Raw genomic sequence first — 54390 nt, forward strand, 5'->3', positions numbered from 1 at the left:
CTGGTGATCCACCTTTTTCGGCATGGCTCGGATGGTGTCACGCGCCGAGCGTGACCGTCCCAGCCGCGCCGTCCACGGTGATCGTCTGCCCGGTGGCGATCCGCTCGGTGGCGCCGGGGACGCTGATCACGGCCGGAATGCCGTACTCGCGGGCCACCGTCGGACCGTGCGCCATGACCGCGCCGGTCTCGGTGACCAGCGCCGCGGCGGTGAGGAACAGCGGAGTCCAGCCCGGGTCGGTGGTGGCAGCGACGAGGATGTCGCCGGGCTCGATGACAGCGGTGGCCGGGTCGCGGACGACACGGGCCGGACCGGTCGCGCGGCCACCGGCCGCGCCGACCCCCAGCAGAACACCTCGAGCACCGGCGGCAGCCGGCAGGACGGCCTCGACAACCGTGCCGTCGGAGAGCAGCCCGACCGGTACGGTCCGGCGGCGCGACTCGCGGCGGTACTCCGCTCGGCGGGCGGCCACGGTGTCCCGCAGATCGGCGCCCTCGTGCACGGCGGTCGCCACCTCGTCGAGGGTGAGGTACATGATGTCACCCGGCTCGGTCAGGACCCCCGCACCGGTCAGGTCGGCGCCGAGGAGCAGCAGCTCCCGTCGTACGGCCTGCAGTCGGTAGAGGCCGGCGAACTTTCCGGCCTCCCGGAGGCCGGCCAGCGATCGGGCCCGGCGTAGCAGGAAGCCGGCGATCCGGCCGCGCACCGGCCGGCGCCGCCGGGCGCGCGCGGTGAGCTCGGCGAGGGTGGCCTCGGCCGCCGCGGCGGCACGGGCGAATCGCCGGCCGGGCTCCTGGTCGGGGTCGGTGAGGCGCAGGTAGTTGGCGATCACGGCCAGGATCGGCGTGGGGTCCTCCGACCAGCGCGGCACGCCGAGGTCGGCCTCGGCGACGCCGCGATGCCCGTACGCCTCGAGGAACGTCCGTAGCCCGATGTCGGGCAGGTCGCCTCGCAGGTACCGGGCCGCCAGTTCGGCCGGTGGCGTGCCGAGTAACAGGTCGCGGTGCTCGCCGGCTCGGGCGGCGAGCCGCCAGAGCGCCAGGTCCATCTCGATGGTGACGTTGTGCGGCATCCCGCCCAGGACGGTGTGGATCTCGCCCGGTCGGGCGACGTCCCCGAGGAGCGCGGCGGGCAACGCGGCGGCGAGCATCCCGGCGACGATCGGCCAGGTGAGATCGTCGGCGGCGCCGTCGGCGGAGCCGTCCGCCTGCACGTACCGCAGCCGGTCGGCGGCCGTGCGCAGATCCGTGCGCGGGGCCGACGCCAGCCGGAGCCGCTCCACGGCCCCGGATACCCGCTCGCGGGCGGCCTCGGGCCTCGCCAGCGCGCGGATGACCCCGGTGGCGGCCCGTACGGCGGTTCGCGCTGACGCCGGCGCCGGCGCGCGGGTCCGGCCTTTCTTGACCGGGGCGAACCGGGGATCGGCCAGTACGTGCTCCATCACCGCCTGCGCCCGCGGGCCGAAGTCCACCGCCATCAGCTTCACCAGCCGCTTGCGGGCGGTCGGATGCCGCGCCAGATCGCTCAGGTCGCCGTAGAGCCGGCCACCGATGTCCGCGATCTCCACCCGCAGGCCGAGCGAGGCCGCCATCGCCGCGACGGTCTTCTTCAAGTTCGACATCCCCATCGGCGTGACCGGCTGCAGCATGCCCTGCACGTGTCCGAACTCCAGGTAGACGCGAGGCCCAGGAGCCTCGGTCGGCGGCGGGAGCGGGAACAGCGTGGTGATCGGCCGCGACTGCAGCAGCCACAGCACACCATCCCGGTCGATCGCCCACTCGACGTCCTGCGGAACGCCGAACTGGCATTGCAGCCGCTCTCCGATGTCGCGCAGCTCGGCCAGCCGGGCGGGACTCAGGCAGCCGCGCTCCGGCGGCGCGGAGCCGTCCAACCGGTAGTGATCCACCGGCGCGGCGCCGTCGACCACGGCGGTGCCCAGGCCCGGGGCGGCATCCACGACCATCTCGGTGCGCCGGCCGGTCACCGGGTTCGCCGTGAACAACACCCCGGCCACCGCCGGATCCACCATCCGCTGTACGACGACAGCCATCCGTACGGTCGCCGGGTCGATGTCACGCGCCATGCGGTACGCGACCGCGCGCGCCGAGTGCAGCGACTCCCAGCACTTCTCGATCGCCGCGATCAGCTCCGTACCGCCGGTCACGTCCAGGACGGTGTCGTGCTGCCCGGCAAAGCTGGCATCCGGCAGATCCTCGGCGGTCGCGCTGGACCGCACCGCCACCGGGCCGCCGCTCATCTTCTCGTACGCCTCGAGGATCTCCGCCCGCGGCAGCTCACCGCGCCCGTACGCGTCGGTGGTGACACAGAAGCCCGGCGGCACCCGCTCACCCAGCCGGATCAGCTCACTGAGACCGGCCGCCTTACCACCCGCCAGGGCTACCGGCCTTGCCTCGGCCAGCGGGATCACAAACATGGGTGAGCTCCTTTGCAATGCAGTTGCATTGGAAAAGTACCGTACGCCTATCGCATTGCGACTGCAATGTCATGCGCGGGGCGACGAAGTGCGGCTCCCAGAACGATGAAGCCGACCAGGAACGGGTAGATGACGCCGCGTTCGAAGAAGCCGATGAGAACCCCGGTTCCCGTCGCGACGGTCAGGTAGACCACCAGCGAGACGAAGCCGAGAGTCCCGAGCATCAGCAGGGCCCGGCCGAGCCGGCGGGAAAGGCCGAGGAGCCGATGCGCCCGGCCGAGAAGGATCGCGAGCGCGTTGCCGCCGCCGAACGCCGCGAGAGCGCCCAGCCCGTGCAGAGCGGACGCTTCACTGGATCCCGGGAACAGCGCCACCAGTGTGCTGCCGGCTGCCAGCACTGCGGCCGTCGCGACCAGCGCCCAGCGACGCCCCGGCAGCCCTCTCAGCATGACGACGCCGGTCAGCACGGCCAGCCCGAACAGGATGAAGCCGGTGTTCATCACCCACGCGAGCGGCGAGTACATGAACTGCCCGAACGCGGTTGCGGGGCCGTGCACCCCGAGGTTGCTGACGAAGTGGTACGTGTAGCTGTAGGGCGGGTCCGTCCACGCCGCCGCGGCGATGAACTCGGCGACGAAATAGACGCCCCCGCCGGCGATGAGCGCCGCTCCCGCCGCACGGCTCTGCGGTACCGCGGAAAGGTCGGGCTTGAGGTCGTTCACGGTGTCCTCCTGGTGTTCGAGTCGTGCTGGTGTTCGAGTCGTGCGAAGACTGCGGCGGGTCGCTGACACGGCACAAACACGGGGCAAACACGGCGGTGGCGCGGCCGCCCTGGTGTGAAGTCGTGCGGGCGAGCGCGCGAGGATGGGGCGATGGACGGGGGCGCACGGCTTCGTGTGACGCTGCTCGGCGCCTTTCAGGCGTCTCGTGGCGGCGCCGTCCTGCCCGTTCCGGGCGCGCGGTTGCGAAGCCTGCTCGTGCGGCTGGCGCTCGCCGGCGGCCACGCGGTCGAGCCCGGCGTGCTGGTCGACGCGATCTGGGGCGAGCAGCCGCCGTCCGGTCCGACCCCTGCCTTGCAGAAACCCTCGTCACGCGGTTGCGTCGTGCCCTCACTCCGGCCGGTACGGACCCGGGCGTGGTCGTGCAGGTGGCGGGCGGCTACCGGCTCGCGGTGGACGCGGCCGACGTGGACGCTCTGCGTTTCGAGCAGCTCGCCGCCGCCGGCCGGGAGAGGCTGCGCGCGGGTGACCCCCATGCCGCGGGTGCTGCGCTCGCCGAGGCCGTGGCGTTGTGGGGCGCACGTCCCGGCGCCGAACCCGCAGTCATCGCCGCGGTCGCGCCCACGGTCGCGACCCGGCTGGCGCAGGTGTCGATCGAGGCGGTCGCCGACCTCGCCGACACCGAGTTGTCGCGGGGACGCGTCGAGGTCGCCGCCGCCCGGCTGACCGGGTTGCTGGCCGAGCACCCGGTCCACGAGCGGGCGGCCGCACTTCTGATGGATGCGCTCGCCGCCGCGGGACGCCAAGCCGAGGCGCTGGCCGTCTACGAGCGGGTCCGTGCGTCGCTGGCCGACGTCCTCGGCGCCGATCCGGGATCTGCCCTCCGGGAGCGCCATCTGCGCCTGCTGCGTCCCGGCCGGTCCGTCCCGGCGACCCAACCCGGACAGGTCCGGCCCGGACAGGTCCGGCCCGGACAGGTCCAGCTGGTCGGCTTGCCGGCGCCGTTGACCAGCTTCATCGGCCGCGACGACGATCTCGCCCGGATCCGGACGCTGCTCACCGCCGGACGTCTGGTCACCGTCCTCGGCCCCGGCGGCGCCGGGAAGACCAGGCTCGCCCTGGAGGCCGCTCGCCACCACCGCGACGAGTACCGCGACGGCGCGTGGCTCGTCGACCTCGCGTCGGTCACCGAACCGGCGAAGGTCGCCGCGGCGGTGCTCGCCGGGATCGGCCTGCGCGGCGGCGCGATGCTCGACGCCCGCAAGCGAGTCGAGGGCGACGAGCTGGACGTCGTCGCCGGCGAGCTCGGCGGCCGGGAGAGCCTGCTGCTGGTCGACAACTGCGAGCACCTGATCGACGCCGTGGCTCAGCTGGTCGCCGTCCTGCTGTCCCGCTGCCCCGGTCTGCGTGTGCTCGCCACCAGCCGCGAACCCCTCGCGGTCGACGGTGAGGCCCTCGTGCCACTCGGACCGCTGACGCTGCCCGAGCCGGGCGACGGCGTCGACGAAGCCCGGCGCACGGCCGCGGTGCGCCTGTTCATCGAGCGGGCTGCGGCCGTACGCCCCGATTTCGATGTTGATCTTTCGACGTTGCCGCAGATCATCTACGTCGTCCGCAGCCTGGACGGCATGCCGTTGGCCCTGGAACTGGCCGCCGCCCGGTTGCGGACGCTGTCGCTGCCCGACCTGGCCGGCGGGCTCTCCGACCGCTTCCGGCTGCTCACCACCGGCAGCCGCACCGCACCGCCGCGGCACCGCACCCTGCGCGCGGTCATCGCCTGGAGCTGGGAGCCGCTCGACGAGCGGGAACGCACCGTCGCGGAACGGATCTCGATCCTGCCCGGCGGTGTCACCCCCGCCGCGGCCGCCGCCGTCTGCGCCGGCACCACCGTGCCCGCCGCCGAGATTCCCGAACTGCTCGCCACTCTCGTCGACCGGTCACTGCTGCAGCTCGCGCCCGGCGCCGGCCGCTACCGCATGCTCGAGACCATCCGCGAGTACGGCGCCGGCCGCCTGACCGACACCGGCGAACTCGGCACGGCCCGCGACCTGGCCGCCGCCCACTTCACCGAGCTGATGGCCCGCCAGGACCCCCGGCTGCGCGGGCCCGGCCAGGTGGAAGCCATGAAAGTCATCGGCGCCGAGTACGACAACATGCTCGCCGCCCTGCGACACCTGTGCGCCACCCACGACTCCTCCGCCGCGATCGCCCTCGCGCTGGCCCTGACCTGGTACTGGCAGATGTCCGGCCGCCAGAGCGACGGCGCCTACTGGCTGGGTGCGGCCCTGGCGGTGCCCACCTCGAATCCTGGCGGCCGGTCGCCCGAACGTGACTGCGCCCGAGCCGTCTACCTGCTCAACCGGGCGGACACCCTGTCGGGGATCACCGCCGGGCAGGCCGCCGACGACCGGGCGGAGATGCGCGAGCTGGCCGGCCGGCTGCTCGCGCAGGCGGAGCTGCCGAGCCACTACCGCGTGTTCGGACCGGTCCTGCTCTTCCTGCTCGAGCAGGAGGCGGCGCTCGAGGTCTTCCAGAGCCTGGCCGATGGCGACGACGTGTGGCTGTCCGGGCTGGCCCACATGTTCCTCGCCGAGATCGCCGAGAACGCGGGCGCACTGACGCCGATGCGTGCCCACGTGGAGGCGTCCCTGGTTCGCTTCCGTCAGGCCGGCGACCGCTGGGGCCAGGCCGCCACCCTGCCGATACGGGCCCAGCTGCGGCGGTACGACGACCTCGACGGCGCGCTGGCCGACCTGGACGAGGCCCGGACGCTGGCCGGTGAGTTCGGCGCGGTCAGCCTCGGCGACCAGCTCTACAGCGACCTGCGTTGGATCGACCTGCATCTGCGGCGTGGCGACACCGACAGGGCGATGGCGACGATCGACGCGGCCCGGGAGCGGGCGCTGCACGCGTCCTCGGCGCAGATGCTGGTCCTGATCGACACGTGGGAGGCCGGCCTGCGGGTGCGGCTCGGCGATCTGGGCCGGGCAGCCGACCTGCTCGACGACGCCGAGCGGGGCCTGCTCGCCGACACCGTGTTCCCCGCGGATCAGGCCCGTGCGATGGCCGGCAGCGCACGGGCCGCACTCTGCCTGGCGCTGGGCGACCTGCCCGGCGCGGACAAGGCGTTGCGGGAGGCGTACGCGGCCGCGCTGGCAACGCGGGAACTGCCGGTGCTGTCACCGGTGACGGTGAACGCGGCCGCGCTCGCCGCGACGCGCGGGCGGCATCACGAGTCGGCCATGCTGCTCGGCGCCGCCGCCCGGCTGCGGGGCGCGCACGACCACACCGATCCGCAGGTCCGCGAGCTCACCCGGCGGGGCCAGGCCGCGCTGGGCCCCGAGGAGTTCGCGGCGGCGTACGCGAAAGGCTGGGACCTGGACCCGGAGACGGCCGTGACCGCGGCCGACCCGGCCCGGCTGCACCGCCCCTGACGCGCGGCGCCGGATCACCGACGCGAACAAGGATCTGCGGGTCCGCCTGTCCGATGCGAGCGTGAACCTGTCCGGCTGGCGGCGGCGAGCCGGCTTACGGCCGGTGAGGATCGATCTGTGACCACGCGGCCGTCGCCGCCCGATCCGAGGAGATCTTCAATGTTCATTGCCATTCTGGACTTCAGCACCGCAGCCGCCGATCGTCCGGCGGCCCTCGCCCAGCTCGACCGCGAGCGCGGACAGGTGCAGGGCATGCCGGGCAACATCGCCTTCCGGGTCTATGCCGGCAGGGAGGACGACACCCAGATCACCGTGGTGCACGAATGGCAGGACGAGGCGTCGTTCGCCGGGTACGTGGACTCGGCATCGTTCGCCCGCTCCGGTCAGGTGCTCCGTCCGATGATGGCAGGGGCGCCGGTGAGCCGGCGTTTCCGCGCCGAACTGGTGGAGACCGTAGGCTGACACCGGCGCCGCCACGGTGCTTACGATCATTGCGTGCGAGAGCGTCGATGACCCGCCTGGCGTACAGCTTCGTGCGTACGTTCCCGGCCGAGCCCGAGCGTGAGCTGTGCGTTGACCGCCACTACCTGCTCTGCGCCTCGGCCGGCGTTCTGCGGCTGGAGGCGCACGGGCAGGCGTGGCTGTTGCCGCCGGCCCGTGCGGCCCTCATCGAGGCGGGCCGGCCCATCCGGGTGAGTATTCCGCAGCCGGTCACGACCGCGTCGGTCCTGTTCGACGTCGGGTTCGTCGCGGCGCCGCCGGCCCCGCTGGCGGTGTTCGATCTGAACCGGTTGGCCGGCGCCCTGCTCACCGAGTGCGGCGCCTGGGGTCCGAGCGAGGAGCCCCTGCCGGCGTACGCCCAGACGCTGTTCGCCGCTTTGGCCGCGGTCTGCTGGCGGCTGGCCGAACAGCCGAGCCCCGTCGTGGTGCCGGCGGGACGCTCGCCGGAGCTGCGCAAGGCGCTGCGGCTGACCGAGCAGCGGCTCGGGGACCAGGCCCGGTTCGAGGACATCGCCGAGGAAGTGGGCCTGGCGCCGCGATCGCTGGCGCGGCGGTTCGCGGACGAGACCGGCATGACCTGGCGAGCGGCGCTGCGCCGGATGCGGATAGTGGCGGCCGTCGAAAAGCTGGCCGACGACGATCTCCCGATCACCGCGATCGCGTTCAGCGTCGGCTACAACTCCCTGTCGGCGTTCAACGCCGCGTTCCGCGAGTTGACCGGGCGCACGCCCACGCAGTATCGACTCAGTTTCCGGCCCTGACCGGTCCCCCGGCCGGCCCCCCGACGCGGGAGGATGGCCGGCATGACATTGCCTGCTCTCCCCGAGGAGTCCTTTCAGCGGGTGCTCTGTGTCGTCGCGCACCCCGACGACATGGAGTACGGCACGTCCGCGGCCGTTGCTCGCTGGACCGCGCGTGGCATCGAGGTCGGCTATCTCCTACTCACCCGCGGCGAGGCCGGCATGCCGAACCCTCCGGAGGAGACGGCACGGCTGCGCGTCGCCGAGCAGCAAGCCGCCTGCGCGGTCGTCGGCGTCGAGCATCTGACGGTCCTCGAACATCCGGACGGCGTGCTCGTGTACGGCCTCGACTTGCGCCGGGACATCTGCCGGGAGATCCGCCGGTTCAAGCCCGACGTCGTACTCGGCCCCGGCTTTCAGATCGAGACGCCCTTCGGCTTCGACCAGGCCGACCACCGCGCGGCCGGGCTCGCGACGCTCGACGCGGTGCGCGACGCGGGCAACCGGTGGGTCTTCCCGGAGCAGGTCGACGACGAGGGCCTCGAACCGCACTCCGTGCGCTGGCTCATCATCCCCGGCCTCGCCGGCTCCGGCGCGACGCACGGCGTCGAGGTCACGGGGGAGCCGCTGCGCCGCGGTGTCGCCTCGCTCGAAGCGCACGCCGCATACCTCGCCGCGCTCCCGGGCCACCCGGCCCCCGCGGACTTCATCCCGATGTTCACCGCGATGAGCGGGAAGGCCATGGGCGTCGAGCACGCTGTCCTGTTCCGCGCCCACGACCTGCAGGCGCCGCCGGAGCTCTTCACCGAGGCGATGCAGGACTGACCCGGCCCTCGGTGTTTGTCACCGATGAATTCGACCGCCACGCCCGGTCGAACACAGCACAACGACCTACGGAGAAGGACAGCCCCATGACCGAGCTGAACCCGGACCGTGTCCGGCGAGCGATCGTCGAACACACCCGGCGTCTGGCGGAATCAGCCGCCGCCGCCGGACCCGGCGCCGCCGTGCCGACCGCCCCGGAGTGGACCATCACCGACCTGGTCGAGCACGTGGGCCAGACCCAGAACTGGGTCGCGGAGATCATCGAGCGACGCATCACCGACCCCGCACAGCTGCCTACCGAGGCGGCCGTGCTCCCCACCGACCCCCGCGAGTGGCAGGCGTGGCTGTCGGATTCCGCGCAGCGGGTCGCGAGCGCGTGCTCCGACGACGCGCTCGACGCGCCGGTGTTCAACCCCGCGGGCGACGGGCGGACCGGGACACGATTCTGGATGTCCAGCATGCTCAACGAGGCGGTCGTCCACGGCTTCGACGCAGCCAACGCGGCGGGCCGTCCGGCCGACATCGACGCCGACGTCGCAGCCGCGCTCATCAGCAACCACCTCGCGATGCTCACCTCCCCCACGTGGGAGATGCAACGGTCCGAGTCCGCCCACGCCATCCGGGGCACCGGGCAGACCCTGCAGTGGCTGGCCACCGACACCGCCGACGACGCGGGCGCCTGGTTCGTCGAACGACGCCCGGGCGGGGCAACCTGGCGGCCCGGAACCCGGCAGGCCGATGTGACGGTGACCGGCCCGGCACAATCGCTGCTGCTGACCATGACCCGACGACTCCCTCTCGCCGGAGTCACCGACATCAGCATCGACGGCGACACCGACGTCGTCCAGCACTGGCTCGACAACACCGCCCACGTCGCCGGCTGATTCGCGGGCCGCGTCGCGTATCTATCCGCCGGGAAGCGTCCTCCTCATGGGATGCGACGAAGGATGTGATGACCGTGACCGTGACCGCACCGGCGGAAGCCGAGAACTGCCCGTTCGAGCCGGACCCGCAATCGTCCCCGGTGGGGACCGGGCGAGGCCGGACGGCCCGCGAGTGGTTCGTCCAGAACGAGACGCCCCGGCCGATCTGGCTGAAGCACAACGGCCGCGAGCTCATCCTGACGCCGCTCGAATCGCGACTCTGGAAGGCTGAGCCGCCGGGTAGCGGACGGGCGCAGCCCGAGGACATCCACGAGGCGTTCCCGCAACTGCGCCGGCTCGTGGACCGGCGCCAGGTCGCGGTGTGCGACAAACCCCGGACCGCCGATGTCGACGCTCCGGTGGCGAGCTCGATCAGGGTGGCGGTGATCGTCGTTTTGGTGTGGCTGGTCTCCCTGTGGCCACTGCCGATGTGGTGGTGGTTGCGCATCGGCGCCGCCCTCGGGATCGCGCTGGTTCTGTGGTTCTTCGTGATGCTGAGCCGGCCGGCCCGCCGGGAGCGTAAGCGCAGCGCGTCCCAGACCGGCGGCACGGTGCGGCTGGTACGCCGCAAGGCCTGGTACAACTTCACCATGGCCATGGTGGTGGCCACCGGGATCCTCATCCCCGCCCTGACCCTCTACCTGGCCACCGACCTGCGCAACGTGGTTTCGTTCTGGCCCGACGGTTTTGCCATCGACACCTCCAAGCCGCTCGTCCTGGTCGGCCGGCTCATGCAGCTGACCTTCATCGCGGTGGTGGCGCTGATGCCGGCGCTGATGTACTTCCAGTTCGACGCGGAACGACTGAGCACCCTGCGGCAACGGTGGATCCAGAACGTGTTCCGCCTGGACCCGACCGTCTACACCCTGTCCGACGTGCGGGCGAAGTACGACCGGCAGCTCGAGGAGGCGTACGGGGTCGACAGCGGGCGAGGCCGGCTCACCCGAGGGCGCCGTTCGCCGATCATCGTCGCCACGCTGATCCTGGCCTTCGGCTGGCTGCTCATCATGCTGCGCGCGGGCGACGAGATCCAGGTCGGCCCCGGGGACAGCCTGTCGTTCCTGGTCCTGCTCAGTCCCGACCAATCGTTGGTCGCCTTCGCGTTCCTCGGTGCGTACTTCTTCTCGCTGCGCCTGGTGTGGCAGGGCTTCGTGCGATCCGATCTGCGGCCCAAGACGTACACCACGATCGCGGTCCGTGTGCTCGTGGTGGTGATACTCGCGTGGCTGATCGAGGCGGTCTCCAACGCGGCGGACAACTCCCAGCCGCTGTTCCTGATCGCGTTCACCGCGGGGTTCGTGCCGGACACCATTCTCCACCTGATCTGGGAAAAGACGCTGCGGCAGAAGGCCAGCGTCCTGAATCTGGACCAGCAGCAGCCACTGACCGAGATCGAGGGGATCGACCTCTACGAACGTACGCGGCTGTCGGAGGAGGGAATCACCAACGTGGAGGCGCTGGCCCACCACGATCTGATCGATCTGTTCTTCAAGACGCGATTCCCGGCGGCCCGGCTGGTGGACTGGGTCGATCAGGCCATCCTGGTGATGTACCTCGACGGCTCGGCCGGGGAGTCGGACTCGCCGAAGCGGTGCAACGCGGAACTACGGGTCGCCCTGCGCACGGTGGGGATCCGCACCGCCAGCGATCTGGTCGAGTTCAGCCGCCGGGGCGACGGCGAAGGCTCGGAACTGTGCATCCGCCGGGTGACCTCGCTGTCCAAGACGCTGGCACCGTTGCTGCCCGGAGCCGAGCGCCGCGGCCTGATCCAGCGGCTGCACGTGTTGAGCGAGGCGCTGGACCACAGCGAGTGGCTCGGGCGCATCGAGAACTGGCGTCGCAGCGACCTGATCGAGGCGGACCCGGCGCAGCGCCGCTGGATCGACGAGTCCGGCGATCTGCGGCGCGGTGACCCTCGCGTCACCTCCGCGCCGAGCCCGGCGGCCGGCATGAACGTCCAGCCCCGAACGGAGCGTACGGAGTTCCTCAATCGCGCCCATCCCTCCTCCCGCACCGGTCAGCCGACGCCGTAGGTTGACGGGGTCGAGGATGCTGGGTGCATGGAAAGGCGTCGAAGCCTGCCCCGGATGCTCGGCTACGCGCTGGCGGCGATGGTGCTCGCCGGCGTCGTGACTCGCCTGGTCACGCGGGACAGCGGCGCCGGCCGTTGGCTGATCGGGGTCGGTGGCAGCCTCGTTCTGCTCGTCGGTGTCGGGCAGACCGCGCAGGGCGTACTCATGATCTGGCGGTCCTGGCAGCTCAGGCTCCTCGGTGAGGACTCGTGGGCGGTGCTGGCCGACAAACAGGGCCGCGACGACGCCGATTCCAACACCTTCTGGACGGCACACGTGGAGGGCCCGGGCTTCGCCTGCGCCATCGACAACGGGGCGTGGGACCCGGGCCGGGTGGGCGAACGTGTCCTCGTTCGCCGGCACGTCGCGAGCGGCCAGGCCGAGCTGCGGCCGGCGCCGGCCCCGATGGGCAACCTGATCCGCGATATCGTCGGTCCGTTCGCCCTGGTCCTCGTGGCCGGCGCTCTCGCCGGGGTCGGTTTCGGGGTGCTGTGGGCCCTCGACCTCCTCGGGTCCCCGAGCGGTTGATCGGGACCCACAAGATGCGGACGGTCAGCGGGAGCTCATCACCGCGGCCGGGTCCATCCCGAGCGCGGTGAGTACGGCGCGCGCCGCGTTGCGACCGGGGCGCCCGCTCACGCTGCCGCCCGGATGGCTGGTCGAGCCGGTCAGGAACAGCCCGTCGATCCCGGTGGTGTAGGACGGCCAGCCGGCCAGCCACTGCCCGTCCGGCATGACGAACTCGCCGCCGTGACACGAACCGCCGAGGTTGTGGGTGTTGTGCGCGGCCACGTCCCGCGGCGACTCCGCCCGCATGGCGAGGATGTCGTCCGGCTCGAGGCCGCCGATCCGTTCGCGGACGCGGCGCACGATCTGCTCGGCGTACTCGTGCTTGGCCTGTGCCCAGTCGCGGCCGTCGGCGCGGTCCCACGGCGCGACCGTCAGGATCTTGAAGGTCCCGGCGCCGGCGGGCGCCCGGGAGGGGTCGACCACCGTCTGGTTCACGACCAGGAGCCACGGATCGGTCGCGTCGGTATCGCCTCGATAAAAGGCGTCGAGCTGGCGCGCTATCCCCTCGGTGCTACCCAGCCCGGCCGCGGCCGACTGGGTGGTCAGGTCCGCGGTCAGCGCGGCGTGCACGGCGAAGACGCTCAGCCCGGGCCGCCAGGCGGCGCGCGCGGCGGCGAGATCATCAGGCACCGCCTCTAGCATCAGGGGCAGCCGGGCCACGTTGCCGCTGCTGAGCACGGCACGCCGGGCGGCGATGCGCCGGCCGTCGGTGGTGTGCACCGCGACCGCCCGCCCGGCCCGCGTCTCGATCCGCTCGACCGCGGCATCGCACAACACCGCGCCGCCGCGTGCTTCGAGGAGACGGATCAGCGCGGCCGGCAGCGCCCCGGACCCGCCGATCGGCGTCGACCAGCCGAACCGCAGCCGGCCCGCGGTGATCGAGGACGGAAGGACGCCGGTGCCGGGCCGGCGCGGGTCCTGAATGGTCGCCAGGGACAACCACACCATCAGATCGCGTACGGCGGGATGCCCGAACCGCTCATGGATGACATCCCACGCCGAGCGCGCGCGCAATTGCTCGTACGCGTCATGGTTTGCCGGAAAGCCGGACGACCAACGGCCGTGAGCTGCCGCCAGGCCGCCGTTCCACTCACCCATCAGCTCGCGGAACGCCGAGGCGTCGGCCGCCGACCACTTGCCGATCTCGTCGGCCGTGGCGTCCAGGTCGCGGTGCACCACGATCGTCTCGCCGTCGGCGCGGGGCAGCACCACGGCCGGATCGGTGTGCACATAGCGCAGGCCCCACCGCGACAGCAGCCCGAGCTCGTCGTCGGCCAGCAGCGGGTTGGACTGGATGAGCACGTGCGCCGACGAGCACGAGTCGTGCGCGAAGCCGGGCAGCGTCAGCTCCTCGGTGATCGTGTTCCCGCCGGGCCGGTGGCCCGCCTCCAGCACCAGCACCTGCAGGCCGGCCTCGGCGAGGTAGGCGGCACTCACCAGGCCGTTGTGTCCCGCGCCGACGACGACTACATCAGCCTCGGTGGCGGTCGAAGAAGTCGACGATGACCGAAAGGGCTTCTCGCTGGACGGCATCGGGCTCACCCTCCGGATAGATGTAGCCGTGGATGTCGTGGCTCCACGAACGCCATTGCGCGTCGGCCCGCTTCTCGGCGAGCAACTCGTAGGTGAGCCGGAAGATGCCCTGCAGCTCGTCCTGCTCGCGGCCCAGCACCAGGACCGGGATGTCGACGCCGTCGAGCCGCCGGGACACCTCCTGTGGGTCGGTGATCGCGCGGCGGGCCCGTTCGACGCTGCGCATCTCGAGGGTCTCGATGTCGCGCAGGCCGTCGGCGACGGTGACCTTCTCGTCGTCGTGCAGGTTCAGGGTGAGCAGCTCGTGCGAGGCGGGCTCGGCGGCGACGCCGGCCCGGAGCAGGCCGTGGTACTGCGAGAGCAGCTTGAACAGCATCTCGCCGGCGTGGCTGACGCCGAGGTGGAACAGCCGGTCGCCGTCGACGCCGGGCAGCTTGGCCACATGCCGGAGGATGGCGACCTCGTCCTCGTACTCCAGCGGCGCCCGGCTCATCAATTCCATGCCTTGCCGTACGTCGGTGCGCAGTTTTCCGCCGGTCTGGTAGCCGAGCTCGACTTCGGTGCGGTAGCGCGCCCACGCGCACGCGTACCCGGCCTCGAGCAGCACGTCGGTGATGTAGCGGAAGCGGTGCACCCGGTCGCGCAGCCATTCCATGCCGCCACCGCCGTTGCCGTAGGCGACGAACACGAACGGGTGCGGTCCGTCGCCGGCCGGCATGCGCAGCGCGTACGGCGTGTAGAGGCCGTCGAGAGTCTCGGCCAGGAAGTAGTCGGCGAGGTCGTCGGTTTCGATCCGCATGGGCAGTCTCTCCGCAATCGATTGCGACTCGATGTCCTCGGACACTAGGCCAGCAATCTCCGCGAAATCAAGACACGGCGACAAACGATTGCGTACGGCGGATCGTGCGTTGCCGGGCGGTCGGTAACATCGTCGGCATGGCGACGCGGCTTGTTCAAATCAACATGAAGGCTCGGGACGACTCCGCGCTGGGCGGTTTCTGGGCGGAGGCGCTCGGCTGGGCAGTCTCCAGCGAAGGACCCGGCGTGACCAACCTCGAACCCGAAGGCTTCGTCTATCCCGACCCCGTCGCCGTCTGCATCGACCTCGTCGCTTCCCCGGAACCCAAGACGGTGAAGAACCGCGTGCACATCGACCTCGCCACCACCTCAGCGGCCCATCAGGCCGAGGTGGTCGAGCGCCTGGAGGGTCTCGGCGCAACGCTCGCCGACATCGGCCAGGGCGATGTCCCGTGGACGGTCATGGCCGACCCCGAGGGCAACGAGTTCTGCGTGCTCGACTCGCTCTACCAAGACACCGGCCCGATCGCCACCGTCGTGGTCGACTGCGCCGATCCGCGTGCCATGGCCCGCTTCTGGGGCGAGGCCATGGACTGGAGCCTGCACAAGGTGACCGATCACCACGCGGTCCTGCGCTCCGCCAAGGGCGTCGGCCCCTATCTGCAGTTCCTCCGCACACCCGACGTGAAGACCGTGTGGAACCGCGTCCACCTCGACATCCGCCCCTACCCCGGCGACGACCTGGAGGCCGAGGCGGCCCGACTGCAGACTCTCGGCGCCACCGCCATCGACCTGGGCCAGAGCGATATCCCGTGGAAGGTCCTCGCCGACCCGGAAGGCAACGAGTTCTGCCTCCTCGCCCCGGCCTGAGCTGAGGTCAGCCGGTCAGCCGGCGAGCTGGTCGCGGCGGCGGGTGAGGTAGGCCCGCTCGGCGGCATTGCCGGCGAGACCGATGGCCCGGTCGTACGCCGCCCGCGACTCGCCGACGCGCCCGAGTCGCCGCAGCAGGTCGGCGCGGGCGGCGTGGAAGGCGTGGTAGCCGTCGAGGGCGCCGGCGAGCCGTTCGATCTCGGCGAGCCCGGCCTCGGAGCCGACGACCTCGGCGACCGCGACCGCGCGGTTCAGCCGCACGATCGGCGAGGGGTCGATCAGCGCCAGGTGGCCGTAGAGGGCGACGATCGCGGACCAGTTGGTGTCCCGGGCGGACGGGGCCTCCGCGTGGACCGCGTTGATCGCGGCCTGCAGCTGGTAGCGCCCGGCTGGGCCACGGCCGGCCGCAACCGCCTCGATCCGCTCCCGGACCAGGGCCCTGCCCTCGGCGATCATCGTGCGGTCCCATGCGCCGCGGTCCTGGTCGAGGAGGGTCACCAGCTCCCCGGTACGGGACACGCGCGCCGGTCGCCGGGCGTCGGTGAAGAGCATCAAGGCAAGCAGTCCGGCTACCTCACCGTCGTCCGGCAGGAGAGTCCGGAGCAGGCGGCCGAGGTGGATCGCCTGGTCGGTCAGGTCGACGCGCAGGAGGTCGTCCCCTTCGCCGGCCAGATAGCCCTCGTTGAAGATGAGGTAGACGACCGCGAGCACGCCGGCGAGCCGCTCGCGGATGTCGTCGGCCGAGGGCACCCGGTAGGGAATGCGCGCCTCCTTGATCTTCACCTTGGCGCGCGTGATTCGCCGCGCCATCGTGGTCTCCTGCACCAGAAAGGCGCGGGCGATCTCGGCGACGGTGAGGCCGCCGAGCAGGCGCAGGGTGAGCGCCACCCGGGCCTCCATGGCGAGCGCGGGGTGGCAGCACGTGAAGACCAGTCTGAGCCGGTCGTCCTCGACCGGGCCGGTCGGCTCGGGAGGGGTGTCGTCGTACATCATGCGGGCCGCCTGGTACTTGGCGTCGCGCTGCGACTCGCGACGGATCCCATCGATCGCCTTGCGGGTCGCGGTGGTGGCGAGCCAACCGCCGGGATTGGGCGGTACGCCGTCGCGCGGCCACCGCTCTGCCGCCGCCACGAACGCCTCGGCCGTCGCGTCCTCGGCGACGTCGAGGTCGCCGAAACGGCGCGCGAGGTCAGCGACCAGCCGCGCCCACTCCTCATGGTGGGCATGGGTGATCGCCTGCTCGGCGGTGGAACCGGTCACTGCTCCGGCAGCAGCGGGCTCATTTCGCCCCGGCGCTGTTGCGCCGGGACTGCCCCGGACCTCGGAGCCGGTGCACCTCTTGCGGCCAGTCGAGCGTCGTTGAAGGTGATCAGATACTCGGTCATGGCCGTCTCCCTTCGCACACTAGTTCCACGAACGGCTGCGCCCCGATACGACACCATCCCGGAGATTACCGACGATCACCATTTCGTTGCCTTCGGGGTCGGCGACCCGCCAGCGATCCTGCGACTCGTCAAGGAGCCGGCCACCGGCTGCGACGGCCGTGGCGAGGCGCGTCTGCGCGAGGTCCGACGGCACAGCGACCTCGAAGTGGATGCGGTTGCGCTGCCGGCGTCGCTCCGCATCCGAAGCGTCGAGCTCCTGGAACACCAGCACCGGGTTCAGCCGCCGCGGATCGTGGATGTCGCTGACCCCGGCTCGCCGGTCATGGGTGTATCCGAGCGCGGCGACCCAGAACGCGCGGACCGCGGCGACGTCGGCGGCGTCGAGGAACAGCTGAGCGAAGCGCGGCAGCCCCGGATCCGCCGTGGCCCCGAGTTCGCGGGCAGCGGTCTGCAGGTTTCCGGCGAGGTCGGTGAAGTCGAGCTCGAGGCCGTGGGCGTCGCCCTCCCACTGGTCCTTGCCGCTGTCGATGATCACGAGCCCGGGACGCAGGTCGACCAGCAGCGGGAAGCCGGCGTCGTCGGCCAGCGCCGCCGCGGCGGTGGCCAGGTCACGCTGCTGCGCCGGCGAGGTGATGCGGTAGCACGCCATCGCGCTGAACACCGCCTGCCAGTCGGCTGTCCCGATCTTCTCGCCGAGCACCTCGCCCGGCACCAGGTCGACCTCGTTGCCGTCGGGGTCACTGTGACAGACCCCGTACGGTCCCGATGCCTCACCGAGATTCGCCTGCTCGACCGCCGCGGCCGGCCGCACCACGTCGAGGTGGATGCGGTTGCGCAACGGCCGTGGCTCGGTCGACTGCCGGATCCGGATCGCGGGGTCGCGCCGCAACGGATCCGCCAAACCGCCGTCCTCCCCGGGCGCGTAGTCGAGCACGCGCTGCCAGAACCGGCCCACCACCGACGGGTTCGCGGATTCGAACACGACGCTCAGCTGCTGCAGCACGGCAGGGTTCGCGGCCAGCCCGAGATCCCGCGCGGCCGCCGACACCGCCTCGGCGTGCTCGCCTGAGTCGAGGCGCACCCGCACGCCTGTCGAGCGCAGGTCGACCACGATCTCGGCCGACAGCTCCACGATGCGCCCGGCCAGCACAGCCCCCTCGACCAGCGAAGGCGCGTCGAACCAGGCCGTCGCAACGCCGTCGACCGCCCGCCAGTCAGTTCCGATCCCTGTCATGCCCGGCACTGTATTGCCCATTCCGGACGATCTCCTCCCGGATAGTGATCACGTCCCGGCCGGGGCACCGATGGACGCCATCGGCACTGCCCCGCGGAATGGTGGGGTTGAGGGCTGATCTTCGATGTCTACGCGCCGCTGTCGATCGCGGCGGGGTCAGTATCGCCGCTCGGGTTGAGTTGGGCCATGAAACCCACGGAGACGCAGCGGCGTTCGCCTGACTGCCACTCGCCTGACGCCGGGCTCGAGCCCAGCATGGATCCGTTCCTGGGGTTCGTCATCGGCCGTAACCCGCGTGCGGCGCTGGGAGTCCCTGTATGACTGTCATACGATAACGGCGACGTGTCGTGGGTGAGGGAGATGACATGGAACTGGTTGCGGTCGTGACAGGGGCGGCCCGGGGCATCGGCCGTGCGGTCGTGGTCCGGCTGCGGGACGCGGGCTATCGGGTCGTGGCGGCCGACGTGTCGCCCGCGGTCGGTGACCTTGCCGAGGCCGGCCGGGTGGTGCCGGTCGTCGCCGACGTCACGGCCGACGATGCGCCCGCGGCCGTGGTCGGGCGGGCCGTCGCGGAGTTCGGGCGGCTGGACCTGCTGGTCAACAACGCGGGGCGGTTTCTGCGGCGGCCGCTTCTGGACACCGGCGACGCCGACTTCGACCTGCTGTTCGGCATCAACGTGCGCTCGGTGTTCCGGTTCACCCGGGCGGCGCTCCCGCATCTGATCGCCGGCCACGGCTGCGTCGTCAACACCGCCTCTATCTCGGGGCTCGTCGGGGTGACCAACCAGAGCGTGTACGCGATGACCAAGGGCGCGATCGTCCAGCTCACCCGGCAGCTCGCGATCGAGTGCGCCCCGCTCGGCGTACGCGTCAATGCCGTTGCCCCGGGCGCGGTCGACACCGAGTTCATGGCCGAGGCCCGCGCGGCCGACCCGGATCCGGCGGCCAGCCTGGCGGTCACCTTGAGCAACCATCCGATCGGGCGGATGTCCACGCCGGACGAGGTGGCGCGGGCGATCGTCTTTCTCGCCGCGCCGGAGTCGGCCGGCATCACCGGTACGATCTTGAGCGTGGACGGTGGCTATGTCGCCCGCTGACGACGATCGGTACCAGGTGACGATCGTCAAGTACGGCGCCCGCACGACGGTGCGCAGCGACGTCTACCTCAACTACCACCTGTACGGCGAGCCGGACGGCCCGATCGGCATGGACTACTTCTTCTGGGTCGTCCGTAACGCCGCGCGCACGATCGTGGTGGACACCGGCTTCTCGGCGGCCGGCGGCGGCCGTCGGAAGCGCACCACCTTGATCGAGCCGGCCGCGGCGTTCGACGCGCTCGGAGTGGACCGGCAGGCCGGGCCGCCGGTCGTGGTCACCCACGCCCACTACGACCACATCGGCAACCTCGATCTCTTCCCGGCGTCGCCGCTGATCATCGCGGGCGCGGAGTACGACTTCTGGACCGGCCCGTACGCGAACCGCGTGCTGCTGCACCACTCGGTGGAGGACGCGGAGATCGACCACCTGCGGCAGGCCGACGGCGAGGGCCGGTTGCGCACGTTCGATGGTGACCTGGAGCTGGCGCCGGGCGTGCGGGTGATCCAGCTCGGCGGCCACACGCCGGGGCAGAGCGTGGTGCTGGTGAAGACCGCCGCCGGCCCGGTGCTGCTGGCCTCCGACGCGGTGCACTACTACGAGGAGTACGAGCGGAGCATGCCGTTCAGCCAGGTCTCCGGCCTGGTCGACATGTACGCGGGCTTCGAGCGCATCCGTGGCATGGTCGCCGTCGGCGAGATCGAGCACCTGGTGTCCGGGCACGACCCGGACACCCTCGGGCGGTTCACGCCGGTGACGGGGGAGCTAGCCGGCCTGGCCGCCACCATCGGATAGCTCCATCTCCTCGAGGAGGATGGGCGCGGCCGCGGTCACGGCGTGGATGCCGAGCACCGAGGCGATCTCCATGACCTCGAGGATTTCGCGCGCGGTCGCCCCGTGCCCGATGGCGTTCTCGATGTGCAGTTTGAGCCCTCTGACGTACAGGTGGGTGGCGGCCGTGTCGAAGGCGATGTAGACGAGCTCCTTGAGCTTCGGCTCGAGGGTTCCGGTCCGCCAGGGCACGGACGAGAATTCCGTGTACGCCGTGAACAGGTCCGGGTCGAGTTCCAGGATCTCGTCCCAGAACGGGTGCCAGTAGCCGCGCGTACGCGTGAAGTCGTCTTTGATCTTCTCCTGCGCCGGTGTGAGGGGAGCCGGACCGGTGCGCAGGCCCTTCTCCTCGAGCACCTCGACCAGGACCGGCACGCCGATGTTCATCGCGTGGATGCCCAGGGTGGCGGTGAGCTCGAGCACCTCCATGATCTCCTGCGGGGTGACGCCCAGTTTGAGGGCGGCCTGGATGTGCTGCCGAACGCCGGGCAGGTACATGTGGGTGGCGTTCGCGTCGATCGCGATGTAGATGAACTCCTTGACCTTCGGGTCCAGCACCCCGTTCCGCCACGGCACGGCCGAGAAATTCAGGTACGCCAGCAGAAAATCAGGATCGAGCCGGAGTACGCCTTCCCAGGTGTCGCTCCACGTGCCCCGTACGCGGATGAACTCGTTCTTGATCTCTTCCGGGGTCATCGGGGATCCTTCCGCAGCCAGTTGACGATCTCGGTGTGGTCGGCGCCGGCTTCGAGGGAGTCGGCCGCCCGGGCCCACAGCTCGGTCGCCGCCTGCCCCAGCGGATCCCGCGTGCCCACCTGCTCGGCGAGGCTGGTGGCGATGCGCATGTCCTTGACCATCAGTCGCAGGCCGAAGCCCGAGTCGAACGTGCCGGGCAGGATGAAGTTGGGCCACTTGTTCTCGGTGGAGCCGCTGCGGCCGCTCGAGCTGTTGAAGATCGACAGCATGAGTTCCGGGTCGAGGCCGAACCGCTCGCCGGCCAGCATCGCCTCCGACGTGACCAGCAGGTGGGTGGCGGAGAGCAGGTTGTTCAACGCTTTGACGGCATGGCCGCTGCCGACCGCGCCGGCCCGGGTCGTCGTGCCGAGGCAGGCCAGGATCGGCTCGACCCGTTCGAGGTCGGCCGGCTCGCCGCCGGTCATGATGGTCAGCTTCCCGGTGCGCGCGCGGGCGACGCCGCCGGAGACCGGGGCGTCGACCAGCGTGAGGTTCCGGGTTTTCAAGGCGGCCGCCAGTGCCCGGGTGCGCAGCGGCTCGGACGAGCTCATGTCGACGATGATCGCGCCGGGCTCGGCCGCTTCGGCTTCGGCGAGGTCGCGGACGGCCGCTTCCACGATGTCGGAGTTCGGGAGCATCAGCACGATCTCGCGGGCACCCCGGACCGCGCTTGCCAGGTCGTCGGCGGCCGTCCCGCCCGCCTCGGCCAGCGCCTGGCGGGCCGCCGGCGCGAGATCGTAGCCCTGCACGCGGTGGCCGGCCCGGACCAGCCGGGCCGACATGGGACCGCCCATGTTGCCGAGTCCGATGAAGGCGACGGTCATTCGGTGACCTCCTCGGCCCACCGCGTTGCGCCCAGCGAGATGGCCGTGTGGGTCATGAACGAGTCGGCCGCGGCGCCGTGCCAGTGCTTCTCTCCGGGCGGCACCCAGACGGTGTCCCCGGCCGTGATCTCGCGCGGCTGCTGATTCGCGGTGCAGATCAGGCCGCGCCCGGCGAGCACCTGCAGGATCTGGCCGTTCTCGTGGGTGTGCCAGAAGGTGCGCGCGCCCGGGGCGAAGAAGACCGTGGTGATGACGGTCCCGTCGGTGGCGGGCAGCACCGGGTCGAACCAGGCTTCCCCGGTGACGTTCGCAGGCCGCTGTTCGGACGGGCCCCGGCCCCGCACGATTCTCATGGTTTCTCCTGAAGGCGTACGCCGCCGGAGAGGTCCCCGATGGCGTCGACGACGGTGTTGCTGATCTCGTCGGCGTACCCGAGCGCCCGCGCCATGCCGAAGCTGGCCACCGGCCCGGCCGCGTTCAGGCTGGCCACGCCGAGCCTCGCGGCCAGCTCGACGTAGAGGTTCACGTCCTTGAGCATCAGGCTGTTGGTGAGCCCACCCTCGAGGTAGTCGCCGTGAATGATCTTCGGGAACCGGTTGAGGGTGGCGAAGTTGACGCCCGAGCTCGCGTTGAGCACGGCGAGCAGCACATCGAGGTCGAGCCCGGCCTTGCGGCCCGCGACCATCACCTCGGCCGTGGCCGACAGCGCGATCGCGTTGAGGAAGTTGTTGAGCAGCTTGACCGTGTGCCCGGCCCCGCTCGGTCCACAGTGGAACACCTGCGCGGCGAACAGGTCGAGCACCGGGCGGGCGAGGTCGAGCGTGTCCAAGTCGCCGCCGACCATCAGGGTGAGCGCGCCCCTCTCGGCTGCCGCGGCGCCCCCGGAGATCCCCGCATCGAGATACGCCGCTCCCTTTTCCGAAAGCCGCGCATGGATCCGGGTGGTCGAGTCGGGCGCGGCCGTGGACAGGTCGATCACGATGAGGCCCGGCCGCGCGTGGGCGAGCACGCCGTCGTCGCCGAGCACCACCGCCTCGACGACGTGGCTGTCCGGCAGCGACAGCAGCACGATGTCGCTGCCGTCGACCACCTCGCCCACGGACCCGGCGGTCGTCGCGCTGGCCGCGGCCACGTTCGCCGGGCGGACGTCGTAGCCGAGCACCGGCCGGCCGGCGCGCACGATGCAGGCGGACATGCGGCCGCCCATGTTGCCGAGTCCCGCGAAGCCGATCCTCATTTCAGGAGCAGCCCTTCCGCGTTCGCGCCGAACATCTGCCGGATGTCCGCCTCGGGGAGCCCGGCGTCCAGCAGCCCTCGGGCCGTGCGGCGGTACAGCGTGACCGGGAGCGGGTTCGTCTTCTGGCCGGAGTCCGACGAGATGATCGTCTGCCCGACGCCGACCTCCTTGATGAAGGTCAGCAACTCACCGAGATCGCGGCGCCGGGCCGGCTGGCCGTAGTACATGATCGCGCAGTGCTCGATGAAGACGCCCTGCTTCGCCCAGGCGACGGCCTGCTCGACCGAGGCGCCGACGACGAAGACGGGGTGGTTGACCACGATCCGGTTGACGCCGGCCTCCAGCGCGGCGTCGATCAGCGCCGACGACTCGGTGATGCCGAGGTGGCCGCAGGTCAGCACCGCGTCCTCGGCCGCGATCACCGAGAGGATGTCGCGGACCTCGGGCAGCACGGCGCCGCTCTCGTCGAGGATCGTGATGATCTCGTTGTCGCGCAGGTCGACCTCGGGCGTGGGGAAACCGGAGTCGTGGTCCTCGTGGTGCTTGACGTGCGCGGCCGAGGACAGCGTCGGGAACCAGACCATCCGGCCACCCATACGAAGAGCCAATTCGACCGCGTACGGGTTGAGGCCGCCGACCGTGCGGTTGAGCGCGATCCCGCCGTACACCTCGGTGGACAGCTCGGCCAGGCCGGTCGCGCGCAGGGCGAGGATGTCGGTGACCATGCTGTGGTGGTGGGACTTGGCCACGATCGCCCGGAAACCGAATTCGGAGGCGTCGCGGGCCGCGTCGAGGATGCTCATGCGCCGCGGGAACGGGCTCGGGCCGGGGTGCTGGTGCAGGTCCACGGCGCCGACGAGCAGCGCGTCGGCCTCGGGGTCGGGCACGAGACGGTCTTCGTCGGCCGACGGGTTGAACGGGTAGTCGACTGTGGTCACGCTGATCTCCTCAGGGGTTTACTCGGCAACCAGGACCTGGTCCTCGGGCCGCCAGTGGGCGACAACCCGGGCGCCGGGCGCGACGGTCGCCGGCGCGCCGAGCACGGCGCAGCCGGTCGCGCCGTCACCGAAAGCGAGCTCGATCCGGTGGTAGGTGCCGTAGAAGGACACATCGGTGACTTCCGCCGGGGCGGTGTTGGCGCCGGTCGGAACGGACTGTTCGTCGGGGGCGATGCCCAGGCGCTCCGGGCGTACCACCAGACGCCCGTCGCCCGCGAAATCACCCGTCCACTTGCGGTCGTGCCAGGCGTAGACGTCGGGGCCGAGGCGCTTGCCGGCGAAGACGTTCGACTCGCCGAGGAACCGCGCCACGAACTCGGTCGCCGGCCGGTGGTAGAGCGATGAAGGGGTGCCGACCGCGACGATCTTCCCGTGGTTGAAGATCGCGACCCGGTCCGAGAGCGTCATCGCCTCGTCCTGGTCGTGGGTGACGAACACGAAGGTGAGGCCCAGCTCCTGGTGCAGCCGCTTGATCTCGCGCTGCAGCGACTGCCGCAGCTTGCGGTCGAGCGCGCTGAGCGGCTCGTCGAGCAGGAGCACGGTGGGGGAGAAGACCACCGCGCGGGCCAGGGCGACCCGCTGCTGCTGCCCGCCGGAGAGCTCGTGCGGGCGGCGGTTGCCCATGCCGGCCAGGTCGACCAGGTCGAGGGCGTCGCCGACGAGCTTGGCCGACTCGGCGGCCGGCACCTTGCGCTCGCGCAGCGGGAACGCGATGTTCTGCGCGACCGTGAGATGAGGGAACAGCGCGTAGTTCTGGAACACCATGCCGAAGTTGCGCTTGTGCGGCGGCATCCGGGTGATGTCGGCGCCGTTGAGCGTGATGGTTCCGGCGGTCGGCTCGGTGAACCCGACGATCATGTTGAGCGTCGTGGTCTTGCCGGAGCCGCTCGGGCCGAGCAGCGTGATGAACTCGCCCGGCTCGATGGCGAGGTCGATGTGGTCCACCGCGGGCGGCTCCGCCGTCCCGTACCGCTTGACCAGGCCGGTCAGCTCCAGCGAACTCATCGCTTGCCTCTCCTTCCGCGGCGGGCGCCGGCGATCTGTGCGAACAGGATGGGAACGCTGACCAGGACGACCATCAGGCTCGACGCCGCCGAGATGGTCGGATCGATCTGCACGGTGACGCTGTTGAACATCTGCACCGGCAGCGTCACCGCGCCCGGCGCCTGCATGAACAGCGCGATGACGACCTCGTCCAGCGACGTCACGAACGCCAGGACGGCGCCGGCGAGGATGCCCGGCATGACCAGCGGCAGCGTCACCCGGCGGAACGCGTTGACCGGGTTCGCGCCGAGGACTCCGGCCACGCCGGGCAGGCGGCCGTCCATGCCCTGCAGTCGCGCGGTCACGGCGATCACGACGAACGGCAGCGCGAGCGCGGTGTGCGCCAGGATGATCCCGATGAGCGTGCCGTTGAGACCGAGCCGTAGCGCCACCGAGAAGATGGCCAGCGCGACCAGGATGTGCGGGACGATCATCGGGGACAGCAGGAAGCCGCTGACCGGGCCGCGCCACCGCGAGCTCAGCCGGGCCAGGCCGAACGCGGCCGCCGTGCCGAGCAGGGTGGCGAAGATGGCGGTGAAGATGCCGACCTGCAGCGAGTTGAGGATCGACGCGACCCACTCCGGCGAGGTGAACAGTTCCTGGTACCACCGCAGCGACCAGCCCTGCGGCGGGAACCGGAACGTCTGGGTCGACGAGAAGCTCATCGGGATGACCACGAGCGTCGGCACGACCAGCAGGAAGCCGACGATCGCCGTGTAGACGCGCAGCCACGGGCGTACGTCGGAAGCCTGGTGATCGCCGGAGCGGCCCGCCGCCGGGACCACCGCCGTTCCCGGCAGGCGGCGGCTCAGGCCCAGCACGACGAGCGTGACGACCAGCAGGAACATGCCCATCGCGCCGGCGCCGCCGAAGTCCAGCAGCTCCTTCGTACGCACGTTGATGACCTGGGCGATCATCGCGTTGCGGGTGGAGCCGAGCAGGGCCGGCGTGACGTAGAAGCCGAGCGCGAGCACGAACGCCAGCGACATGCCGGCCAGCACGCCCGGACGGGACAACGGAAAGTAGACCCGCCGGAACGCGCGCCACCGCGGAGCGCCGAGGCTCTGCCCGGCCGCCACGAGCCGCCCGTCGATCTGCTCCATCGCGGTGTACATCGGCAGCACCATGAACGGCAGCAGCACCTGCGTCATCGAGATGCCGACCGCGAGCGACGTGCCGAGCAGCGTGACGTTGCCGAACCCGGCGAACCGCAGGATGTCCTGCACCACGCCGCCGTCCTGCATGAGGACCAGCCAGGCGAAGTTACGGGCCAGCATGCTCGTCCAGAACGGCACGAGCACGACGGTGACCAGCACGGCGCGCATCATCGGGCCGACCAGGGTCATCGCGTACGCGTACGGGTAGGCCAGGGCCGCACCCACCACCGCGACGACCAGCGCGATGAGCAGCGTGCGGCCCAGCACCCGCAGGGTGTAGCCGTCGGTGAACAGGGAGGCGTAGTTGCCGAGCCCGGCCGACGGCTCGGTGAAGCTGTCCACGACCACGTTGATCAGCGGGACGACGAAGAGGATGACGAGCGCGACCAAGGCTGGCAGAAGGAACAGCCACCCGCCCTTCCTCAGGCGGGCCGGCGCGAGGCGCCGGGTGGGCGCCTCGCGCGTGATGGTCGGCGCGGCCATCGTCAGCCGACCTTCCAGCTCGTCCAGCGCTTGGTCAGCGCGTCGGTGTTGGCGATCCACCACTGCTTGTCCTGCTCGATCTCGGTCCCGCGGTCGGGCAGGAAGGCGTTGAACTTCTTCTGGATGTCGGTGTAGCCGACGGTGTTGAGGTCGACCTCGGGCCGGGCCGGCGCGGTGCCGGTGAGCTTGGCGTAGGCGACGGACTGAGCAGGCTCGGTGACGAACGCCAGCATCTGCTGGGCCAGGGCCTTGTGCGGTGCGCCCTTGGGGATGACCAGCACGCCGATGTCGGTGGTGTTGAAATCCCAGACCGGTACGAGGTTCGCGCCGCTCTGCGCCGACACGATCGTCCGCGCGGTGACGGTGATGACCATCGCGGCCTGCTTGTCGACGAGCATCTGCTGGATCGCGCCGTAGCTGGGCGCGAAGACGAGCGAGCTCTTGATCGTGTCGATCTTCTTGAACGCCCGGTCGAGGTCGAGCGGGTAGAGCTTGTCCGGCGCCACCCCGTCGGCGACGAGCGCGGCCTCGATCAGGCCGGCCTTCGGGTAGTCGTAGACGACCCGCTTGCCCGGGAACTTCCTGGTGTCGAAGAAGTCCTTGATCGAGGTGGGTTTCGCGCCCGGGTAGAGGTCGGCGTTGTAGCTGAAGACGTTCGCGTACCGGTAGGTCGGCACGAAGCAGTCGCCGGTCGTGCCGGGCGGGAACTTGCTGCGGTCGAGCGCCGGGTCGTCGAGTTTCTCGAACAGCTGGCCGCAGTACGCGCCGGCGTAGATCCAGCTCATGTTGGCCAGGTCCCAGACCGTCTTGCCGGCCGCCACCATCGTCTTGACCTGGGACTGCTCGGCCGGGCTGATGTTGGTGAAGGTGGTGCCGGTCTTCGCGGTGAACGGCACCTGCAGCGCGTTCTTCTCGTCCTCCTGGAACTGGCCGCCGGTGCTGGCCCAGGTCAGGTTGGTCGCCGACTTGCTGTCGCCGGAGTCGCCGCCCACGCCGCAGGCCGCGAGGAGGAGGGTGCTTGCCGTTATCAGGGTCAAGAAGCGGTGTGTCCTCATTGTCATCGCCTTTTCCGGCTCACGGTGATCCAGGGCCGGGAGCCCCCGGCCCTCTTCAGGCTTGTATGTCAGTCCGTCGGGCTGACCATGCGGCGGCTGATCCTCTCGGCGCCCTGCAACAGGGCGAGCGCCACCGGGCTGTCGATTTCCTCGGGTACGAATTGCGCGATGCCGACCACGGCCAGCGTCGCGATGAGCCGGCCGGACGGATCCAGGACCGGGGTCGCCACGGCGCTGACGCCGTTGGCGTGGCTGACCCGGACCACGATCCCGGTCTGTCGTGCCTCCTCAAGCTCCGCCTCCGTCGCGTTCACCGGCGGCGCTCCCTCGCGGAACCGGTAGTACGACTTGTTGCGGTAGGCCCAGAAGACGACGGTCTGTGCGGCGTCGGGGCCGAGGAAGCTGCCGACCTGGATGGAGACGTGCGCGGTGCGGCTGCTGTCCTCGCGGACCTGCGCCACCACCGGGCTGTGGCCGTTCCAGACGCTGAGCACGACCGTGTGGCGCATGCTCACGCTGATCTCCTCCATGACCGGACCGGCCAGGTCGATGACCCCGAGCCGGGACAGAGCCATGGTGCCGAGCTCGGCGAGCAGGACGCCAAACTCGTAGCGGTTACGGTCGCGGCGCTGCAGGAGACCGTGGTTCTCCATCGACGCCAGGTAGCGGTGGGCGGTGGACTTGCCGACGCCCAGTTCCTCGGCGGCCGACACCAGGTCGATGGTGTCGTGCGCGGCGAGCAGCCGCAGCAGCTGGACGACGCGCGCCACCACCTGGAGGTCCCCGCTGGCGATCTCCATCGGTGCCTCCCTGAGGTTTCGGGCCGTCCCGCAATGCGGGGTGGCCATCCGGCTATCCGGTACCGAGGAATGTAGGTGATCCATCCCGACGCCTGTCAAGGGGTGCGCGAGATTTCGGCAAGACTTCCCGGAAGTTAAATGTCCGGGGTGGTCAGGGCTTCCCCGATGGTGGCATGATTGTATGATTGCCCGACAATAAGTGAGGTCGGGAGGAACTGATGCGCGGACTTGCCGGGAAGGTCGCCGTGGTCACGGGCGCGGCGGGAGGGATCGGCGCGGCCACCGCGCGGCGGCTCGCCGACGAGGGCGCTCACGTCGTCGCCGTGGACCTCGACGAGGACCGGGTCGAGCAGCTGGTGAAGTCGCTGCCCACCGAGGGGGTCGCGGTCCGCGCGGACGTCTCGGCCGAGGACGGCGTTTTCTCGTACGCCGAGGCCGCCGTCGAGCGCTTCGGGCGCATCGACTGCACCACCTCAACGCCGGCATCCCCGGATCGTTCGCCACGCTGCCGTCCTTGACCGCGGCCGAGTTCGACCGGGTCATGTCCGTCAACGTCCGCGGCGTCTTCCTCGGCGTCCGGGAGGCGTTCCGGCGGTACGCGGCGCAGGGCGGCGGCGGCAACATCGTGCTCACCGGCTCGATCGGCAGCCTGCGCGGCAGCGCCGACCTGCTCGCCTACCAGACGTCCAAGCACGCCGTGCTCGGCATCCTGCGCGGCGCCGCGATGTACGGCGGGCCGATCGGCGTCCGGGTCAACGCGGTCGCGCCCGGCATCGTGCCCACCGATCTGTTCGCCGCGACCCCCGACGTGGCCGGCGGCAAGGACGACATGTCGCGCCGGGCGTCCAGCACGCCGCTGCGCCGGGCCGGCACCGGCGACGAGGTGGCCGGCGTGGTCGCGTTCCTGCTCAGCGACGACGCGTCGTACATGACCGGCGAGGTCGTCTCGGTCGACGGCGGCGCGAGCATCGTGAGCGTGGTCCGGCCGTCGGGCGGCGCCGGCGCCTGGGACTTCGCCGCCTACGACCGGACCCTCTACTGACTCACCGGCTACTGACTCACCGGCTGCGGCGCGGTCACCTCGATGTCGGTGCGCACGTCGAGCACCACCGGGCGGCCGGCGTCCAGCGCGCGGTCCAGGGCCTTGGCCAGGTCGCCGGGGCGGTCGACGCGGATGCCGAGGGCGCCCATCTCCTCGGCTGTGCGGGCGAAGTCGACGTCGAGGTAGTTCCACAGCTCGCGCGACTTGTCGGTGGGCTCGCCGCCGTACGCCCGGTCGAAGCCCCTCTTGCTCTGGTTGCCGCCGCTGTTGTTGTTCACGACGGTGATCAGGTTGATGCCACGGCGGGCGGCCGTCTCGACCTCGCCGAGGTGGTAGTAGAAACCGGCGTCGCCGGTGAACGCGACGACCGGGCGATCCGGCGCCCCGCACTTGGCGCCGATGCCGGCCGAGAAGGCCCAGCCCAGATGGCCCGCGCTGCGCAGATACCCCTGCCCCGGCGACGTGATGTCGTGGAACTGGGCCATCCACATGCCGGCGTGCCCGGTGTCGACGACGAGAACCGCGTCGGCGGGCAGCGATGCGGTCAGCTCGGCGGCGATACGCTCCGGCCGGATCGGCACGGCGTCGCTGGTCAGCACCTCGCGGTAGCGCTCCCGCCAGTTCGCCTTGAGGCGTACCACCTCGGCCCGCCACGTACCTCTGGACTGCCGGCCGGAAAGCGCCAGCATGCGGGCCAGCGCGCGGCGAGCGTCGGCGGCGACGAAGGCGCGCAGCGGATAGTTGCGGCCCAGGTGGGACGGCTCGATGTCGATCTGGATGGCCGGAGTGCCGATCGGCGGGACGGCCCAGAAATGGGTGGTCATGCCGCCGGTCCGGGTGCCGATGAAGCACACCAGGTCGGCGCGGTTGACGATCTGGTTGGCGCACTCGCGCGAGTAGGTGCCGACCACGCCGGCCGACAGCGGGTGCGTGCCGGGGAACGTGTCCTTGCCGTTCGCCGAGGTCGCCACCGGGATGTCCAGGGCCTCGGCCAGAGCGACCAGCTCGGCGCCGGCGCCCGAGGCCCGCACGCCGCCGCCGGCCACGATCACCGGCCGCTCCGCCGCGGCGAGCAGCCGCAGCACCTCGATCACGTCCTCGTCGGCGGGCTCGGGACGGATCGGCGGCACCTGGCCGAACAGCGGCTCGACGAGCGGCTCGGCGTCGGTCTCGGCCAGGTCGAGCTGACCCTCGTTGCCCTGCACCTGGAGGTGGACCGGGCCGGGCGCGCCGGTCGTCGCGACCCGGAACGCGTGCCGCAGCATGTCGGGGAACCGGTCCGCGTCGTCGATCGTGGCGTTGAGCTTCGTCACCGGATCGAACGCGGGCAGGTCGTCGATCTCCTGGTAGACGTGCCGGAACTTGGTCGCGGGGGACCGCCCGCCGGTCAGCGCGATCACCGGCGAGCCGGCCAGGAACGGCTCGCGCAGCCCGGCGGCGAGGTTGAGCGCACCGACGATCTGCGCCATCGCGACACCCGGCCGGCCGGAGACCCGCGCGTAGCCGTCGGCCATGTAGGCCGCCGACTTCTCGCCGTGGGTGACCACCCGCTCGACGTCCGGGTGGTGCCGTTCGAGCTCGGCGAGGGTGCGCCGCAGGATGGCCGGCACGCCGAAGAGGTGGGTGACGCCATAGCCGGCCAGCATGTCCGCGACGACGCGGGCTCCCGTCCGCCGGGTCATGCGGCGGGCACTTCCGCCAGGACCTCCTGGATGACCCGCTCGGCGAGCCGGAACGACTCGAGCGCGGCCGGCGCGCCGCAGTACGCCGCGGTCTGCAGCAGAGCCTCCTGGATCTCGGTGACCGTGCAGCCGTTGCGCAGCGCGCCGCGGACGTGCACCGAGAACTCGTGCGGGCGGTTCAGCGCGGTCAGCATGGCCAGGTTGATCAGGCTGCGGGTGCGCCGGTCGAGGCCGTCGCGTGACCAGATGTCGCCCCAGCAGGTCGCCGTCACGTACTCCTGCACGACACGGGTGAAGTCGGTGGCCTGGGTCATCGAGCGGTCCACGTGCGCGTCGCCGAGCACCTCGCGCCGGACCTTGTTGCCGCGCTCCCGCCGGCTCTCGTCATCACTCATGGGCCGTAGCGTACGACGGTCATACAATTTCTGGGAAGGACCGAGCTGGTCACCCGTCCTGTGCGGAGAGGGCGATCAGGCCGGCGCGGCCCGCTTCCTCGACGTGCCGGGCGCAGGCCGCGGCGGTCGCGTCGGCGTCGCCCGCCTGGACCGCGTCGACGATCGCGTGCAGCTCCTCGAGGCTGTGCGCGAGGCGCCCGTCGACCGAGAGCGAGAGCGAACGCAGCACGCTGACCCGCGCGTGCAGGCCGGCGACGACCGAGCGCAGCGCGGCGTTGCCGCCGCCGGTGAACAGCACGTCGTAGAACGCGTCCTTCGCGGCGAGGATCGGCGCGCCCTTCGCGGCGAGGCGGTCGATCTTTTCCAGCGCGCGGACCAGGGCCTTGTGCTGGGCGGGCGTCGCGTTCTCACAGAAGAGCCGGCCGGCCAGCGCCTCCAGCGCGGAACGCACCTGGTAGAGCTGGCGGGCCTCCTCGGCGCTGACCATGGTGACCACGGTGCCCTTGTTGGGGATCGCGGTGACCAGGCCCTCGGCGGCCAGCTCGCGCAGAGCCTCACGGATGCTGGTGCGGGAGACGCCGGTGAGCTCCACCAGCTCGCGCTCGATCAGGCGCTGGCCCGGTGCGAGCCGGCGGTCGATGATCGCCTGGCGGAGGTTGTCCAGAACTTGCGAGCGGATCAGGGCCGGGGCGCGTTCGACGCGCAGCGCATTGGTCTGTGTCACCGCCCGTCCCTTCTTCTGTCGTGGTGCATGACATCGTACCGTTGTCTCAGATCGTATGACGATGCTACATTCTCGAAACCCAAATCCCCTTGTGAGGAGCCATCATGGCGCGCTTGGGCTTCGCAAGTCGACTGGCCTCGGCCGACCGTTGCCTGTTCGGTACGTGGGTCAAGATCCCGGCCTTGGAGCCGGTCGAGATCCTGGCCGACGCCGGTTTCGACTACATCGTCATCGACCAGGAGCACGCGCCCCTGACGTTCGAGTTCGCCTACCAGGCGACGGTCGTCGCGCAGGGCGCCGGGATGTCGGTTCTCGTCCGGGTCCCGGATCGCAGCGGCAGCCACCTGCAGCGGCTGCTCGACGCCGGCGTCGACGGCATTCTGGTGCCGCGCGTGACGTCGGTGGACGAGGCGAGCGCCGCGGTCCGGCAGATGATGTTCTCGCCCGGCGGCGACCGCGGCATCGGCATCACTTCCCGCGCCGGGCGGTGGGGCGGCCTCGACCGTGCCGAATATCTGCGCTTCGGCGACGAGGAGGTCCTGCGGGCCGTGCAGCTGGAGGAGCGGGCCGCGATCGAGGCGGTCGACGACATCCTCGACGTGCCCGGCCTCAACGGCGTCTTCCTCGGCATGGGCGACCTGCAGCTGTCGTCCCGGCTGCCGTCCTCCGACCCCGAGCTCCAGAAGCTCGTCGACAAGCTGCTGACCGCCGCGCAGACCCGGGGGATTCCGGCCGGCACCGCGGTGCAGACCCCGGCGCAGGCGCGCGAGGCCGCCGACCGCGGCTACCGCTACGTGATGGTCAGCAACGACACCAGCCTGCTCAGGTCCGCCGCATCGGATCTCCGCTCGTCGATCTAGGAGCCCTCATGGCGTACGACCCCACCGATTTGCGCTCGACGTTGCCCGCCGCTAAGCCCGCAGTGCCTGAGACCTTCTCCGGCTCCGAACACGTCAAGTTCCGCGACCTGCCCCCGGTCGAGAAGACCGGTGAGGTCTCGACCTGGTACGCCCGCGGCCAGAACTTCGTCGTCGGCTACTCCGACCTCGACGGCACGGCGGTTTTCGCCAGAGAGAACCAGCCCGACGAGTACGTGGTGCTGCTCGCCGACGACGCTCTCTCGGCCACCGTCCGGGCGCCGGGGGAGGAGCTCACCGTCGGCGGCCGCACCATGCTCGTCGTGCCGCCCGGCGACAGCACGGTGACGGTCACCGGCCAGGGCCGCGTGCTGCGCCTGCTGACCACGAAGTCGGCGGACGTGGCCGCGCTCGCCGCCAACGCCGGCTCCTACGACGAGCCGCACGAGAACATTCCGCCGTTCCAGCCGTGGCCCGACCCGCCCGGCGGCTTCAAAATCCGCGCGTACGACCTGACCGTGCCGCCCCTGGCCAACCCGCCGTTCCGGCTCTACCGATGCACCACGTTCATGGTGAACTTCATCGACCCGAAGCAGGGACCGCGCGACCCGGCGAAGTTGTCGCCGCACACCCACGACGACTTCGAGCAGTGCTCGATCGTCCTCGCCGGCGAGTACGTGCACCACATCCGCTGGCCGTGGACGACCAACAAGGCCAACTGGCGCGCCGACGAGCACGAGCGGGTCGTGGCGCCGGCCGTCACCGTGATCCCGCCGCCGTCGCAGCACACGAGCGAGGCCGTCGCGCCGGGCACGAACCACCTCATCGACGTGTTCTCGCCGCCCCGGTTCGACTTCTCGGCGATGGACGGCTGGGTGTTCAACGCCGGCGACTACCCTTCGCCCTCGCCTGCGCCCCGATGATCAGGGTCGCGATCATCGGCGCCGGGCTGGGCGGCATCGCGGCCGCGGTGAAGCTGCGCAAGGCCGGCGCGGCCTGCACGATCTTCGAGCAGTCGTCCGGCGTCGGCGGCACCTGGTTCGACAACCGGTATCCGGGCTGCGAGGTCGACGTGCACTCGCACGCGTACTCGTTCTCGTTCCTCAAGTACGACTGGCCGCGCACCCACGCGACCCAGCCGGAGCTGCTCGCGTACGCCGAGCACGTGGTCGAGCGCTTCGGCCTGCGACCGCACCTGCGGCTGAACACACGCGTCACCGACCTGGTGTGGGAGGAGTCGACAAGCACGTACAGGCTGTCGACCGAGCACGGCGACACCGAGGAGTTCGACGTCGTCGTCTCCGCCCTCGGCCTGCTCAGCGTGCCCCGCTATCCGCAGTGGCCCGGCCTCGACACGTTCGCCGGCCCCGGCTTCCACACGTCCCGCTGGGAGGAGCACGACCTGGCCGGCAAGTCGGTCGCCGTGGTCGGCACCGGCTCGACCGCGGTGCAGATCGTCCCGGCGATCGCTCCGCAGGCCGGCCAGGTGTACGTCTACCAGCGGGAGCCCGGCTGGGTGGAGCCGAAGAACGAGCACGACTTCAGCCCGCGCCAGCGCTGGATCTTCCGCAACGTGCCGCTGGCCCAGCGCCTGAACCGCGCCCGGATCTTCCACAACGGAAACCGGCGGTTCCGTGGCTACGACACCGGTTCTCGCCGGCAGCACCGGATGCGCGCGCTCTGCGAGCGCTTCATCGCCACCACGATCAAGAGCCCACCGACGCGTACGGCGGTGACGCCCGACTATCCATGGGGCTGCAAGAGGCCGATCCTGTCGTCGACCTTCTACCCGGCGCTGAACCGCGACAACGTCGAGCTGGTGCCGCACGCGGTGCGCCGGGTGACGCCGACCGGCGTGATCGACGAGACCGGCGCCGAGCGGAAGGTCGACGTGCTCGTCCTGAGCACCGGGTTCCAGCCCACGAAGTTCCTGGCCGGCATCGACGTGAAGGGCCGCGACGGGCGCAGCATCCACGACGTGTGGCGCGAGCGGGCCAGCGCCTTCATGGGCATCACCGTGCCGGGCTTCCCCAACTTCTTCATCCTGTACGGGCCGAACACCAACGGCGGCGTCTCGGTCATCGCGCAGCTCGAACGGCAGGCCGAGGTCGTCGTGGGGGCCGTGCGGCGGCTCGCGCGAACCCGCCGCGGCAGCATCGACACGTCGCCGGACGCGGCCCGCCGCTTTGTCGAGTGGGTCGACCGCAAGCTCGCCACCAGCGCGTCCGCGATGAGCTCCGGCTGCCACAACTACTACCACGACCCGTCGGGCCACAACGTGACGCAATGGCCGGGCGGCCACCTGGCGTACGCCGTGGCCACGCGTTTCGTGGCGCGGTTCGGGCTCAGGACAACGCGGTAGGGTGCCCGCCCGCCATTGACACCTCCGCCACGTGGAGTCCGTCGCTCCACGTGGCGGAGGGAAAGATGTCCCAGACCGCCGCCTCGTGGAACGGCAGAATCCGCCGGGTCTCGCCGCCGACGCTCGCCAGCATGCCGTCGGCCAGGTCCAGCCACGCGGTGGCGCTGCCCGTCGTCATCGCGATCGGGGCCAGCACGCCGTCCCCGCGCAGGCCGTCGAGGTTCTCGTAGCTGTAGACGTTGTCGCCGGCGAACACCCACGGGCCGTCCGCGGCATTGGTGACCGCGACCAGCTGCGAGCCGGCGGTGTGGGTGTCGTACGCGGGCCGTAGCTCGACGCCCGGCGCCACCTGCGCGGCGCCGTCGGCGAGGGTGGCGCGGCGCCCGGCCAGGTGCTGCGGCAGATCGGCCTGGCACGACCGGGTCAGGAACTCGAAGCGGGGATGGCGCGCGGCCGCGGCGGCGTAGCCGTCGATCTCCCGCCGCTGGATCCAGACGTGCGCCTCCGGGAAATCGCCGACACAGCCCGCGTGATCGAAGTGGTTGTGGGTCAGCAGGACGGTGTCGACCTGGTGGGGCCGGACCCCCACCCGGGCCAGCACGTCGACCGGCGCGCACCACTGGGTGTCGCCGTACTTCGCGCTGAGCCGTTCGTACACCGCCGGGTCGGCGAACCCGGTGTCGACCAGGATGCACCGGTCGGCCGAGCGCAACAGCCCGAAGCAGTACGGCATCCGCCGGTGGCCCTCGTTGGGCTGGGCGGCGAACAGGTTGCTGGCCGGGAAGCGGTCGACGTAGCCGTACTCGAGAATCCAGATCGACCAGTTCACGACGCCGGCCGCACGTCGAAGACCGCGAGCTGCCAGGCCACCATGTTGTAGTAGCCGACGACGGTGACCAGCTCGAACAGTCCCGCCTCGCCGAGCGTGCCGGCAGCCTGCGCGTACTCGTCGTCGTCGAGTGTGCCGTGGTCGAGGATCTTCCGGGTCGTACGGAAGCAGCAGGTTTCGATGTCCGACAGGTCGCCCGGTTCCTTGCCGTCCGCGAGCGCGGCCAGGTCGTCGTCGGTCAGGCCGGCGGCCGCCCCGGCGAGTCGATGGGCGTAGAGCTCGAAGGCGCTGTCGTGATGGTGGCCGACGAGCAGGATCGCCATCTCCTGCGCCCGGGCGGGCAGGCTGGACCCGAACCGCACCGCCCCGCCGATCTTCTGCAGCGCGTGCCCGAACGCCGGGCTCAGGATCCAGACCGCCGGCGGCCCCTGGAGCCGGCCGTCCGGGGTGACGAGGATGAACGGGCTGTCCGCCGCCGCCCGCGGCCCGGTGGCGTACCAGTCGTACAGGGCCCGCTGCTCGCCGGTCATGTCCGCGGGCTCGATGTCGTCGACTCTCATGCCGGTTCTCCCAGGAACGTACGGGGGTTGGCGGCCACCATCGTGGCGAGCTGCTCGGCGGTCCAGCCGAGGTAGGCGAGCTGTTCGAGGAACATGCGCAGGCATTCGGGCTCGGGCGGCACCCAGCGCGAGAACACGTCGGTGGTGAGGACCGCCCGCTCGGGCCCGACGGCGGCGAGCGCGTCGTGCACGTCCCGGACCCGCAGGTGCCCGTCCGGGTGCACCAGCGGCGCGTTGCAGAACTCCAGGAAGGCGCCCGTGTCGGCGAGCTCGCGCAGCTCGGCCGGGTCGGTGGTGTAGTGCAGCGGATGGGTGATCAGCAGTCGCTGCCCGATGCCGGCACAGTAGGCGGCGACCGCGCGGCTCTCGGCGAGCGAGGCGTGCCCGGTGGCCAGCGACAGGCCGAGCGCCCGGCACGCGTCGACGACCGCCCGCGCCCGTCCGGACAGGCCGCCCGAGGCGTCGAGCAGGGCGATGGCCGTCCGCGCGTTGAACTCCGCGAACGACGGCGAGGTCCGCCGCAGCAACATGGCGATGTAGCCGTCGCGCTCGACGTCGGCGGCGGAGCCCCAGGTCGGCAGGAACACCACGCGCGCGCCGTGGGCCGCCGCGAGCTCGACGACGCTCGGCTCCAGCCCGCCGACCGGCGGGTTGAGCGTGATGCTGCCGTGCACCGTGAAGCCGGTCGCGTCCCGCAGCGACCGGGCCCGGTCCATGGTCGCCCACAGGTGGGACTTCAGAACCCACCCCGCCATGCCGTACGCCTGGGCCAGCCGGGCCACGCCGAGGTCGTCGCCCCGGTTGGCGAGCTGGGCCGACACGTCCGGCTGTCCGTGCACGTGGAGGTCGATCGCTCCGCGCAACAGCCGATCAAAGCCCTCCGGCAGGGCAGCTTCCATCATCGCAAGATTGTATGACGGTAATACCACAACCTCAATGATCGCCGCGACAACCCTGCTATCAGGTCTCGGTCGTGCAGGAGGCCTGGACGCTGAGCATGTCGACGAGCCGGGTGGCGGCGGGAACATGCTTCGCGTACGCCTCCGGATAGGCCGACACCTGCACGGCCTGGGCGGCCTCGGTGATCCGCATCTTCTGCCAGCCCTGGGTGCGCAGCAGCTTGTCGTAGAACTTCTGGGTCTGGTAGGCCGGGTCGGAGAGCTGCTTGGGCGTTCCCCAGCCCTGGCTCGGGCGCTGCTGGAACAGACCGATGGAGTCCCGGTCGCCGCCTCGCAGGTTGCGCAGGCGGGACTCCTGAAGGGCGGTGGCGACGGCGATCACCTGGGCATCTTTCGGCACCCGCCGCTGGTTGCCGATGGTGATGATCATGCGCGCGTTGGCGACCTGCTCGTCACTCCAGTCGTCCTGGGCCGGTGTGGAGGCGGAAGCTGCGGGGGCGGATGTGCAGGTGGCATCAGCGTGCAGCAGGGGACTGATGACAAAGCCGACCAGCACGGCGGCGACGATCACGAACAACGCGCGCACGACGAGGGATACCTTCCGAGGGTGTGGGGTCCGGCGAAGGGTACAGGTCCATACCGGCGGGTCGTGATCCCCGGGCCCGCCTCAGGCGGCTGTCGTCCTTCGAGCGGCCTTGACGTCGTACATCGAGAGGTCGGCCTCGTGCAGGAGGTGCTGGGCAGTGGCCCCGGCGACGCAGACGGCGCTGCCGATGCTCACCCCGACCCGGACCACCTGCTCGCCCAGAACGTAGGGCGCGCAGATCGTGTCGTGGATGCGGCCGACCACCTCGTCCAGCTCCGGGCCGGGCGCGATGTCGTCGAGCAGCACCAGAAACTCGTCGCCGCCGAACCGCGCGGCCAGGTCCCCGGCACGCAGGCACTGCCGCAGCCGGTCGGCGACGCCGGCCAGCAGCCGGTCGCCGGTGTGATGGCCCAGCGAGTCGTTGACGTGCTTGAACCCGTCGAGATCGAGGAAGAGCACGACGGCCGGCCGATCGTACGTGAGCTGGTCCTCGAGCGCGGCGACGAAGGACGACCGGTTGGGCAGGCCGGTGAGCCGGTCCGACTGCGCCTCGCGCAGCAGCTGCTCCTCATGGTCGCGCAGGTCGAGGGCGACGGTCAGCAGCGCGGCGCACTGGTTGACCATCTCCCGCCCGTCCTCGACCCGGTTCTCCACCACGTCGACCAGGGCGAGCCAGCCGCGGTCGCTGTCGCCGACCTTGGCGCGTACGACGAAGACCGTCTCCCCGGGCTCGGCGGCGTCGAGCAGTTCCACCGGCGGGAAGGACGCGATCGTCGTCGGGCCGGCGGGGATCGGCGTACCAGGGTACCGGCGCCAGCCCGGCGTGCGGACCAGCTCGCCGTCCGGCCCGCGCAGCGCGATCGAGCCGGCCGTCGCGGGCGTCAGACCGAGCCACGAGGGGTCCCGGGGCTCGACGTCGCGCCGGTGCAGCATGGCCATGCTGAGCGTGTAGTTGATGCTGATCAGCGAGCGCAGGTGCAGCTTGTCGGCGAGCTGGGCGCGGCTGTGCGCCCGCCCGAGGGACGACATCACGGCCTGCACGCCGTGGCCGACCCGGGTGGCGGCCGGCGCGTCGTCGATGGGCAGGCCGTCCGCGTACTCCTGAACCGCCCGCGAGATAACCCGCAACGTCTCCAGGGTCGGGCCGGTGGCCAGCAGGTCCTGCAGCTCGTTCACCGCGAGCCCGATGCGGGAGGAGTCGCCGGTGGCCGCGGCCAGCAAGGCATCGGCGGTCACCATGGCCGCGTGCTCGGCGGCCTGGACGCCCCGCGCGGCGGCATCGGCCTCGGCGGCCGGCAACACTCCCGCCAGGCGCCGGCCGAGACGCCGCCGACCGTCCTGTTCGGCCAGTTCCGGCAGCCGCTCGGCGAAACTCGTGCACCCGCAGGAGCTGCGGGCGACGAACCGGGTGGGCAGCAGGTACGGGCCCGGCGGCACGTCCTTCCCGCCGAGCTGACCGATCAGCAGGTCGACCGCGCGGTGGCTCATCGCTTCCAGCGGCTGGCGGACGGTGGCCAGCTCGGGGCGGAGCAGGCTGGCCTCGTCGAGATTGTCGAACCCGGTCAGCAGGATGTCGTCCGGGCAGCGCACACCGGCCGCCGCAAGCACCCGCAGCGCGGTGAAAGCGTTCCGGTCGGTCGCCGCGACCAGCGCGTCGGGCCGTCCATGGCGCAGTAGCTCTTCGGCATTCCACGCGATGCCGCTCTCGACGTTGTTCAGAGCCGGCAGAAAGACGCCGGGCTCCAGGCCGTACGCATCGAGCACCTCGGCGTACGCGTCGTAGCGCTCCCGGATGTCGGTGGCCGCGAGGTTCCCGGTGAAGGCGATCCGGCGGCACCCGTGATCGCGGACAAGATGGGTGACCACGGCTCGCATGCCGGCGCTGTTGTCCGGCAGCACGGCCGGCAGCCCGAGCCCGTCGACGGTGTGGCCGACCAGAACCACCGGCTTACCGGCTCGCGCCAGTCTGACCAGGTAGTCCGGGCGGACCGCGTCGGCCAGCACGACGAAGCCGCTGACGTGCTCCCACGAGACGGCGGCGTCGAAGGCCGGGTCACCGCCGTTGACGGCCAGCTCGGCCGCGGCGTCCAGCGTCTGGATCGCGATCAGCCGCCGGCCGTACGACTGGGCGGCCGCCCCGACGCCCGCCACGAGGCTTCCGTAGTAGGTGCCGCCGACGAACGGCGCCAGCACCCCGATCGCCCCGGCGTCACGCATGCCCGCTCTATCGGCCGCCGCGCGCCGCACCTGAGCCTCTTCGTTCACGTGCAATTTCAGCGCCGCATCAGCCGTCGAGCGCACCATGTGCCCGTCAACGAGGCACGGGGGAGGGAGACCCATGAACCTACGAAGATCGGCGGCGGCTCTCGCCGGGATCCTGCTGGCGGTGGCCGGGGCCGGTGCGCCGGCCGCGGACGCGGCGATCGTCAACTCCTGGCCGCAATACGGCCACGACGCCCAACATACCGGTACGAACCCGGCGGAGCACGCGTTCAACACCGGCAACATCAAGAACCTCGAGGTGACGTCCAAGGCGCATCTCGGCGACAACACCCTGGACCGGAGCGGACCGGTCGTCGCGAACGGCCGCATCTACATCGGCGGCACGGACGGCAATCTGTCGGTGTTCGCCGCCGGCGGCTGCGGCGCCGCGTCCTGTGAGCCGCTCTGGCGGGCGTCCATCGGCGATGGCACGATCAACTTCACGGTGGCGGTCGCCGACGGCCTGGTCCTGGTCGGATCGCCGAACGTCCACGCGCTGTTCGCGTTCCCGGCGGCCGGTTGCGGAGCCGCGACGTGCAAGCCGGTCTGGACCGGCACGATGCGCGACGGCGCCACCGGCGCGGTCGCCGCATCCGACGGGATCGCTTACGTCGGCGACATCAGCGGTCATCTGTACGCGTTCCGCACCACCGGCTGCGCGCGTGTCGCCTGCCCGCCGCTGTGGACCGGCGTCGGGCTGCCCAACGAGGCACTGGACACGCCGGCGGTGGGCAACGGCTTCGTCTACGTGGACACCTTCCTGTCCTCGCCGGACCTGTTCACCGGCCGGGTGCTGGCCTTCCGGGCCGCCGGATGCGGCGCCACGACCTGCAAGCCGGTCTGGACCGCCGACATCGGCGGGCCGGGATCCGGGGTGACCGTCGCCGGCAACACCCTGTTCACCAACTCCACGACGCTGTTCGGCGAGGGCACCAACACCGACTTCCATCTGATGGCCTTCGCCGCCGGCGGCTGCGGCGGCCCGGTCTGCAAGCCCTTGCGCACCTACTTCACCTACGACACCGGCGTCGACGGCTCCCCGACCATCGCCGGCGGATACGTGCTGGCCAGCGGCAACGCCGACGATCTCCGCTTCATCGGCGGAGTCTTCGCCTACCCGCTGAACGGTTGCGGCAAGCCGCAGTGCCAACCGGCGTGGATCGGGACCAGCTTCGCCTTCTCCGCGGCGTCACCGCCCGTGGTGGTCGACGACGTGATCCTGGTCGGCAAGGGACCGGCCTCCGGCTTCCCGGTCGACTCGGGATTCTTCACCTACAACCTGCGCGGCTGCGGGGCCGCGCTCTGCCCGCCGATCTCGCTCGTACAGCTGGGCGAGTCGCAGTTCTACAACGGGGGCCCGCTCGCGGTCGCGGATCACAAGATCTTCATGGCCTCGACCGACAACACGGACGGCCACAGCAACGTCTACACGGTGACCCTGCCCTGATCCAACCCGCGGCTCCCGGCCGGTACCCGGCCGGGAGCCGTCGTCCATGCGTTCCCCATCCATCGCATCGTGGGTTTCGTTTCGCACTTCCCTGCATATGTGCGCGGGCCTCGGCCGGCGGCGTTTCGTCAATGCGCTCCACGGCGGGATAGTCGCTACGACTATGGTTGACCGTGGCGTATTGGCCGCGCGGCCTTTCGCACACTTCGGGGAGTAGAGAAAACTATGGCCAAGCAAGTCATCACGGTGCTCACTGACGACCTGGACGGCGGAGACGCCGACCGCACGATCGAGTTCGGACTCGACGGCGTGAGCTACACGATCGATCTTTCTGATAAGAACGCCGGCAAGCTGCGCAAGGCATTCGACCCTTATCTATCGGTTGCCGCCAGGGTCGGCCGCACCGCGGCGAGCGGCCGCACCGACTCGCGTGCCGCGGCATCGCCGAGCAGGGCCAACCGCGACCAGAATCAGGCGATCCGGGAGTGGGCCAACAAGAACGGGTACGAGGTGTCGGAACGAGGACGCATCCCGGCTTCGATCGTCGAGGCCTTCCATACCAAGCGTTGACGAGACCAGTTTTGAGTGTGATGTCAGCGGGGATCGGTGACGACAGTTCCGCGATACGGATCGGTCAGGCGGGGGCGGGAACGCCTTCGAGGAGGATGACCGGGAATACCCGGCTGGTGTTCTGTTCGTAGGCGGAGGTGCCGTCGGAGACCCGGCGGTAGAGCCGTTCGCGTTCCTCGCCTTCCGTTACGACGGCCCGGGCCTGATAGGCGCTGTCGCCGAGCTCGACCGTCACTGCCGGGTTGGCTCGCAGGTTGTGAAACCAGGACGGATGCTTGGGGGCGCCCGCCTTGGAGCCGACGACGAACACGCGGCCCTTGTCGTCGATGCCGAAACCGAGGGGCACGGTCGTTTGCCGTCCTGTGCGCGCTCCGGTCGTGGTCAGCAGCAGGATCGGGAACGGCGGCCGGTCGACTGTGCCGTGGTTGGCGCGGAACTCGCTGATGACACCCTGGTTGTAGGTCCGGAACTCCTCGTCGGATGGCACGGTTGGCATGACAGTCCCTCCTTCGCTCTGATGAGATTCGGATGGTCAGACCGCCGACGCACGCGAAAGGAATCGCTGATGCCGACGGATCATCTTCACCATTCGTTTCACGTCGCGGCGACGGCGGAGGAGATCTACGCCCACCTGGCCGAGCCCCAGAACTATGTCGGCTTGTCGCCGCTGCTCGTGGCCGTGCGGGATGTCCGGCCGGGCCGCGACGAGCAGGGCCGGGAGGCGTTGAGCTATGTGGGCGTCGAGCGTTTCCGGTTCGGCCCGGTGAAGTGGGACAACCGGCTGCGGGTGACGCTGACGCCGGTGGCGCCGGGCCGGCAGCTCCGCAGCGCGGTGGTCAGCCCGGGCGCGGTCCGCCTCGTCGCCACCGTCGATCTGACCCCGGACGGCGACAGCACGCTGGTGACCGAGTCCGTGGAGTTGCGTACGCCAACAGTGCTGCGCCGCTTTGCCCTCGGTCAGGCAACCGCCGTCCAGCAGTCCCGGGCCGCCGAACTGACCCGCCGGATGGAACGCCGACCGCGATCAGCGTGACCAACGCGGCGTGGAGTTACCCGAAGTACGGCTGGTGCCGTTGATGCGTGCCCTCGCCTCCGAGTCTTCCGTGTGGGCGGATCACTTCACCTCCGGGGAGGTCGCCGCGGCCGGGCCGGCGAGCAGGAACAACGCCCACCGTCACGGTTTTCGCCGACGACCTCGACCGGGCGCGCGCCTGGTACGCCGAGGTGCTCGGCATCGAGCCCTACTTCGTACGCGAAGGGGCCTATCTGGAATGGCGAGTCGGTGACTACCAGCACGAGTTCGGCGTGTTGAACAGCAAGTTCGCGCCGCATCCCCGCAGCGGCGGGCCGGCCGGCGCGATCGTCTACTGGGCGGTGGACGACGTCGAAGGGGCCTACCGCCGGCTGCTCTCCCTGGGCGCGGGCCCGCACGACGAGCCGACCGAGTGTGGTTCCGGCTATGTGACCGCGTCGGTCCTCGACCCGTTCGGCAACATCCTCGGCGTCATGCTCAACCAGCACTATCGGGACGTGCTGGCTGATCACACGAACTCTAGGCCGGGCCGGTGAAGGCGTTCCAGTCCGGAGCTGGATTGGCGCCGCGCAGGAACGAGAGGATCAGCGGATTGACCAGTTCTGGACGCTCGAGCGGGAGCGTGTGCGTGCCCGGCAGCACTGCCAGGCGTGCCTCGGGCAGCGCCGCAACCACCGCCAGGGAGTGTTCGACGGTGACCTCGTCCCGGTCGCCTTGAAGCACCAGTGTGGGGGCGGTGACGCCGGCCAGGGTGTCCAGTGCGATCTCGGGCTCGGTGGCGATCATGTGCATCATCTTGGCGTGCACGACGGGGAAGTGGCCGGGGCCGTCGGGAGAAAACGGGTCGTAGGCCCGGCGCAGGAACGTGACCGCCTCCGGCGAGTTGAGGTACGCCAGCAGATCCTCTCCGGCGACCCTGCCGGAGGAGTTGTAGTACTGGCCGATCAGCACCAACCGGGCCACCAGGTCCGGGCGGTGCCGGGCCACCAGCAGCGCGACCACCGCCCCGTCGCTCCACCCGACCAGGTGAGCCGGAGCGCCGATTTCCTGCGCCAGGTAGGCGACCATGTCGTCGGCCATCACCGAGTAACTCAGCGGACCCTCGACGTCCGGGGTGTGCGCGTGCCCGCGGCGCTCGGGGACATGGACCCGATAGCCGGCCTCGACCAGCGCCGGGACTTGCGCGAAGAACGAGGACGCGCCGACAAACCCGCCGTGCAGCAGGACGAGCGGATCGCCCTCACCGGACACCTGATGCCACGTGCGCAGCCCAGCCACCTCGATGTACCCCGTCATGCCATCACCGTAGAGGCTTCGAATTCCAGTACCGAGATCGCCCGGGTCATCGCGGCCCGCGACGAAGGGAAAGCAGCAATGAAGTAGGCGCCGCAGAGCCGGCAAACGGCCCGCCTTGCCGACATCCATGGATGGGTGTCTATTGAGAGAATGACCGTCAGCAGACGAGCGTTCCTCGCCGGCGTGGCCGGCACCACCGTGCTCGGCCCGGTGATTCCCGAAGCCGCGGCCGCCGCGACCCGCCGGACCGGCGTCGATCAGGGCACCGACATGGGCGTCCGCCTCTCGCCGGACGGCCGGCGGATCGCGATGGATCTGGTCGGCGTGCTGTGGGTGCTGCCCGCCTCGGGTGGTCCCGCGCGCCGGCTGACCGGCGATCTCTTCGACATCGCGTGGCCGGCCTGGTCGCCCGACGGCGGGACGATCGCGTTCTCGTCGTACCGCACCGGCACGTTCGACCTCTGGGCGATCCGCCCGGACGGTTCGGCCCTGCGGCGTCTCACCTCCGGCCCGTACGATCACCGCGAGCCGTGCTTCGCGCCCACGGGCGACCGGCTGGCGTTCTCGTCGGACCTCTCCGGCTCGTACGGGATCCACGTGCTCGACCTGGAGTCCGGCGCGATCACCGCCGTCGCCGACAGCGCCGCCGAGGAATATGAACCGGCCTGGTCGCCGGACGGCCGGCGGATCGCGTTCGTGGTCGCCAACACCCGCATCGACGTCGTCGACGTGACCACCGGCGGCCGCAGCACCGCGGTGACCGTCCCGGCCGGCCAGGTCATCCACGGTCCGGCCTGGACGCCGGACGGGTCGGGGCTGACCTACCAGCTGACCCTCGACGGGCGCAGCGAGCTGTGGCTCTCCGGCCGGCCCGTGATCACCGGGGAAGAGGTGTTCCCGTTCCCGGTGACCTGGAGTCCGGCCGGCGAGGTCGTCTACGCGGCATCCGGCGGCATCCGGCGGCGGAAGCTCGGCTTTCCGGCCGCCAAGATCGGCTTCGTGGCCCCGCTGGCTCTCACCACGCCGCGTTATCGCAAGCGCGGCCGCGACTTCGAATCCCGTACGCCGAAGCCCGTGCTCGGCATCGGCAGCCCGGTGCTGTCCCCGGACGGCGGGTCGATCGCGTTCCGGGCGCTCAACGACATCTGGACCATGCGTATCGGCGGGTCACCGCGCCCGCTCACCCGCGACCACTGGTGGAAGTCCGACCCGGCCTGGTCGCCGGACGGCCGCTACCTGTCCTACTCCACCGACCGCGGCGGGAAGCTCGACATCTGGGTGCGCGACCTGACCACCGGCGCCGACCGGCAGCTGACCGCCGTGCCGAACGCCGCCGTCTCGGGCAGCTGGTCGCGGGACGGCTCGCACCTGGCGTTCCTCGACCAGACCGGTGCGCTCCACACGGTCGAGGTGGCCACCGGCGCGGTCCGGCAGCTGTTCACGGCCACCTTCGAGCCGGGCCGGCCGAGCTGGTCGGCGGACGGCCGGACCATCGCGCTCGCGGCCGTCGTGCCGTACTCCGCCCGTTTCCGCGAGGGGCTCAGCAAAATCCTGCTCGTCGACACGACCACCGGCGCCGGCCGGTACGTCGATCCGCTGCCGCACCGGTCGCTCCAGACCCGTGGCGACGACGGCCCGGTGTGGTCGCCGGACGGACGCAAGCTGGCCTTCGTCCTGGCCAGCACGCTCTGGGTGGTAGAGGTCCACCCCGACGGCCAGTTCGCGGGCACGCCCCGGCAGATCACCCACGAGGTGACCGACGCGCCGAGCTGGAGCGGCGACTCCCGCCGGCTGCTCTACCTGCACAACGGCCTGCTGCGGACGGTGTCCGTGGACGGTGGGCGGCCATCGGCCGTACCGATGCCATTGACCTGGGCCAACACCAGACCCCGCGGACGTACGGTGATCCATGCCGGCCGGATGTGGGACGGCGCGCGCCGCGAACTGGTCCGCGACGTCGACATCGTGGTCGAGGGCCACCGGATCACCGCGGTCGAGCCGCACCGCCCCGGACGCGACGGCCGGCCGGTGGACGCCCGGGACGCCGTGGTCGCGCCGGGCCTGATCGACATGCACCACCACCGGGAGATGCAGGGCTACTCGTACGGGGCGCGGCAGGGCCGCCTGTGGCTGTCGCTGGGCATCACCACCACGCGCTCGCCCGGCAGCCCGGCGTACCACATGGTCGAGGAGCGCGAGTCGATCCAGTCCGGCGCCCGCATCGGTCCGCGGTACTTCGCGACCGGCGAGGCGATCGACGGCTCGCGGATCTTCTACAACTTCATGCGGCCGACGTACGAGCCGGGGCAGCTCGCGCTCGAGCTGTCGCGCGCCGGGGCGCTCGACTACGACCTGATGAAGGCGTACGTCCGGTTGGCGCCGGAGAGGCAGCGGCAGGTGATCCAGTGGGCGCATCGGCACGGCATCCACGCCACCTCGCACTACCACTACCCGGCGTTCGCGTTCGGCGGCGACGGCCAGGAACACGTGGGCGCCACGAGCAGGTTCGGCTTTTCCCGTACGGTGACCGCGCTCGGCACCGTCTACGAGGACGTGACCAGGATCTTCTCCGCCACCGGCGCGTCCCGGACGCCGACCCTGTTCGGGGCGACCACGCTGCTGGCCGAGGACGACAGCCTGCTGACCGACGTACGCGTCCGCACGCTGTACCCGAGCTGGGAGTATGCGAACCTGCAGGCCATCGCCGCCACCGCGCGCACCACCGATCAGACCGTCAGCCGGCAGAACCTGGCCCGGCAGGTGGCGCACCTGATCCGCCTGATGCAGGGTGACGCCCGGGTGATCACCGGCACCGACTCGCCGATCTCGCCGAACGCGGTCAGCACCCATCTCAACCTGCGCGCGATGGTCGCGTACGGGATGACGCCTTTCGATGCTTTGAGCACGGCGACGCGGATACCCGGCGAATTTCTCGAGGAGCCGCTCGGCCGGATCGCGCCGGGTTGTTACGCCGACCTGGTGGTGCTCGGCGGCGACCCGCTGACCGACATCAAGCAGGCGGCGAACGTGCGGCAGGTGATGGCCGCCGGCGTGCTGCACACCGTCGACGGCCTGCTCGAGCCGTTCGTCACGGCGAGGCAGGTGGCCGTGGCGAGTCCGCTGCTGGCCTCACCCGAGCCGCATCCGGCGAACGCCCGCTATTGGTGGCATGACCCGCATTACGTGCAGGAGAGCCGCCACGCCTGCTGCAACGACTCATGAGGTCGCGGCGTCGAGGAGTTCCAGCAGGTGGTGGTAGGTGCGGCCGGTTGCGCGGGTGAGGCCCAGCTCGCAGGTTCGGTTGACCGAGGCGTGGGCGGCGAAATCGCCCTGGGTGACCGCGGCGGCCTCGGCGGCCGTCGCGGAGGCGGTCAGCTCGGGGTGCAGCAGGCCGCGGTCGCCGGCGAAGGCGCAGCATTGCCAGTCGTCGGGGACGACGACCCGGTCGGCGATCGCGTGGGCGACCGCTTCGATGGCGGGGGCGAGGCCCAGGCGGGTCGAGCTGCACGTGGGGTGCAGAGCCAGCGACGGCAGCTTGCGGGTGACCGTGAGGCGCGGGAGCAGGCGGTCGGCGACGAAGGTCACCGCGTCGGTCACCTCCAGGCCCATGCGGTGGAAGCCCTCGGTGCAGGACGCGGCGTCGGTGACCACCGGGACGGCCGCGCCGGCCAGGGCGTCGCGGACGCGGGACCGCATGATGCCGTAGCCATCGGGCAGGCCCTTCGACGACCACGGTGTGCCGCAGCAGAGCGAAGCGATGCCATCGGGCACGCTCAGGCGGACGCCGGCCCGCTCGGCGAGGCGCCGGACGGCGGCCATGACGCCGGGGCCGCCCTCGGCCGGACCGAACATCGTGTTCAGGCAGGACGGGAGATAGACGGCGTCGGCCGAGGCCGACGGGGAAGACCGGCGTCTGGTTCCGCCGGCCGGCAGGTCCCGCGACCACTTTGGTACGCCCGGAGCACGCGTCACCGCCTCGACGAACCCGGCCGGCGCGGCCGCGGCGGCGTCCAGCGCGCCGCCCATGGCCCGCGAGACCCCGCCCCAATGCTTGGCCGCGACCGTCCACACCCGTTGCGTGGCACGGCTGTTGGCGTCGGCGCGCAGTCGTTTGGTGAGGTCGCCGGTGTTGATGCCGACCGGGCACGCGGTGGCACACATCCCGTCGACCGCGCACGTGTCGACCGCCTCGTACCGGTATTCGCGTTCGATCTCCGCGGCGAGCGAGGGCTCGGCGGCGGCCATCTCCCGCCGCAGCACGATGCGCTGGCGCGGCGTGGTGGTCAGGTCGCGGCTCGGGCACACCGGCTCGCAGTAGCCGCACTCCACGCACCGGTCGACCTCGGCCTCGACCGTGACCACCGGCTTGAGATGCCGCAGGTGGGCCGAGGGGTCGTCGGTGAGCAGCACCCCGGGGTTGAGCAGGCCGTCCGGGTCGCAGGCACGCTTGAGCCCGGCCATCACCTCGTACAGCTCGTCGCCGTACTGCCGCCGCACGAACGGCGCCATCACCCGCCCGGTGCCGTGCTCGGCCTTGAGCGTGCCGCCGCGCCCGAGGACGGCCTCGACCATCTGTTCGGTGAAGTCGGCGTAGCGCTGCACCTGGTCGCCGGCGCCGAACCGCTCGTTGAGCATGAAGTGCAGGTTGCCGTCCTTGGCGTGGCCGAAGATGACGCTGCGCTCGTAGGAGTGGGCGTCGAACAGCTCGTACAGGTCGCCGCAGAGCGCGGCCAGCTCGGCGACCGGCACGGCCACGTCCTCGAGCAGGGCGAGCGTGCCGGACGGCCGGTTACCGGCGACGGTCGCGTAGAGGCCCTTGCGGATGTGCCACAGCGCGGCCCGGCCGGCGGCGTCGCGGCTCAGCCGGGCCGGAGCGGCCAGGTCGAGGCCGTCGAACAGCCGTAGCGCGGCCCGCTCCCGGTCGGCGAGCTCCTCGGCGTCGTCCTGCTGCCATTCGACGAGCAGCGCGGCCGGCGTGCCCGGAAGCTCGACGGCCCGCGACACCCGCAACGACTCGGCGTCCAGCAGCTCGACCGCCGCGGGCGAGGCGGCGACCAGCTCGGGCATGGCGGCCATCGCGTCGTGCAGGGACGGGAAGACGACCAGCCCGGTGCTGGCGTGCGGGTGGACCGGGACAGTGCGAAAGACGGCCGAGGCGACGAACCCCAGCGTCCCCTCGCTGCCGACCACGAGATGGGCCAGGATCTCGGCCGCCGAGTCGTGGTCGAGGAAGCTGTTCAGGCCGTACCCCATGGTGTTCTTCATCGAGAACTGCGCGCGGATCCGGCGTACGGAATCGGGATTCGACCGCACCCGGTCGCGAAGCCGCAGCAGACTCTCGGCGAGCAAGGGCTCCGCATCGCGGAGCCGGGCGTCCGCGTCGGGCCGGCCGGTGTCCACGACGGTTCCGCTGGGTAGCACCAGGGTCAGCGATTCGAGGGTCTGGTACGTGTTGGCGTGCGTGCCGCAGGTCATGCCGCTCGAGTTGTTGGCGATGACCCCGCCGATCGTGCAGGCCGACTCGCTCGCCGGATCGGGTCCCAGCTTGCGGCCGTACGGGGCGAGGCGCGCGTTCACCTGCCGCAGCACCGCGCCCGGCTGCACCCGCACGCGTGCCCCGTCGTCGAGGACCTCGATCTTGCGGAAGTGCCGCCGGGTGTCCATGAGCAGCGCGTCGGTGCCGGCCTGGCCGCTGAGGCTGGTGCCCCCGGAGCGGAAGGTGATGCTGAGCTCGAGCCCCGCGGCCGCGCGCATCAGCGCCGCCACCTGCCCGGCATCGCGCGGGACCAGCACGGCCTGCGGAGTGAGCAGATAGTGCGACGCGTCGTGGGCCATGCCGAGGCGGTCGGTCACCCGGGTGCGGACCGCTCCTGGCGCCGCCTCTTCGAGGGTCTGGAAGGGCATCGGTACCTCCTTGAGCAGTTCTCCGCCGGGGGAGAGGCGCACCACCTCGGGCGTCATTCGGGGATCGCGACCGGGAGACCGGCGAGCAGGCCGCCGTCGACGGGCAGCGCGACGCCGGTGATGAAGCTGGCCCGGTCGCCGGCGAGGAAGGCGATCGCCTCGGCGACCTCCGCCGGCCGCGCCACCCGGCCCAGGGGGTGGCTCCGGCCCCAGGTTTCGACGAGCCTCTGCGTGCCCTCGTCGGTGCCGTCGGAGAACATCCGGGCGGACGCTCGCAGCATCGGCGTGTCCACCGAGCCGGGGCAGACCGTGTTGGCCCGGATGCCGTGCTTCGCCTCGTCGACGGCGAGCGAGCGGGCGAACGCGTTGAGCGCGCCCTTGCTCGTGGTGTAGGCGGCGACGCCGGTCTGGGTGGCGAATCCCTGGACCGACGAGACGAGCACGATCGAGCCCTCGCCGCGGGCGCGCAGATGCGGCAGCGCGTGTTTGACCGCGAGGTACGCGCCGGTGACGTTGACGGCGAGCACCTCGTTCCACTCGGCGCTGGAGGTCTCGGTCGCCGTGCCGTACCGCTGGATGCCGGCCGCCGTGACCACGATGTCGATGCCGCCGTGCGTGGCGGCGACCCGGGTCATGAGCCGCTCGACGGCCGTCTCGTCGGTGACCGAGACCTCGGCCCGCTCGACTCCCGGAAGCGGCGGGTCGGATGACGGCAGACCCGCGGCCACGACCGTCGCGCCTCGTGCCGCGAGCAACCCGGCCGCCGCGCGTCCGATGCCGCTGAGCCCGCCGGTGACGACGGCGACCCTGCCCTCGAACTCTTCCATCAGCTCCCCTTGATGACTCGGACCTGACCGGCGAGTCCCAGCCCGTTCAGGACGCCCTGCAGGTAGCCGATCGCGTGCGCGCGGCCCCGGCTCACGTACGCCTCGGAGGAGATGTCGCCCCAGGTGTCGACGTCGCCGGTCATCGCCGGGACATGGTCGTCGATGAGGAACCCGTCGAACCCGGCGTCGTACAGCCGCCGGATCACCCGGCCGGGGTTGAAGTTGCCCTCGCCGAGGAAGCACTCGGTGAAGCGGGGCACGGTGCCCCGGACGTCCCGGAAATGGACGTAGAAGATCGACGGCCCCAGCAGGTCGATGACCTCGTTGATGCTCTGCTCGCCGTTCATCTCCGAGACCGTGCCGAGGCACAGGTTCAGCCCCCACGACGGGCTGCCACCGGCCTGCTCGAAGGCCCGCCCGAGCGCGGCCGGCGAGGTGAAGATCCGGGCGATACCACCAAGCGGCACGTCGACCGGCGGATCGTCGGGGTGCAGGGCCAGCCGCACGCCGGCCTCCTGCGCCACCGGCAACACCGCGTCGAGGAAGTATTGGTGGTTGGCCCACATCTGCTCGGCGGTGATCGGCTCGTCGACGGGATGGTCCGGCGTGAGCCGGTAGCCCGCGAGGGCGTTGCCGGCGCCGACGTCGGCCAGGTCGAACGTGGTGACCAGGGCGCCGCCCCGCCCCCGGGCCGCCATGTCGGTGCGCCACACGTACGTGCCGAGGAAGTTGTACCCGAGCAGGTCGATGCCGACGGCCGCGAGGTTGCGGATCGTCCGCTGATAGTTCTCGATCTGCTCGTCCCGGCCGGCGAGCCCGCGCTGGATCTTCCAGAAATGCGCGAGCGGCACGTTCTCGAGGCCGTCGATCGCCAGGCCGTCGGCGTCGCAGCGTTCCCGCAGCGCCCGCAGCTCCTCCAGACTCCAGAAGCCGCCGGCCCCGGGCAGGTGGTCGGGCGTGTGCAGCTGTACGCCGGTCAGGCCGAGCTGATGGGCGAACGTCGCGATGCGGTCGTCGTACCGGTCGACGTGGCCGAGGCTGATGCGGATGGTCATGGTCGCCCGTTCGTCGGTTTCATTCGGTGAAGTAGTCGGGGAACTTCTCGCGCAGCGAGGGCGCCAGCTCCATGGCCCGCCGGGCGTGCCGGCTGATCAGCGCGCGCCCGGACGGCACGTCGGCCCGTTCGAGCGCATCGACGATGGCGCGATGCTCGTCGATCAGCACGCGGACGCCGGTCGAGTCGGGCAGCGCGAGCCGCCGGAGCCGGTCGAGCTGGAGCTTCGAGCGCTGCACGACCTGCCACGCCCCCGGGTGGCCGCTCAGCGCGAAGATCTCGCTGTGCAGCGCCTCGTCGGCGGCGAAGAACGCGTTGAAGTTCTCGGTGCGGTACGCCCGCTCCTGCCTCTCCAGCAGCTCGCGAAGCGTGCCGACCTCGGGCGCGGTGCTTGCGCAGGTGGCCTCGAAGGCCGACACCTCGAGGCTCTCGCGGACGAACCGGGCCTCCTCCACCTCGCGCAGACTGATCAGCCCGACCCGGGTGCCGACCTGCGGCACGACACGCACGAGGCCGGCGTCGGCGAGCCGGGCGATGGCCTCGCGGATCGGCGTGCGGCTCACCTGCAGCCGCTCGGCGAGATCGGTCTCGGACAGCGAGGCGCCGGGGGTGATCCGGAGCTCGCGGATCGCGGAGACGAGCTCGTCGTGGACGCGATCCGACGTCCGCGCCGACGGGCGGTGCCGGACGACCGGTGACAGCACCGGGCCGGTCGGCAGGAGGGGTGGGCTGGGGCTCATGAATTGGTATCGTTGCATGCCTGCGTACTTGTATTCAAGTATTCCAAGCGGATCACCGCGACGGGCGCGGCACTCATCATTGTTGGCGCCCTCGATCAACTGCCGGCGCACGGACGGATCTGCCCGGCGGTGACGGGCTGCGCCCGCCGGCGCCCCGGGCCATGGCAGCCGCCCGGCTCGCCCCGGCGGGCTCCGGCGGCGCGGCGCGGCGACTGCGGCAGCGCGGTATGCGGGATGGGCGTGCGGTCTTCCGGGTGGGGCGTGCGGTGTGCCGGGCGCGAGATGCCGGACGTTGGTGCGGTGGGCTGCGCGAATCTCCGCTGTGGGTCGGCGCCGATTTCGCCCGTCCCACGCTGATGCAATCGGTATTTGCCATCGTCGGTGGAGGCTGTTGAGTGGTGTTTGCTGTTGCGGGAGAATGGCGCAGAACATTGTTGACGGAATGGTAGGCACGGCGGCCGAAATTTGGTCGGCGCCACGGGTCGGGTGGTCTGTGTGGTCTTGGTCGGCGGGCGCACGAGCCGGGCCGCGGTGACGGTTGTTCGGCGACGACCCGGTGCGGTAGACCCGTAACCCACCCCTGGGCCGAGAGATTCGGTCCTGGTCCGGCGGAGGCCAGCTGGTCGCCCGCGGCCGGGGTGGCCTGCTGGGTGGGCGCGGGCTGCGTGACCTGCCCGACCGCGGCGGGCACCGCCGGGGTGGGCTGCGCGATCGGGTTGCCCACCGGGTGCACCACCCGCCGTGCTGGTGAGCCGAGGTCCTGGCCGGTGCGGGCGGGAGAGGGCGGCCCCACCGGCGCCACGGCCGCCACGGCGTGCCCAGGTGTGCCGGCGCGGCCCGACCAGAGCCGACGCTCGGCCGCCGTCAAGGGTGAACCGTCGTCACCGCCGTGCAGGCGGCGCAGCTTACGGGCGTGCCGCTCGACAAGCCCCCAATGCCGCGTAGCTTAAGTTGATCATGGTGTTGGTGGTGGGAAGAGTTGCAGGCGGATCGTGGCTGGCGTCCGGTGGCGGATGCTGGCGGG

Annotated in this window: 51 protein-coding genes (1 of these 51 cut by a window edge); 20 read left to right on the top strand and 31 right to left on the bottom strand. The window is 71.1% G+C overall.

The annotated features are described in order from the left end of the window. The 3 genes in view from ACIA5D_RS28820 to ACIA5D_RS28830 are tightly spaced (at most 47 nt apart) and all read right to left on the bottom strand, a layout consistent with a single transcriptional unit that may run on beyond the window. A protein-coding gene (locus ACIA5D_RS28820) for a TetR/AcrR family transcriptional regulator (protein WP_396033408.1) crosses the window boundary here: on the bottom strand, window positions 1–24 show its 5' portion. It extends 558 nt beyond the left edge of the window; only the first 24 of its 582 coding nucleotides appear in the window; the start codon lies at window positions 22–24; its stop codon lies beyond the left edge, outside the window. Window positions 25–37: 13 nt separating this feature from the next. Beyond that, window positions 38–2434 (bottom strand): PEP/pyruvate-binding domain-containing protein, encoded by a 2397-nt coding sequence (locus ACIA5D_RS28825; RefSeq protein WP_396033409.1) that lies wholly within the window; start codon window positions 2432–2434, stop codon window positions 38–40. Between the two features lie 47 nt (window positions 2435–2481). Further along, window positions 2482–3156: a DUF998 domain-containing protein gene (locus ACIA5D_RS28830; RefSeq protein WP_396033410.1), complete on the bottom strand. Its 675-nt coding sequence runs from the start codon at window positions 3154–3156 to the stop codon at window positions 2482–2484. 413 nt (window positions 3157–3569) lie between these two features. Here ACIA5D_RS28830 and ACIA5D_RS28835 point away from each other — a divergent pair, with 413 nt between their 5' ends. The 7 genes from ACIA5D_RS28835 to ACIA5D_RS28865 all read left to right on the top strand — a co-directional run bounded on the left by ACIA5D_RS28835 (window position 3570) and on the right by ACIA5D_RS28865 (window position 12176). After that, a complete protein-coding gene (locus ACIA5D_RS28835; protein ID WP_396033411.1) occupies window positions 3570–6587 on the top strand; it encodes an ATP-binding protein in 3018 nt (1005 codons plus the stop codon). 117 nt (window positions 6588–6704) lie between these two features. Then, window positions 6705–7049, top strand: a complete 345-nt coding sequence (locus ACIA5D_RS28840; protein ID WP_396033412.1) for a putative quinol monooxygenase — start codon at window positions 6705–6707, stop codon at window positions 7047–7049. 47 nt (window positions 7050–7096) lie between these two features. Beyond that, the gene (locus tag ACIA5D_RS28845) at window positions 7097–7849 is read left to right on the top strand and encodes a helix-turn-helix domain-containing protein (RefSeq protein WP_396033413.1); all 753 of its coding nucleotides are present in this window, start codon (window positions 7097–7099) and stop codon (window positions 7847–7849) included. Window positions 7850–7891: 42 nt separating this feature from the next. Then, complete coding sequence (locus ACIA5D_RS28850) at window positions 7892–8653, top strand: PIG-L deacetylase family protein (RefSeq protein WP_396033414.1); 762 nt, start codon at window positions 7892–7894, stop codon at window positions 8651–8653. A gap of 86 nt (window positions 8654–8739) precedes the next feature. Further along, window positions 8740–9537, top strand: a complete 798-nt coding sequence (locus ACIA5D_RS28855; RefSeq protein WP_396033415.1) for a maleylpyruvate isomerase family mycothiol-dependent enzyme — start codon at window positions 8740–8742, stop codon at window positions 9535–9537. A 68-nt stretch (window positions 9538–9605) separates the two neighbouring features. Then, window positions 9606–11609 (top strand): hypothetical protein, encoded by a 2004-nt coding sequence (locus tag ACIA5D_RS28860; protein WP_396033416.1) that lies wholly within the window; start codon window positions 9606–9608, stop codon window positions 11607–11609. Between the two features lie 27 nt (window positions 11610–11636). After that, window positions 11637–12176 (top strand): hypothetical protein, encoded by a 540-nt coding sequence (locus ACIA5D_RS28865; RefSeq protein WP_396033417.1) that lies wholly within the window; start codon window positions 11637–11639, stop codon window positions 12174–12176. 24 nt (window positions 12177–12200) lie between these two features. Here the strand turns inward: ACIA5D_RS28865 and ACIA5D_RS28870 are convergent, their stop codons facing one another. Further along, window positions 12201–13751, bottom strand: coding sequence for a phytoene desaturase family protein (locus ACIA5D_RS28870; protein WP_396033418.1), 1551 nt, complete (start codon window positions 13749–13751; stop codon window positions 12201–12203). Then, window positions 13690–14550, bottom strand: a complete 861-nt coding sequence (locus ACIA5D_RS28875; protein WP_396033420.1) for an alpha/beta hydrolase family protein — start codon at window positions 14548–14550, stop codon at window positions 13690–13692. The genes ACIA5D_RS28870 and ACIA5D_RS28875 overlap by 62 nt, the downstream gene beginning before the upstream one ends. A gap of 137 nt (window positions 14551–14687) precedes the next feature. Between ACIA5D_RS28875 and ACIA5D_RS28880 the strand changes: the two genes are divergently transcribed. Next, entirely contained in the window at window positions 14688–15419 is a 732-nt protein-coding gene (locus ACIA5D_RS28880; RefSeq protein ID WP_396033421.1) for a VOC family protein, read from the top strand. Window positions 15420–15434: 15 nt separating this feature from the next. Here ACIA5D_RS28880 and ACIA5D_RS28885 read toward each other — a convergent pair whose 3' ends face one another. The 3 genes from ACIA5D_RS28885 to ACIA5D_RS28895 are packed head-to-tail and all read right to left on the bottom strand — an operon-like array spanning window position 15435 to window position 18038. After that, window positions 15435–16679 carry an RNA polymerase sigma factor gene (locus tag ACIA5D_RS28885; RefSeq protein ID WP_396033422.1) on the bottom strand — a complete coding sequence of 415 codons (1245 nt, stop codon included), beginning with the start codon at window positions 16677–16679 and terminating at the stop codon, window positions 15435–15437. Beyond that, on the bottom strand, window positions 16676–16804 hold the full coding sequence (locus ACIA5D_RS28890; protein WP_396033423.1) for a hypothetical protein: 129 nt from the start codon (window positions 16802–16804) through the stop codon (window positions 16676–16678). Before ACIA5D_RS28890 ends, ACIA5D_RS28885 begins: the two co-directional genes overlap by 4 nt. 19 nt (window positions 16805–16823) lie before the next feature. Next, complete coding sequence (locus tag ACIA5D_RS28895) at window positions 16824–18038, bottom strand: VOC family protein (RefSeq protein ID WP_396033424.1); 1215 nt, start codon at window positions 18036–18038, stop codon at window positions 16824–16826. A gap of 365 nt (window positions 18039–18403) precedes the next feature. On the opposite strand from ACIA5D_RS28895, the gene ACIA5D_RS28900 reads away from it, so the two are divergent. Together ACIA5D_RS28900 and ACIA5D_RS28905 are read left to right on the top strand one after the other, a co-directional pair. Then, the gene (locus ACIA5D_RS28900) at window positions 18404–19135 is read left to right on the top strand and encodes an SDR family NAD(P)-dependent oxidoreductase (RefSeq protein WP_396033425.1); all 732 of its coding nucleotides are present in this window, start codon (window positions 18404–18406) and stop codon (window positions 19133–19135) included. Further along, window positions 19122–19928 (top strand): N-acyl homoserine lactonase family protein, encoded by an 807-nt coding sequence (locus tag ACIA5D_RS28905; protein ID WP_396033426.1) that lies wholly within the window; start codon window positions 19122–19124, stop codon window positions 19926–19928. The genes ACIA5D_RS28900 and ACIA5D_RS28905 overlap by 14 nt, the downstream gene beginning before the upstream one ends. Here ACIA5D_RS28905 and ACIA5D_RS28910 read toward each other — a convergent pair. From ACIA5D_RS28910 to ACIA5D_RS28950, 9 genes are all read right to left on the bottom strand, one after another. Next, a complete protein-coding gene (locus ACIA5D_RS28910; protein ID WP_396033427.1) occupies window positions 19899–20660 on the bottom strand; it encodes a carboxymuconolactone decarboxylase family protein in 762 nt (253 codons plus the stop codon). The genes ACIA5D_RS28905 and ACIA5D_RS28910 overlap by 30 nt on opposite strands. Then, on the bottom strand, window positions 20657–21523 hold the full coding sequence (locus tag ACIA5D_RS28915; protein WP_396033428.1) for an NAD(P)-dependent oxidoreductase: 867 nt from the start codon (window positions 21521–21523) through the stop codon (window positions 20657–20659). The genes ACIA5D_RS28910 and ACIA5D_RS28915 overlap by 4 nt, the downstream gene beginning before the upstream one ends. Then, complete coding sequence (locus ACIA5D_RS28920; protein ID WP_396033429.1) at window positions 21520–21876, bottom strand: cupin domain-containing protein; 357 nt, start codon at window positions 21874–21876, stop codon at window positions 21520–21522. Before ACIA5D_RS28920 ends, ACIA5D_RS28915 begins: the two co-directional genes overlap by 4 nt. Continuing rightward, a complete protein-coding gene (locus ACIA5D_RS28925) occupies window positions 21873–22760 on the bottom strand; it encodes an NAD(P)-dependent oxidoreductase (protein WP_396033430.1) in 888 nt (295 codons plus the stop codon). The genes ACIA5D_RS28920 and ACIA5D_RS28925 overlap by 4 nt, the downstream gene beginning before the upstream one ends. Beyond that, complete coding sequence (locus ACIA5D_RS28930) at window positions 22757–23698, bottom strand: DUF6282 family protein (RefSeq protein ID WP_396033431.1); 942 nt, start codon at window positions 23696–23698, stop codon at window positions 22757–22759. Before ACIA5D_RS28930 ends, ACIA5D_RS28925 begins: the two co-directional genes overlap by 4 nt. Before the next feature lie 18 nt (window positions 23699–23716). Next, window positions 23717–24763, bottom strand: a complete 1047-nt coding sequence (locus ACIA5D_RS28935; RefSeq protein ID WP_396033432.1) for an ABC transporter ATP-binding protein — start codon at window positions 24761–24763, stop codon at window positions 23717–23719. After that, complete coding sequence (locus ACIA5D_RS28940; RefSeq protein WP_396033434.1) at window positions 24760–26442, bottom strand: ABC transporter permease subunit; 1683 nt, start codon at window positions 26440–26442, stop codon at window positions 24760–24762. The genes ACIA5D_RS28935 and ACIA5D_RS28940 overlap by 4 nt, the downstream gene beginning before the upstream one ends. A 2-nt stretch (window positions 26443–26444) precedes the next feature. After that, window positions 26445–27497 carry an extracellular solute-binding protein gene (locus ACIA5D_RS28945; protein WP_396033436.1) on the bottom strand — a complete coding sequence of 351 codons (1053 nt, stop codon included), beginning with the start codon at window positions 27495–27497 and terminating at the stop codon, window positions 26445–26447. 68 nt (window positions 27498–27565) lie between these two features. Beyond that, window positions 27566–28297, bottom strand: a complete 732-nt coding sequence (locus tag ACIA5D_RS28950) for an IclR family transcriptional regulator (protein ID WP_396033437.1) — start codon at window positions 28295–28297, stop codon at window positions 27566–27568. A gap of 218 nt (window positions 28298–28515) precedes the next feature. Between ACIA5D_RS28950 and ACIA5D_RS28955 the strand changes: the two genes are divergently transcribed. Both ACIA5D_RS28955 and ACIA5D_RS28960 read left to right on the top strand, forming a co-directional pair. Continuing rightward, window positions 28516–28815, top strand: coding sequence for an SDR family NAD(P)-dependent oxidoreductase (locus ACIA5D_RS28955; RefSeq protein ID WP_396033439.1), 300 nt, complete (start codon window positions 28516–28518; stop codon window positions 28813–28815). Further along, a complete protein-coding gene (locus ACIA5D_RS28960) occupies window positions 28812–29339 on the top strand; it encodes an SDR family NAD(P)-dependent oxidoreductase (protein WP_396033440.1) in 528 nt (175 codons plus the stop codon). Before ACIA5D_RS28955 ends, ACIA5D_RS28960 begins: the two co-directional genes overlap by 4 nt. A gap of 8 nt (window positions 29340–29347) precedes the next feature. On the opposite strand, the gene ACIA5D_RS28965 is transcribed toward ACIA5D_RS28960, so the two are convergent. From ACIA5D_RS28965 to ACIA5D_RS28975, 3 genes are read right to left on the bottom strand one after another with little or no spacing between them, the layout of a single operon-like run. Then, window positions 29348–31021, bottom strand: a complete 1674-nt coding sequence (locus ACIA5D_RS28965) for a thiamine pyrophosphate-binding protein (RefSeq protein WP_396033442.1) — start codon at window positions 31019–31021, stop codon at window positions 29348–29350. Further along, window positions 31018–31416 (bottom strand): carboxymuconolactone decarboxylase family protein, encoded by a 399-nt coding sequence (locus tag ACIA5D_RS28970; RefSeq protein WP_396033443.1) that lies wholly within the window; start codon window positions 31414–31416, stop codon window positions 31018–31020. Before ACIA5D_RS28970 ends, ACIA5D_RS28965 begins: the two co-directional genes overlap by 4 nt. Window positions 31417–31465: 49 nt before the next feature. Then, the gene (locus tag ACIA5D_RS28975) at window positions 31466–32140 is read right to left on the bottom strand and encodes a GntR family transcriptional regulator (RefSeq protein WP_396033444.1); all 675 of its coding nucleotides are present in this window, start codon (window positions 32138–32140) and stop codon (window positions 31466–31468) included. 104 nt (window positions 32141–32244) lie between these two features. Here ACIA5D_RS28975 and ACIA5D_RS28980 point away from each other — a divergent pair, with 104 nt between their 5' ends. The 3 genes from ACIA5D_RS28980 to ACIA5D_RS28990 are packed head-to-tail and all read left to right on the top strand — an operon-like array spanning window position 32245 to window position 35359. Then, window positions 32245–33000 carry an HpcH/HpaI aldolase/citrate lyase family protein gene (locus tag ACIA5D_RS28980; protein WP_396033445.1) on the top strand — a complete coding sequence of 252 codons (756 nt, stop codon included), beginning with the start codon at window positions 32245–32247 and terminating at the stop codon, window positions 32998–33000. Between the two features lie 8 nt (window positions 33001–33008). Continuing rightward, window positions 33009–33920: a hypothetical protein gene (locus tag ACIA5D_RS28985; RefSeq protein ID WP_396033446.1), complete on the top strand. Its 912-nt coding sequence runs from the start codon at window positions 33009–33011 to the stop codon at window positions 33918–33920. Then, complete coding sequence (locus ACIA5D_RS28990) at window positions 33917–35359, top strand: flavin-containing monooxygenase (protein WP_396033447.1); 1443 nt, start codon at window positions 33917–33919, stop codon at window positions 35357–35359. Before ACIA5D_RS28985 ends, ACIA5D_RS28990 begins: the two co-directional genes overlap by 4 nt. Here ACIA5D_RS28990 and ACIA5D_RS28995 read toward each other — a convergent pair. The 5 genes from ACIA5D_RS28995 to ACIA5D_RS29015 form a co-directional block, all read right to left on the bottom strand. After that, window positions 35343–36188 carry an N-acyl homoserine lactonase family protein gene (locus tag ACIA5D_RS28995; protein ID WP_396033448.1) on the bottom strand — a complete coding sequence of 282 codons (846 nt, stop codon included), beginning with the start codon at window positions 36186–36188 and terminating at the stop codon, window positions 35343–35345. The genes ACIA5D_RS28990 and ACIA5D_RS28995 overlap by 17 nt on opposite strands. Then, window positions 36185–36748, bottom strand: coding sequence for a carboxymuconolactone decarboxylase family protein (locus ACIA5D_RS29000; protein ID WP_396033449.1), 564 nt, complete (start codon window positions 36746–36748; stop codon window positions 36185–36187). The genes ACIA5D_RS28995 and ACIA5D_RS29000 overlap by 4 nt, the downstream gene beginning before the upstream one ends. Continuing rightward, on the bottom strand, window positions 36745–37650 hold the full coding sequence (locus ACIA5D_RS29005) for a DUF6282 family protein (RefSeq protein ID WP_396033450.1): 906 nt from the start codon (window positions 37648–37650) through the stop codon (window positions 36745–36747). The genes ACIA5D_RS29000 and ACIA5D_RS29005 overlap by 4 nt, the downstream gene beginning before the upstream one ends. 58 nt (window positions 37651–37708) lie before the next feature. After that, window positions 37709–38233 carry a peptidase M23 gene (locus ACIA5D_RS29010; RefSeq protein ID WP_396033451.1) on the bottom strand — a complete coding sequence of 175 codons (525 nt, stop codon included), beginning with the start codon at window positions 38231–38233 and terminating at the stop codon, window positions 37709–37711. 81 nt (window positions 38234–38314) lie between these two features. Beyond that, on the bottom strand, window positions 38315–40450 hold the full coding sequence (locus ACIA5D_RS29015) for a diguanylate cyclase domain-containing protein (protein ID WP_396033452.1): 2136 nt from the start codon (window positions 40448–40450) through the stop codon (window positions 38315–38317). A gap of 121 nt (window positions 40451–40571) precedes the next feature. Between ACIA5D_RS29015 and ACIA5D_RS29020 the strand changes: the two genes are divergently transcribed. Together ACIA5D_RS29020 and ACIA5D_RS29025 are read left to right on the top strand one after the other, a co-directional pair. Next, window positions 40572–41942, top strand: coding sequence for a PQQ-binding-like beta-propeller repeat protein (locus ACIA5D_RS29020; RefSeq protein WP_396033453.1), 1371 nt, complete (start codon window positions 40572–40574; stop codon window positions 41940–41942). 225 nt (window positions 41943–42167) lie between these two features. After that, on the top strand, window positions 42168–42512 hold the full coding sequence (locus ACIA5D_RS29025; protein WP_396033454.1) for an Lsr2 family protein: 345 nt from the start codon (window positions 42168–42170) through the stop codon (window positions 42510–42512). 64 nt (window positions 42513–42576) lie between these two features. Here ACIA5D_RS29025 and ACIA5D_RS29030 read toward each other — a convergent pair whose 3' ends face one another. After that, window positions 42577–43008: a nitroreductase/quinone reductase family protein gene (locus tag ACIA5D_RS29030; RefSeq protein ID WP_396033455.1), complete on the bottom strand. Its 432-nt coding sequence runs from the start codon at window positions 43006–43008 to the stop codon at window positions 42577–42579. A gap of 69 nt (window positions 43009–43077) precedes the next feature. Between ACIA5D_RS29030 and ACIA5D_RS29035 the strand changes: the two genes are divergently transcribed. Together ACIA5D_RS29035 and ACIA5D_RS29040 are read left to right on the top strand one after the other, a co-directional pair. After that, complete coding sequence (locus ACIA5D_RS29035) at window positions 43078–43545, top strand: SRPBCC family protein (protein WP_396033456.1); 468 nt, start codon at window positions 43078–43080, stop codon at window positions 43543–43545. A gap of 47 nt (window positions 43546–43592) precedes the next feature. After that, on the top strand, window positions 43593–44081 hold the full coding sequence (locus ACIA5D_RS29040; RefSeq protein ID WP_396033457.1) for a VOC family protein: 489 nt from the start codon (window positions 43593–43595) through the stop codon (window positions 44079–44081). Here the strand turns inward: ACIA5D_RS29040 and ACIA5D_RS29045 are convergent. Further along, the gene (locus tag ACIA5D_RS29045) at window positions 44065–44841 is read right to left on the bottom strand and encodes an alpha/beta fold hydrolase (protein ID WP_396033458.1); all 777 of its coding nucleotides are present in this window, start codon (window positions 44839–44841) and stop codon (window positions 44065–44067) included. The genes ACIA5D_RS29040 and ACIA5D_RS29045 overlap by 17 nt on opposite strands. 150 nt (window positions 44842–44991) lie before the next feature. Between ACIA5D_RS29045 and ACIA5D_RS29050 the strand changes: the two genes are divergently transcribed. Continuing rightward, entirely contained in the window at window positions 44992–48063 is a 3072-nt protein-coding gene (locus ACIA5D_RS29050; protein WP_396033459.1) for an amidohydrolase family protein, read from the top strand. On the opposite strand, the gene ACIA5D_RS29055 is transcribed toward ACIA5D_RS29050, so the two are convergent. Genes ACIA5D_RS29055 through ACIA5D_RS29070 form a run of 4 tightly spaced genes read right to left on the bottom strand, consistent with a single transcriptional unit; the run spans window position 48058 to window position 53366 of the window. Then, complete coding sequence (locus tag ACIA5D_RS29055) at window positions 48058–50745, bottom strand: FAD-binding and (Fe-S)-binding domain-containing protein (protein WP_396033460.1); 2688 nt, start codon at window positions 50743–50745, stop codon at window positions 48058–48060. The two genes, ACIA5D_RS29050 and ACIA5D_RS29055, sit on opposite strands and share 6 nt — an antisense overlap. 53 nt (window positions 50746–50798) lie before the next feature. After that, complete coding sequence (locus ACIA5D_RS29060) at window positions 50799–51572, bottom strand: SDR family oxidoreductase (protein WP_396033461.1); 774 nt, start codon at window positions 51570–51572, stop codon at window positions 50799–50801. Then, entirely contained in the window at window positions 51572–52627 is a 1056-nt protein-coding gene (locus tag ACIA5D_RS29065) for a mannonate dehydratase (protein ID WP_396033462.1), read from the bottom strand. The genes ACIA5D_RS29060 and ACIA5D_RS29065 overlap by 1 nt, the downstream gene beginning before the upstream one ends. A gap of 19 nt (window positions 52628–52646) precedes the next feature. Beyond that, window positions 52647–53366 carry a GntR family transcriptional regulator gene (locus ACIA5D_RS29070; protein ID WP_396033463.1) on the bottom strand — a complete coding sequence of 240 codons (720 nt, stop codon included), beginning with the start codon at window positions 53364–53366 and terminating at the stop codon, window positions 52647–52649. Window positions 53367–54390 lie beyond the last annotated feature (1024 nt).

The organism is Actinoplanes sp. NPDC051513 (assembly GCF_044454685.1).
In the GTDB taxonomy this organism is placed as follows: domain Bacteria; phylum Actinomycetota; class Actinomycetes; order Mycobacteriales; family Micromonosporaceae; genus Actinoplanes.

Excerpts from the sequence above, each read along its gene's own strand:
- ACIA5D_RS28895 (WP_396033424.1), bottom strand. The coding sequence starts at position 18,038 with ATGACAGGGATCGGAACTGACTGGCGGGCGGTCGACGGCGTTGCGACG.
- ACIA5D_RS29035 (WP_396033456.1), top strand. The coding sequence starts at position 43,078 with ATGCCGACGGATCATCTTCACCATTCGTTTCACGTCGCGGCGACGGCG.
- ACIA5D_RS29065 (WP_396033462.1), bottom strand. The coding sequence starts at position 52,627 with ATGACCATCCGCATCAGCCTCGGCCACGTCGACCGGTACGACGACCGC.
- ACIA5D_RS28985 (WP_396033446.1), top strand. The coding sequence starts at position 33,009 with ATGGCGTACGACCCCACCGATTTGCGCTCGACGTTGCCCGCCGCTAAG.
- ACIA5D_RS29025 (WP_396033454.1), top strand. The coding sequence starts at position 42,168 with ATGGCCAAGCAAGTCATCACGGTGCTCACTGACGACCTGGACGGCGGA.
- ACIA5D_RS29055 (WP_396033460.1), bottom strand. The coding sequence starts at position 50,745 with ATGCCCTTCCAGACCCTCGAAGAGGCGGCGCCAGGAGCGGTCCGCACC.
- ACIA5D_RS28915 (WP_396033428.1), bottom strand. The coding sequence starts at position 21,523 with ATGACCGTCGCCTTCATCGGACTCGGCAACATGGGCGGTCCCATGTCG.
- ACIA5D_RS28940 (WP_396033434.1), bottom strand. The coding sequence starts at position 26,442 with ATGGCCGCGCCGACCATCACGCGCGAGGCGCCCACCCGGCGCCTCGCG.
- ACIA5D_RS29030 (WP_396033455.1), bottom strand. The coding sequence starts at position 43,008 with ATGCCAACCGTGCCATCCGACGAGGAGTTCCGGACCTACAACCAGGGT.
- ACIA5D_RS28955 (WP_396033439.1), top strand. The coding sequence starts at position 28,516 with ATGCGCGGACTTGCCGGGAAGGTCGCCGTGGTCACGGGCGCGGCGGGA.
- ACIA5D_RS28925 (WP_396033430.1), bottom strand. The coding sequence starts at position 22,760 with ATGAGGATCGGCTTCGCGGGACTCGGCAACATGGGCGGCCGCATGTCC.
- ACIA5D_RS29015 (WP_396033452.1), bottom strand. The coding sequence starts at position 40,450 with ATGCGTGACGCCGGGGCGATCGGGGTGCTGGCGCCGTTCGTCGGCGGC.
- ACIA5D_RS28880 (WP_396033421.1), top strand. The coding sequence starts at position 14,688 with ATGGCGACGCGGCTTGTTCAAATCAACATGAAGGCTCGGGACGACTCC.
- ACIA5D_RS28850 (WP_396033414.1), top strand. The coding sequence starts at position 7,892 with ATGACATTGCCTGCTCTCCCCGAGGAGTCCTTTCAGCGGGTGCTCTGT.
- ACIA5D_RS28860 (WP_396033416.1), top strand. The coding sequence starts at position 9,606 with ATGACCGTGACCGTGACCGCACCGGCGGAAGCCGAGAACTGCCCGTTC.
- ACIA5D_RS29050 (WP_396033459.1), top strand. The coding sequence starts at position 44,992 with ATGACCGTCAGCAGACGAGCGTTCCTCGCCGGCGTGGCCGGCACCACC.
- ACIA5D_RS29060 (WP_396033461.1), bottom strand. The coding sequence starts at position 51,572 with ATGGAAGAGTTCGAGGGCAGGGTCGCCGTCGTCACCGGCGGGCTCAGC.
- ACIA5D_RS28920 (WP_396033429.1), bottom strand. The coding sequence starts at position 21,876 with ATGAGAATCGTGCGGGGCCGGGGCCCGTCCGAACAGCGGCCTGCGAAC.
- ACIA5D_RS28855 (WP_396033415.1), top strand. The coding sequence starts at position 8,740 with ATGACCGAGCTGAACCCGGACCGTGTCCGGCGAGCGATCGTCGAACAC.
- ACIA5D_RS28890 (WP_396033423.1), bottom strand. The coding sequence starts at position 16,804 with ATGACCGAGTATCTGATCACCTTCAACGACGCTCGACTGGCCGCAAGA.
- ACIA5D_RS28990 (WP_396033447.1), top strand. The coding sequence starts at position 33,917 with ATGATCAGGGTCGCGATCATCGGCGCCGGGCTGGGCGGCATCGCGGCC.
- ACIA5D_RS28905 (WP_396033426.1), top strand. The coding sequence starts at position 19,122 with ATGTCGCCCGCTGACGACGATCGGTACCAGGTGACGATCGTCAAGTAC.
- ACIA5D_RS29070 (WP_396033463.1), bottom strand. The coding sequence starts at position 53,366 with ATGAGCCCCAGCCCACCCCTCCTGCCGACCGGCCCGGTGCTGTCACCG.
- ACIA5D_RS28875 (WP_396033420.1), bottom strand. The coding sequence starts at position 14,550 with ATGCGGATCGAAACCGACGACCTCGCCGACTACTTCCTGGCCGAGACT.
- ACIA5D_RS29020 (WP_396033453.1), top strand. The coding sequence starts at position 40,572 with ATGAACCTACGAAGATCGGCGGCGGCTCTCGCCGGGATCCTGCTGGCG.
- ACIA5D_RS28845 (WP_396033413.1), top strand. The coding sequence starts at position 7,097 with ATGACCCGCCTGGCGTACAGCTTCGTGCGTACGTTCCCGGCCGAGCCC.
- ACIA5D_RS28870 (WP_396033418.1), bottom strand. The coding sequence starts at position 13,751 with ATGCCGTCCAGCGAGAAGCCCTTTCGGTCATCGTCGACTTCTTCGACC.
- ACIA5D_RS28865 (WP_396033417.1), top strand. The coding sequence starts at position 11,637 with ATGGAAAGGCGTCGAAGCCTGCCCCGGATGCTCGGCTACGCGCTGGCG.
- ACIA5D_RS29005 (WP_396033450.1), bottom strand. The coding sequence starts at position 37,650 with ATGATGGAAGCTGCCCTGCCGGAGGGCTTTGATCGGCTGTTGCGCGGA.
- ACIA5D_RS28910 (WP_396033427.1), bottom strand. The coding sequence starts at position 20,660 with ATGACCCCGGAAGAGATCAAGAACGAGTTCATCCGCGTACGGGGCACG.
- ACIA5D_RS28965 (WP_396033442.1), bottom strand. The coding sequence starts at position 31,021 with ATGACCCGGCGGACGGGAGCCCGCGTCGTCGCGGACATGCTGGCCGGC.
- ACIA5D_RS29045 (WP_396033458.1), bottom strand. The coding sequence starts at position 44,841 with ATGACGGGGTACATCGAGGTGGCTGGGCTGCGCACGTGGCATCAGGTG.
- ACIA5D_RS28825 (WP_396033409.1), bottom strand. The coding sequence starts at position 2,434 with ATGTTTGTGATCCCGCTGGCCGAGGCAAGGCCGGTAGCCCTGGCGGGT.
- ACIA5D_RS28945 (WP_396033436.1), bottom strand. The coding sequence starts at position 27,497 with ATGAGGACACACCGCTTCTTGACCCTGATAACGGCAAGCACCCTCCTC.
- ACIA5D_RS28950 (WP_396033437.1), bottom strand. The coding sequence starts at position 28,297 with ATGGAGATCGCCAGCGGGGACCTCCAGGTGGTGGCGCGCGTCGTCCAG.
- ACIA5D_RS28900 (WP_396033425.1), top strand. The coding sequence starts at position 18,404 with ATGGAACTGGTTGCGGTCGTGACAGGGGCGGCCCGGGGCATCGGCCGT.
- ACIA5D_RS28980 (WP_396033445.1), top strand. The coding sequence starts at position 32,245 with ATGGCGCGCTTGGGCTTCGCAAGTCGACTGGCCTCGGCCGACCGTTGC.
- ACIA5D_RS29000 (WP_396033449.1), bottom strand. The coding sequence starts at position 36,748 with ATGAGAGTCGACGACATCGAGCCCGCGGACATGACCGGCGAGCAGCGG.
- ACIA5D_RS28935 (WP_396033432.1), bottom strand. The coding sequence starts at position 24,763 with ATGAGTTCGCTGGAGCTGACCGGCCTGGTCAAGCGGTACGGGACGGCG.
- ACIA5D_RS28970 (WP_396033443.1), bottom strand. The coding sequence starts at position 31,416 with ATGAGTGATGACGAGAGCCGGCGGGAGCGCGGCAACAAGGTCCGGCGC.